This is a genomic window from Pseudoalteromonas sp. MTN2-4, assembly GCF_042848605.1.
GTDB lineage: Bacteria > Pseudomonadota > Gammaproteobacteria > Enterobacterales > Alteromonadaceae > Pseudoalteromonas.
The window spans coordinates 57672-115342 of sequence record NZ_BTGK01000002.1; the positions used below are offsets into that span (position 1 = coordinate 57672).

Annotated in this window: 49 protein-coding genes (2 of these 49 cut by a window edge); 20 read left to right on the top strand and 29 right to left on the bottom strand. The window is 40.0% G+C overall.

What is annotated here, in order from left to right; genetic code table 11:
- Positions 1-4, bottom strand: the start of a protein-coding gene (locus tag ACGHEH_RS05265) for a basic secretory protein-like protein (RefSeq protein WP_390442512.1). The gene continues 1436 nt to the left of window position 1, outside the view; the window shows 4 of its 1440 coding nt (coding positions 1-4); it begins with the start codon at positions 2-4; the stop codon falls past the left edge of the window.
- A 259-nt stretch (positions 5-263) separates the two neighbouring features.
- Here ACGHEH_RS05265 and ACGHEH_RS05270 point away from each other — a divergent pair, with 259 nt between their 5' ends.
- Complete coding sequence (locus tag ACGHEH_RS05270; RefSeq protein WP_390442515.1) at positions 264-1871, top strand: ATP-binding protein; 1608 nt, start codon at positions 264-266, stop codon at positions 1869-1871.
- Positions 1872-1982: 111 nt separating this feature from the next.
- On the opposite strand, the gene ACGHEH_RS05275 is transcribed toward ACGHEH_RS05270, so the two are convergent.
- Positions 1983-2228: a hypothetical protein gene (locus ACGHEH_RS05275; RefSeq protein ID WP_390442517.1), complete on the bottom strand. Its 246-nt coding sequence runs from the start codon at positions 2226-2228 to the stop codon at positions 1983-1985.
- A gap of 347 nt (positions 2229-2575) precedes the next feature.
- On the opposite strand from ACGHEH_RS05275, the gene ACGHEH_RS05280 reads away from it, so the two are divergent.
- Both ACGHEH_RS05280 and ACGHEH_RS05285 read left to right on the top strand, forming a co-directional pair.
- Positions 2576-3082, top strand: coding sequence for a hypothetical protein (locus tag ACGHEH_RS05280; RefSeq protein ID WP_390442519.1), 507 nt, complete (start codon positions 2576-2578; stop codon positions 3080-3082).
- Between the two features lie 676 nt (positions 3083-3758).
- Positions 3759-4841, top strand: a complete 1083-nt coding sequence (locus ACGHEH_RS05285) for a serine hydrolase domain-containing protein (protein ID WP_390442521.1) — start codon at positions 3759-3761, stop codon at positions 4839-4841.
- 120 nt (positions 4842-4961) lie between these two features.
- Here ACGHEH_RS05285 and ACGHEH_RS05290 read toward each other — a convergent pair whose 3' ends face one another.
- A complete protein-coding gene (locus tag ACGHEH_RS05290; protein ID WP_390442523.1) occupies positions 4962-6326 on the bottom strand; it encodes a hypothetical protein in 1365 nt (454 codons plus the stop codon).
- Positions 6327-6395: 69 nt separating this feature from the next.
- A complete protein-coding gene (locus tag ACGHEH_RS05295; RefSeq protein ID WP_349286726.1) occupies positions 6396-7070 on the bottom strand; it encodes a chromosome partitioning protein ParA in 675 nt (224 codons plus the stop codon).
- Positions 7071-7282: 212 nt separating this feature from the next.
- On the opposite strand from ACGHEH_RS05295, the gene ACGHEH_RS05300 reads away from it, so the two are divergent.
- A complete protein-coding gene (locus ACGHEH_RS05300; RefSeq protein WP_390442525.1) occupies positions 7283-8179 on the top strand; it encodes a response regulator in 897 nt (298 codons plus the stop codon).
- Positions 8180-8212: 33 nt separating this feature from the next.
- Here the strand turns inward: ACGHEH_RS05300 and ACGHEH_RS05305 are convergent, their stop codons facing one another.
- Genes ACGHEH_RS05305 through ACGHEH_RS05320 form a run of 4 tightly spaced genes read right to left on the bottom strand, consistent with a single transcriptional unit; the run spans position 8213 to position 12783 of the window.
- Complete coding sequence (locus tag ACGHEH_RS05305; protein ID WP_390442528.1) at positions 8213-9784, bottom strand: cryptochrome/photolyase family protein; 1572 nt, start codon at positions 9782-9784, stop codon at positions 8213-8215.
- Positions 9781-9933, bottom strand: a complete 153-nt coding sequence (locus tag ACGHEH_RS05310) for a DUF2256 domain-containing protein (RefSeq protein WP_130256784.1) — start codon at positions 9931-9933, stop codon at positions 9781-9783. Before ACGHEH_RS05310 ends, ACGHEH_RS05305 begins: the two co-directional genes overlap by 4 nt.
- 18 nt (positions 9934-9951) lie before the next feature.
- On the bottom strand, positions 9952-11415 hold the full coding sequence (locus tag ACGHEH_RS05315; protein WP_390442531.1) for a deoxyribodipyrimidine photo-lyase/cryptochrome family protein: 1464 nt from the start codon (positions 11413-11415) through the stop codon (positions 9952-9954).
- A gap of 3 nt (positions 11416-11418) precedes the next feature.
- Entirely contained in the window at positions 11419-12783 is a 1365-nt protein-coding gene (locus ACGHEH_RS05320; RefSeq protein WP_390442533.1) for a DASH family cryptochrome, read from the bottom strand.
- Between the two features lie 88 nt (positions 12784-12871).
- Between ACGHEH_RS05320 and ACGHEH_RS05325 the strand changes: the two genes are divergently transcribed.
- Together ACGHEH_RS05325 and ACGHEH_RS05330 are read left to right on the top strand one after the other, a co-directional pair.
- On the top strand, positions 12872-13132 hold the full coding sequence (locus ACGHEH_RS05325; protein WP_390442536.1) for a Rho-binding antiterminator: 261 nt from the start codon (positions 12872-12874) through the stop codon (positions 13130-13132).
- An 83-nt stretch (positions 13133-13215) separates the two neighbouring features.
- Positions 13216-14514: a hypothetical protein gene (locus tag ACGHEH_RS05330; RefSeq protein WP_390442538.1), complete on the top strand. Its 1299-nt coding sequence runs from the start codon at positions 13216-13218 to the stop codon at positions 14512-14514.
- A 43-nt stretch (positions 14515-14557) separates the two neighbouring features.
- On the opposite strand, the gene ACGHEH_RS05335 is transcribed toward ACGHEH_RS05330, so the two are convergent.
- The 3 genes from ACGHEH_RS05335 to ACGHEH_RS05345 all read right to left on the bottom strand — a co-directional run bounded on the left by ACGHEH_RS05335 (position 14558) and on the right by ACGHEH_RS05345 (position 18704).
- Entirely contained in the window at positions 14558-16213 is a 1656-nt protein-coding gene (locus ACGHEH_RS05335) for a winged helix-turn-helix domain-containing protein (protein ID WP_390442541.1), read from the bottom strand.
- A gap of 126 nt (positions 16214-16339) precedes the next feature.
- Complete coding sequence (gene cydB / locus ACGHEH_RS05340) at positions 16340-17338, bottom strand: cytochrome d ubiquinol oxidase subunit II (RefSeq protein WP_390442544.1); 999 nt, start codon at positions 17336-17338, stop codon at positions 16340-16342.
- A complete protein-coding gene (locus ACGHEH_RS05345; RefSeq protein WP_390442546.1) occupies positions 17331-18704 on the bottom strand; it encodes a cytochrome ubiquinol oxidase subunit I in 1374 nt (457 codons plus the stop codon). The genes cydB and ACGHEH_RS05345 overlap by 8 nt, the downstream gene beginning before the upstream one ends.
- Positions 18705-18941: 237 nt before the next feature.
- Between ACGHEH_RS05345 and ACGHEH_RS05350 the strand changes: the two genes are divergently transcribed.
- Positions 18942-20117: a beta-propeller fold lactonase family protein gene (locus tag ACGHEH_RS05350; RefSeq protein WP_390442549.1), complete on the top strand. Its 1176-nt coding sequence runs from the start codon at positions 18942-18944 to the stop codon at positions 20115-20117.
- Positions 20118-20148: 31 nt separating this feature from the next.
- Here the strand turns inward: ACGHEH_RS05350 and ACGHEH_RS05355 are convergent, their stop codons facing one another.
- Together ACGHEH_RS05355 and ACGHEH_RS05360 are read right to left on the bottom strand one after the other, a co-directional pair.
- Entirely contained in the window at positions 20149-20751 is a 603-nt protein-coding gene (locus tag ACGHEH_RS05355) for an outer membrane beta-barrel protein (RefSeq protein WP_390442550.1), read from the bottom strand.
- A 94-nt stretch (positions 20752-20845) separates the two neighbouring features.
- The gene (locus ACGHEH_RS05360; protein WP_390442553.1) at positions 20846-21262 is read right to left on the bottom strand and encodes a hypothetical protein; all 417 of its coding nucleotides are present in this window, start codon (positions 21260-21262) and stop codon (positions 20846-20848) included.
- A gap of 320 nt (positions 21263-21582) precedes the next feature.
- Between ACGHEH_RS05360 and brnQ the strand changes: the two genes are divergently transcribed.
- The 3 genes from brnQ (at position 21583) to ACGHEH_RS05375 (ending at position 26484) form a co-directional block, all read left to right on the top strand.
- Complete coding sequence (gene brnQ, locus ACGHEH_RS05365; RefSeq protein ID WP_390442556.1) at positions 21583-22872, top strand: branched-chain amino acid transport system II carrier protein; 1290 nt, start codon at positions 21583-21585, stop codon at positions 22870-22872.
- A gap of 139 nt (positions 22873-23011) precedes the next feature.
- A complete protein-coding gene (locus ACGHEH_RS05370) occupies positions 23012-25252 on the top strand; it encodes a DUF5916 domain-containing protein (RefSeq protein WP_390442558.1) in 2241 nt (746 codons plus the stop codon).
- Between the two features lie 464 nt (positions 25253-25716).
- On the top strand, positions 25717-26484 hold the full coding sequence (locus ACGHEH_RS05375; RefSeq protein ID WP_390442561.1) for a substrate-binding periplasmic protein: 768 nt from the start codon (positions 25717-25719) through the stop codon (positions 26482-26484).
- A 211-nt stretch (positions 26485-26695) separates the two neighbouring features.
- Here ACGHEH_RS05375 and ACGHEH_RS05380 read toward each other — a convergent pair whose 3' ends face one another.
- The 4 genes from ACGHEH_RS05380 to ACGHEH_RS05395 form a co-directional block, all read right to left on the bottom strand.
- Entirely contained in the window at positions 26696-27379 is a 684-nt protein-coding gene (locus ACGHEH_RS05380; RefSeq protein WP_390442563.1) for a manganese efflux pump, read from the bottom strand.
- Between the two features lie 4 nt (positions 27380-27383).
- Positions 27384-29021: a hypothetical protein gene (locus ACGHEH_RS05385; protein WP_390442566.1), complete on the bottom strand. Its 1638-nt coding sequence runs from the start codon at positions 29019-29021 to the stop codon at positions 27384-27386.
- Positions 29022-29076: 55 nt separating this feature from the next.
- Complete coding sequence (locus ACGHEH_RS05390; protein WP_390442568.1) at positions 29077-30960, bottom strand: alkaline phosphatase PhoX; 1884 nt, start codon at positions 30958-30960, stop codon at positions 29077-29079.
- 262 nt (positions 30961-31222) lie between these two features.
- Complete coding sequence (locus ACGHEH_RS05395) at positions 31223-33295, bottom strand: TonB-dependent receptor plug domain-containing protein (RefSeq protein WP_390442571.1); 2073 nt, start codon at positions 33293-33295, stop codon at positions 31223-31225.
- A gap of 105 nt (positions 33296-33400) precedes the next feature.
- Here ACGHEH_RS05395 and ACGHEH_RS05400 point away from each other — a divergent pair, with 105 nt between their 5' ends.
- Positions 33401-34291, top strand: coding sequence for a LytTR family DNA-binding domain-containing protein (locus tag ACGHEH_RS05400; RefSeq protein ID WP_390442573.1), 891 nt, complete (start codon positions 33401-33403; stop codon positions 34289-34291).
- A 144-nt stretch (positions 34292-34435) separates the two neighbouring features.
- On the opposite strand, the gene ACGHEH_RS05405 is transcribed toward ACGHEH_RS05400, so the two are convergent.
- From ACGHEH_RS05405 to ACGHEH_RS05420, 4 genes are all read right to left on the bottom strand, one after another.
- Positions 34436-35455 carry a hypothetical protein gene (locus ACGHEH_RS05405; RefSeq protein ID WP_390442575.1) on the bottom strand — a complete coding sequence of 340 codons (1020 nt, stop codon included), beginning with the start codon at positions 35453-35455 and terminating at the stop codon, positions 34436-34438.
- A 283-nt stretch (positions 35456-35738) separates the two neighbouring features.
- Positions 35739-36992 (bottom strand): L-methionine/branched-chain amino acid transporter, encoded by a 1254-nt coding sequence (gene yjeH / locus ACGHEH_RS05410; protein WP_390442578.1) that lies wholly within the window; start codon positions 36990-36992, stop codon positions 35739-35741.
- Positions 36993-37384: 392 nt separating this feature from the next.
- Entirely contained in the window at positions 37385-38590 is a 1206-nt protein-coding gene (zigA, locus tag ACGHEH_RS05415) for a zinc metallochaperone GTPase ZigA (RefSeq protein ID WP_390442580.1), read from the bottom strand.
- Positions 38591-38626: 36 nt separating this feature from the next.
- Complete coding sequence (locus ACGHEH_RS05420) at positions 38627-39073, bottom strand: TraR/DksA C4-type zinc finger protein (protein ID WP_390442583.1); 447 nt, start codon at positions 39071-39073, stop codon at positions 38627-38629.
- A 227-nt stretch (positions 39074-39300) separates the two neighbouring features.
- Between ACGHEH_RS05420 and ACGHEH_RS05425 the strand changes: the two genes are divergently transcribed.
- Positions 39301-40593 (top strand): peptidoglycan DD-metalloendopeptidase family protein, encoded by a 1293-nt coding sequence (locus ACGHEH_RS05425; protein WP_390442585.1) that lies wholly within the window; start codon positions 39301-39303, stop codon positions 40591-40593.
- 56 nt (positions 40594-40649) lie between these two features.
- Here the strand turns inward: ACGHEH_RS05425 and ACGHEH_RS05430 are convergent, their stop codons facing one another.
- The 5 genes from ACGHEH_RS05430 to ACGHEH_RS05450 are packed head-to-tail and all read right to left on the bottom strand — an operon-like array spanning position 40650 to position 47941.
- Entirely contained in the window at positions 40650-42773 is a 2124-nt protein-coding gene (locus ACGHEH_RS05430) for a prolyl oligopeptidase family serine peptidase (protein ID WP_390442588.1), read from the bottom strand.
- 43 nt (positions 42774-42816) lie between these two features.
- The gene (locus ACGHEH_RS05435; protein ID WP_390442591.1) at positions 42817-44724 is read right to left on the bottom strand and encodes a hypothetical protein; all 1908 of its coding nucleotides are present in this window, start codon (positions 44722-44724) and stop codon (positions 42817-42819) included.
- Positions 44721-46613, bottom strand: a complete 1893-nt coding sequence (locus ACGHEH_RS05440; RefSeq protein WP_390442594.1) for a hypothetical protein — start codon at positions 46611-46613, stop codon at positions 44721-44723. The genes ACGHEH_RS05435 and ACGHEH_RS05440 overlap by 4 nt, the downstream gene beginning before the upstream one ends.
- 9 nt (positions 46614-46622) lie before the next feature.
- Positions 46623-47525: an ABC transporter ATP-binding protein gene (locus tag ACGHEH_RS05445; RefSeq protein ID WP_390442597.1), complete on the bottom strand. Its 903-nt coding sequence runs from the start codon at positions 47523-47525 to the stop codon at positions 46623-46625.
- 2 nt (positions 47526-47527) lie between these two features.
- The gene (locus ACGHEH_RS05450) at positions 47528-47941 is read right to left on the bottom strand and encodes a GntR family transcriptional regulator (RefSeq protein ID WP_390442600.1); all 414 of its coding nucleotides are present in this window, start codon (positions 47939-47941) and stop codon (positions 47528-47530) included.
- A gap of 355 nt (positions 47942-48296) precedes the next feature.
- On the opposite strand from ACGHEH_RS05450, the gene ACGHEH_RS05455 reads away from it, so the two are divergent.
- Positions 48297-50093, top strand: coding sequence for a transcriptional regulator (locus ACGHEH_RS05455; RefSeq protein ID WP_390442602.1), 1797 nt, complete (start codon positions 48297-48299; stop codon positions 50091-50093).
- Positions 50094-50113: 20 nt separating this feature from the next.
- Here the strand turns inward: ACGHEH_RS05455 and ACGHEH_RS05460 are convergent, their stop codons facing one another.
- Together ACGHEH_RS05460 and ACGHEH_RS05465 are read right to left on the bottom strand one after the other, a co-directional pair.
- Complete coding sequence (locus tag ACGHEH_RS05460) at positions 50114-50776, bottom strand: alpha/beta hydrolase (RefSeq protein ID WP_390442605.1); 663 nt, start codon at positions 50774-50776, stop codon at positions 50114-50116.
- 272 nt (positions 50777-51048) lie between these two features.
- Positions 51049-52776, bottom strand: a complete 1728-nt coding sequence (locus ACGHEH_RS05465) for an SUMF1/EgtB/PvdO family nonheme iron enzyme (RefSeq protein WP_390442607.1) — start codon at positions 52774-52776, stop codon at positions 51049-51051.
- 409 nt (positions 52777-53185) lie between these two features.
- Between ACGHEH_RS05465 and ACGHEH_RS05470 the strand changes: the two genes are divergently transcribed.
- From ACGHEH_RS05470 to ACGHEH_RS05500, 7 genes are all read left to right on the top strand, one after another.
- The gene (locus ACGHEH_RS05470; RefSeq protein ID WP_390444141.1) at positions 53186-53617 is read left to right on the top strand and encodes an Lrp/AsnC family transcriptional regulator; all 432 of its coding nucleotides are present in this window, start codon (positions 53186-53188) and stop codon (positions 53615-53617) included.
- A gap of 118 nt (positions 53618-53735) precedes the next feature.
- The gene (locus tag ACGHEH_RS05475; protein WP_390442609.1) at positions 53736-54692 is read left to right on the top strand and encodes an endonuclease/exonuclease/phosphatase family protein; all 957 of its coding nucleotides are present in this window, start codon (positions 53736-53738) and stop codon (positions 54690-54692) included.
- 66 nt (positions 54693-54758) lie between these two features.
- Entirely contained in the window at positions 54759-55229 is a 471-nt protein-coding gene (locus ACGHEH_RS05480; RefSeq protein WP_390442611.1) for a glutathione peroxidase, read from the top strand.
- An 11-nt stretch (positions 55230-55240) separates the two neighbouring features.
- Positions 55241-55672 carry a MarR family winged helix-turn-helix transcriptional regulator gene (locus ACGHEH_RS05485; RefSeq protein ID WP_390442614.1) on the top strand — a complete coding sequence of 144 codons (432 nt, stop codon included), beginning with the start codon at positions 55241-55243 and terminating at the stop codon, positions 55670-55672.
- Between the two features lie 25 nt (positions 55673-55697).
- Entirely contained in the window at positions 55698-56168 is a 471-nt protein-coding gene (locus ACGHEH_RS05490; RefSeq protein ID WP_390442616.1) for a GNAT family N-acetyltransferase, read from the top strand.
- 27 nt (positions 56169-56195) lie between these two features.
- Positions 56196-57032, top strand: coding sequence for a hypothetical protein (locus ACGHEH_RS05495; RefSeq protein WP_390442619.1), 837 nt, complete (start codon positions 56196-56198; stop codon positions 57030-57032).
- 11 nt (positions 57033-57043) lie between these two features.
- Complete coding sequence (locus ACGHEH_RS05500; RefSeq protein WP_390442622.1) at positions 57044-57463, top strand: HIT family protein; 420 nt, start codon at positions 57044-57046, stop codon at positions 57461-57463.
- A 20-nt stretch (positions 57464-57483) separates the two neighbouring features.
- On the opposite strand, the gene ACGHEH_RS05505 is transcribed toward ACGHEH_RS05500, so the two are convergent.
- A protein-coding gene (locus ACGHEH_RS05505) for a VOC family protein (protein WP_390442624.1) crosses the window boundary here: on the bottom strand, positions 57484-57671 show its final stretch. It continues 226 nt past the right edge of the window; the window shows 188 of its 414 coding nt (coding positions 227-414); the start codon falls outside the window, past its right edge — the gene reads right to left on this strand; it ends in the stop codon at positions 57484-57486.

The following is a 57671-nucleotide window of genomic DNA, read 5'->3' on the forward strand; positions in this document are numbered from 1 at the left end:
ACATAATCACATTCTTTAAGTTTCTAAATAAGACACACGATATTGGAACGTTCCACAAAAGCAAGTGTTTTGCGTTAAAAACGCACACTTTTTATAATTCCCTAATAACACATACCGCTTTTAGAACATCTAAACTCCTGAAAATTATATCAATATCTATCTCGAACTCACATCAAGATTTTTTCATAATTAGAAACAGCTTTGCCGCATCTGAAGCTTGATGCTAATGTTAATTGAGAACTTTTATTGCATGGAAACTAAATATGAAAAGTGCCCCACTTGCCGTAAATGAAAATCTGCGCTTAAGAACCTTAGAAAGGTATAAAGTGCTTGATACAGAAACTGAACAGTGTTTTGACGATATTACTAAATTGGCATCTGTCATTTGTAATACACCGATTTCATTGGTCAGTCTGGTTGATAGTAATCGACAGTGGTTTAAGTCAAAGGTTGGCCTTGATGCAGATGAGACCAGCCGGGAAATAGCATTTTGCTCACATGCAATCTTAGAGGAACACATTTTCGAAATTGAAGATGCACGAAATGACGAGCGTTTTTTTGATAATCCTTTAGTGACCGACGGCCCTAAAATTCGCTTCTATGCTGGCGCTCCTTTATGTGCTCCAAATGGCGAAGCAATAGGCACACTTTGCGCAATCAGTGATGAACCACAAAAATTGACGAACGAGCAGCGTTTAGCACTTCAAACACTGGCTAAGCAAGTCATCGCTCAACTAGAGCTTCGGCTAAAAGTAAAACAATTGAAAGATTCAAACCGTGCAAAAGACGAGTTCTTATCAACAATAAGCCATGAGCTTCGTACTCCGCTCAATGCCATTACAGGTTTTAGCGAAGTTTTAAAAGAGTCTGCCGATATAAGGGCTCTAACAAAAGAGCAATTTGAATATATACAAAACATCGAGTTTAGTAGTCATCAGCTACTAGAAATAGTCAACTCGGTGCTCAACTTAGAAAAAATTGATGCGGGAAAGATGGAACTAAAACCGCAACCAGTAAACCTGGATAAATTATTTCAAAGCATTATGAGTATGATGGGAAGTAAAGCACAGCAGGGAGAGGTAGAACTTAATTACGATATCGATGGTGCCCTTACTTCGCGCTTTTTTAATATTGACAAAACAAAATTAACGCAAGTCATTGTAAATATTATTGGCAATGCCATTAAATTCACGCCACAAACAAAGCAGATTAATGTTCGCTTCTATTTAAATAAAGATAAATTACACATAGAAGTTGCTGATCAAGGCGTAGGTATTAGTAAATCAGACCAAGTCCTACTGTTTGATAAATTCAAACAAGTCGGTATGCAAAGAAAAGAAGGTACAGGTTTGGGTCTATGCATTTCTAAAGGGTTAGTCGAACTAATGAAAGGCAAAATTCAGTTATCGAGTACTTTAGGTATGGGCACCCTAGTTTCAATATCACTGCCTGTTGACGGATGCGAGCAATGTTCAGAACCTGAACCAATCGAAGTACAGAGCTTTGAAAAACTACGTATTTGTGTTGTTGAAGATAACGCGCTTAACCAGATGTTAATTAAGGCGATGTTACAGCGACTTGGTATCCAACATACGATTTTCGAAAGCGCTGAGGCGTTGTTTGAAATGTCGAATTTAGATACTTTTGATCTCTTCTTTCTTGATATCAACTTACCAGGAATGTCTGGGTTACAAGCTTTAGAAAAGCTGAAAATATTACAGTGCAAACAGCCTAAAGTTGCTGTAACTGCTGATATTTTTCAAGAAAAAAAGCTTGGTTCACTTTTTGATTATGTTATTACAAAACCATACAAAAAAGCTGATTTGATCAGAGTTCTGAATCAAATAGTGACGTCTCTCTCCCCTTTATAAAAAATGGTGGAGTCATCTCAACTTGCATGTTTCTAAGAAACTAACTATCTGAGAAACATAGGCTTAATTTATTTTTTCTATCGCAACAATCTCTGAGCGATTCATCGTTAATTAGTTACGCTCTAGTTGCATTACTGAATTGTCTCTGTCTGTTGAATACTTCAATACCAAATTAATCTGATAAAGGCGCACAACAACTTTCGTTTCACGCTCATCCTCCATTGATAAAATGAATTGATTTAACTTGTTCATTAAATCAATCGTCAGAGTATTAACTGGTGGGTTTGTTATTAAAACCTTTGCAATACCTGCTTTTTTATAATCGTTAATTTGTTCATAGCTATGCCCTTTATGCATTAAAAAATAAGTAACTCGTTTTTAGACAGAAACAATTTAGAGCCAAAGGCGCACAAGCCTGCTGTTTTGCACCCTTTGGTTAAAGCGTTTGTTATGTAATGTGATTTACTGACAGCTCTCTTTTATTTATTAACTGCATTGTAGCCTTTTTATCTGTCCCATTATTTTTAATATGGATATAAAAATATATAAGCAGCACAAACGATTATTGACCGCATGGGATAAGTCAGCTCCTATAAATGAAACAAAATATTTATTACAACCTTTTAACTTCTTCCTGAAGTTTTGCTTATATTTTTCTAAAAAAATATCCTCAAGTCTAAATAAAAATTAAAGTATTACTTTTAATGTGTTGTACTTCAAAATCAAAATTATTAATCATCTTTTCATTCATTTTTCTGCTTGCAGGTTGTGGAGGAAGTTCTGATAACAACACGATTACCAATGAAGCAAAAACTAAACTAACAAGAATTAACTTTAGAGATGATAATCTTAAACAATGTGTGCTAGATACACGCTTAGAAAATATAGAAGACCTAAAAATACTAGATTGTACAGAGAAATCTATAGAGTCCACTTTGGGTATTGAACAACTAACCGCGTTGAATATTCTTAACCTTGGTGATAATGAACTTACTGATATTGATGTATCCAAGAACACCACGTTGGTTGCGCTTTTCCTTAATAAGAACCAACTGACCAATATTGATGTATCCAATAACACCTCGTTGGCTGTGCTTCACCTTGATAATAATCAACTGATAAGTATTGATTTAACTAATAATGAAAATATAAAAACCTTAACCATAGATGTAGATGTTATTTGTTCAGGCAATGTTTGCCCAGGACAATGAATAGATAACTAAATTTAAAAGCTGCCGATAAACTTTTGAGTTTAACAGCGTTATTTTAAACAAGCAGGTGGGGCAATTGCCCCACCCAAATGCTAAAACCTATAGATATACATTTGTATAGCGAACCGATAGATATAAGGTATAGGGGGGAGCAAACAGTTTATATACACTCTTAACACCGTTGCCTAGCTAAATACACACCTCAGCAGGTTAGAAAAGTTTTTTGCACAAGGTTTTAACAACTCAAAAACCATGAAACTTTTAGAATAAGGTTTACAACGGAATGACACACTAAAAACGACGAAATCAGAGATGTTTTTAAACCTACAGCCTATGGTACTGAATTATTGAATGAAGTTACATTTAACGGATAGTTTCACCAATCTAGGCAAAGACATTATGAACACCTGCACCAGTATTGAATTACACACGCTTAAACTCGTTTATAAACCTGAAATTCTGACTTTTCACAAATATTTCACTAAATTTAATATAGTCTTGAAAACAAAAACTTTGGTGAAGGTGTTTAGTGAATATTAAAAAGAAGCTTAACTTACGAATTATTATTAAGCGATTGACGTTTTTAATTGGTATACACTTTGTTTTAATATTCTCATTTTTGTTTTATACCGATCTACATCTTTACATGCGGCCTACTCCAAAGAGCTTTGATGAGATGCTCTCACAGTATATGGAGGCTGCAAAATTACCAGGCGCGTCTGTTTTGGTTTTTAATGAGGGGGAGGTTGTTTTTTCGAAACAATATGGCCGTGCAAATTTAGAGTCGCAAACAGCGCCAACTCAAAATACTTTATATCAGGTGGCTTCAGTCTCAAAGTTAGTCACCGGCACCGCGGTACTAAAACTGTATGAACAAGGCAAATTAAAGCTCGACGATGATATTAATCAGTTCTTGCCTTTTGCTGTTCGCAACCCGCATTTTCCTGACACGCCAATCACCATTCGCATGCTGCTCTCTCATGTCTCTAGTATTTCTGATGGCTCTTTCTTTTTTGGAAGCCCATATTGGGACCTTTACCAAGATATAGGTAAGAAGACATTTAAACCCACAGCATTAGCTCAATTCATTGAAGGCTATTTCACCTCCAGTAGCGAATATTATGATCAAGGCAATAACTTTAATACTTCTAAACCCGGTACCCAACCTGAATATAGCAATGTGGCTTATGGACTTTTAGGTTATTTAGTAGAACACGTTTCAGGCATGCCATTTTATGAGTTTTGCAAACAAGAAATTTTTATACCTTTAGAGATGCAACACACGCGCTGGCTAAGCGAAAACCTTGAAACCAGTTACGTTGCAGTACCCTATTCTTATCGTTTATTGAACCGCAATTATCAAAGTATAGGCACCTATGAAATGCCGACTTATGCTGATGGTGGGCTTAAAACCAGTGCTATAGAGTTTATGCGCTTTCTTCATATTTTTGTGAATGATGGCAAAACAATACAAGGAACGCCATTTTTAAAGCCCGAAACAGTAGATGAAATGCTTACAGTTCAATACCCTAAGGTCAATAAAATTTCAGGCTTAACTTGGTGGGTTGATGACAACAAATACATGCATGGCGGCTCTGATCCGGGTGTCAAAGCGCTTGTAGCAATATCTAAGCATGAGCAATGGGGGTTCATTTTTTTCGCCAATGGTGGAGGGTTTCGCACTGAACTTGGCTTCGAATTATTCAGAGATGACCTATACGACTACTTGAACCACTATGGCCCGCCATTAAACAATTAAAGATAGTTACGAGTTAATAAGCAAACCCTATTTAAAAATGATATCCAAGCGCTCTTTCTAGTTCACTATACACAGCTTCAGCTATTTAAATAAAAGCGCTATTTGGAGATAATTCAATCATTAATCAATACGTTCGATGGCGATAATTTCTGAGCGATTCATGGTGATTTTATATCGCTCCAGCTGATTGCTTTCCTTGTTTTGATCTGTCGTGTATTTCAAAACTAGATTGATTTGATAACGACGCTCAACCCCTTGTCCTGACACTTTATTGCCATCATGACTATAAAGTTTACCTGCGCCTTTTTTTAAATAACGCGCAAAAGAACTTAAATTAAAGGTGATGCGTTGCTGAATTTCTTCGTATCCAGGTAAATACTCTTGCAACTTAACTTCATTTTTACTGCAAAAGTGCAGTAAGGTAGCAGCTTGCTTATTTTGCTGACGACGCTTTTGTAATAACGCATCAACGTCTTCAGGTAACTCTTTGCTTTTGATTAATTCAAACCAAATGGTTTGCCGAGCAACCACTTCCTCATCAACTGAGTTTTTAAAAATATTGCGCCACTTAGGGCGACCATGTTGTATTTTTCGCCAAGCCCATTGTGTGATTTCATCTTTAAAAGTCTCTCGCAGACCGTAGATAACACCGAGTAAGGCAATCAGAGCTATCGTGATTTCTTGAAAATTCGAACGGGCGTTAAGTACTAGATACATCACAAATGCCATAATGACACCTGTGACTAAGCCTCTCACTAATCGTTTTAGGTTTAAGTTTAGATCTTGTGTTTTCTTATTAAATACCACGCCATGTTCAATCAAGCGCTGTAATAAACGCATTTTATTCGTGATGCGGTTTGGATCTTCAAGTGTTACTTGCGAATTGTAGTTATGCTGTTCTCTATAAGCCGTTTCTTCTTTACAAAACGCCAAAATTTCATTTCTTTCACGACTAAACTCACTAGATTTTGGGCCTTTTGCTAAGAGCTTTAAAAAACCCTGTTCACTGTGCCAACTTAAATAGTTATCAGCGTTTTGAAAGTAGGGTTTTAATATTTGCTCCGGTGGCTTATATCGACGAAGTTTCTTTAATAACTTTTTCGCTTGTTCAACCAGTTCACAAGCAACGGGGTAAAACTCATCAGCAGATTTTAGTTTAAGTGTGGCTTTAATATCAGCATCTAAGGCAATGCGAATTTGATAGGAGAATAAATTTAAATTCACTCTGTAGTCGCTTTTTTCCCCTTTTTTTTGACTTATGTATCGGCTTCTGACCAGAGGTAAATGGAGTTGCTCCGAATAATAAGCACAGTGCGTTTTAATATGGGCGTTAAAAAAATCAACTTCGTTAAAAGTGTCGCTATTAATGCCCATTTCAGTGGGGATAGAAAAGTATAAATCTAGCTGGCTGGCTTCTTTGGGGAATAGTTGAGTAACAAGTTTAAAAGATAAACTTTCGTCAGGGCTTAATTTGGTTTTTGTCATTGATTAAAAATCCCCTTTACTACTACACCCCTTAATTTTAGCACAACCTATTGCTTTATATATTAAAATCTAGCCAGGTTTATTAGCTTTAACCGCATCTAAATACCGCCCTTCTATAAACTTCTTCTCTTTATTTAAATGCTTTATCTTAGTTTTGGCTTGCTCTAGCTCGTTTTGCAGTTCTGCAACTTCAGCAGGATCAACTTCTCCACTAGTTTGCAATGATAACTGCTCTATCAGCTGGTTTTGTTCGTTGATCTGGCGTTTATAATTGTTCAACATAGTGGCCATTTCAGATTCATTTTGACTGGCTGGTGCCATGGGCTCGCTGATCCACTCTTCCTTTTGTGCTCGAAGTGCAACCACCTCATTTTGTAGCTTTTGATTACTACTCTGTAAGTCTTCAAAAGAAGAGGTTTTTATTTCTAGCTCTGTTTTAGCAACATTAAGCTTTTTAGCCGTAACATCTAAATCCCCCTTTAATTTGCGGATAAGCTTATGAGAGCGGCTCAACTTTTTATTTAACTCATTAATAGACGCTTGTTCTTCTTTCGTTATATGGTCAGCAGTAGAAGAACGTATTTGAGCAAGTTGCTGCTCTAAACCAACCTGTACCTGTACTAACTCTGATAATGTTTTGCCATGCTGCTCAGAAAATTGACTAGCTCGTTGAACTGATTCTCGGCAAAGAGCAATAACGGCCTCATGGTCCTCGTTTGAACGCCCCTTTCCTGTTATTGACACAGCGAATTTCCTAAACTCGCGTAGGATCAATAACAGAATATAAAACCACGTAGCTAAAATAAGTAAGCCAAAGTTGAGCGCTACATATTGATAGGCCTCTAGAGGAAAAAGAGTATCCACACACATAACCTCTCTGTTATTAATGATATAAGTTTAGTTTTAATGAGAAATTCTGCCTATACTCATTAAAGTTAATTTTTTTAGGGTTAGATGTGAAAGTACTAATTGTCGATGATAGCTTAGCCACAAGAGAAATTATTAAACGAGCTCTAATGAACTATGAGTACCGTAAGCTTTTTATTCGATGTGTTGAGAGTGTTGAAAAGGCAAGAGCTGAGTTAGTCGATTGGCACCCTCACATTGTTCTCACTGATTGGTATATGCCAGAACAAACTGGCCTCGTTTTATTAGAAGAAATCCGCTTATTAAGACCTGAGCTTCCTGTCGGAATTATTTCTACAATTGATGAAAAAGAAAAGATAATTCAAGCAAGAACAGCTGGTTGTAACTTCTTTTTATCTAAGCCTTTTTCTGACGAACAATTACATACTCAACTGCAGCCTATTATTGAAAAGCTCGAACAAATTGAACTTGAGGTAGAGCAGTCGGTGCCTTTAAAAGAAGGCTTGCCACTGCCCAAAACCGAACAATTAGAAAAATTAATGCAAAAGAACATTAGCGAATGCCTTAGTTTGAACCCCATTCGAGCGCAATACTTCGATGAGTCCAAAGTTCCCAGCGTTATGGTTATTTATGCAGAGCGTGGAAGTCAGAAAATTAGAGTGATCGGAGTTTTAGATATTTACGCTGTATGTGTGTTAGCTAGTAGCTGTATGAATATAGAAAAAGAAGAAGCGCTTAAAGCAATACATGAAAACAACGTCCACCCTGATATTTTATCCGCCTGTAAAGAGGCATTAGAGAAAACAGCTTACGCATTTTTAGATAATCAGAGCCGCATGAGTTTATACGTAAGAAGTTGTAAAATCATCTCTCAACCACATCCACGCCTTGAGCAAATATTTAGCTACCCCTTAAATAGCCGCATAGACTTAAGTTGTGAACGCGAGGGCATGGCGCAAGGTAAAATGTTGATTGTGGGCGTTTGATATCATTGCTCCCACAATCAGCCATTACTTGGATTAAATATTATTAATATTTTCTAAGTAAGTGTCTGCTTGATTAAGTACAGCAGCCCTTTGCTCATCGGTTTTCTTAAGCCAGTTTTTAAATACCATGGCTGTACGCGGATTGTTGCCCAATTTTTCTTGGTTTCGATGCATAAAGTGCCAATACAGTGAATTTAATGGGCATGCGTTATTACCCACTGTTTCTGTTACTTTGTAAGCACAACTAGAGCAGTAGTCACTCATTTTTTTCACATAGTTTCCACTGGCCGCATAGGCTTTAGAGCCGACAATACCCCCATCAGCAAACTGGCTCATACCACGAGTGTTTGGCATTTCTACCCATTCGATAGCATCGATATACACGCCCAAATACCAGGCATCGACTTCATCGGGGTTAATACCAGCAATCAAACAGAAATTACCTGTGATCATTAACCGCTGAATATGATGCGCATAGGCGTAGTCAAGTGATTGGCTAATTGCATGGTGCTGGCAATTCATTTTGGTATTTGCATCCCAAAACCAACCAGGCAGCGCACGCGTTGTTTCTAAGTGATTCAATGTTGCGTAGTTAGGCATATTTGCCCAGTAAACGCCTCTGACGAACTCTCTCCAACCAAGTATTTGCCTGACAAAGCCTTCAATTTGTGCCAAATTAATTTTACCATTTGATTGTTGATAGTAATGGATCGCAGTATCAACAACTTGCTTAGGCGACAATATCTTACTGTTTAGTGCAAATGAAATGCGGCTATGGTACAAGCTCCAACCCAAGTCTTCTCCTAATCCTCTAAGCTGGCCCGTCATGGCATCTTGAAAGCGGCCAAAGTTAGGCAAACATACTTCACAAAAAAAGTTCAGAAGCTCAACAGACTGCTTGCGGTTTATGGGCCATAGTAAGGTGTTATCACCTTCACCTATAGTCTTTATATTGTGCCGTGCGATACGCTCATTTATCTCATTAACATCATTGGCAAATAACAGAGGTTGCGGCACATTACTTAAATCTTGTTTTTTAAGCTTTTCACGATTGTCTTTGTCGTAATTCCATTGCCCACCTTCAGGCTCGCCATTTTGCATTAAAATATCGAAACGTGCGCGCATCGTTCGGTAAAAGTGCTCTAACCTGTGTTTTTTGTTAGCTTTAAAGTATTGCCCTAGTTCTTGGTCACTGACATAAAAGTGCTCAGCTTCAAAGCCCATGTTTTGGATTTCTAGGCTTTGGCAAAACTCGCTGATTTGAGTACGAAGTCTCGCTTCATCAGCTAGCTGGTATTCAAATTGCTGAATACTGAACTTTTGAATTAAATGCAATAACAGCTCAGGCAAGCTTTTAAATTTTGCAGTGTCGTCCAAGGTTAGGTGCAAAACATGAAACCCTGCTTGCTTTAAGCCTGCTGCAAACCCTTGCATAGCAGCGAAAAACGCCTGTACTTTTTGAACGTGATGCACTGTGTAAGTGGCTTCTTGATGTAATTCGGCGATGACATACAATACCGAATCGTTTTTATCTTGATACCAACTGTGACTGGCATTGAGTTGATCACCTAAAACTAATCTGAGTGTTTGATACTGATTATTCATACCAACTCCTTATCTTGTTTGCCTTTATTGCCCGCACAGCGTTTAGAGCAATACTTCACATTTTCCCAATCTCGCTGCCACTTTTTACGCCATGTAAAAGGTCGCTCACACACTGGGCATAGTTTGGTAGGTAATTGGCTTTTCTTCATATTACTCTTCATTTTTTTCTAATCGGGTCTGACATGGCGGGCTAATAGATGACCGACTTGAGCACGAACTTCGGGGCGCTTGCGCCACTTCCACAATAAATCTTGGGCTGCTTTGTAGCTTTTTGATACATCAACAATGGGGTCAGGGTAATTTTTGCCAAGCTCAACGCCATACATAAGTTGCTCCATTGGCGAAAGCTGCCAAGGCTCATGTACGAGTGGCGCGGGAATATTGGCAAGCTCAGGCAACCAACGTTTTACGAACTCACCGTCTGGGTCTTTTTCAAGGCCTTGCTTTACTGGGCTATAAATACGTATGGTATTAAAACCCGTTACCCCAGCCTGCATCTGCATTTGGCTGTAATGAATACCCGGTTCAAAATCTAAGAAAAGACTGGCCAAATAAGGGGCACCATCGCGCCAATCCACTTCGAGATGATGGCATAAGAAACTTACTAACATCGCCCGCATTCTAAAGTTGATATACCCGGTTGCAATTAAACAGCGCATGCACGCATCAACCATGGGCACACCCGTTTTACCTTGTTGCCACGCAATAAGGCGCTCGGCTGCGAGTGCTTTATCTGCGCGCGGTAAATGTGTATAGCCCAAGTTAACTGGTTCAAATTCCATCGAACTTTGACTTTCGAATTTTTGGATAAAATGACAGTGCCAATGCAATCTAGAAGTAAAAGCAACTAGGCTTCTGCGCCAACCTTTTTTTTGCCAGTGTTGTAACACCGCCTGATACGCTTGCCTTAAACTGATATTTCCCCACGCTAAATAGGGAGAGAGCCTAGAACAATGAGTTTGGCTCAATATCGGGCTCGAAACACTGTAAGCATAAGCTTGGCCACGTGTATCAAAAAAGGAATCCAAAACCTCTTTGGCAGCTTTTTCACCACCTTGTTGGTATTCTCCTGCTTCTAAAAACCATTCTGGGTGCTCGTCAATTGCCGACTTTTTTACGCTGTCTGCAAATTCATTTTCAACACACCAATTAACTGCATCTAGGTCAACATCAGCAGTTGGGGCACGCATGACTTTTTGCCAATACTCGTCCCAGGTTTTACGATGTGTTAGCCCTCTAATTACGGCGCCATATGGGGTTTCATGCCAAGTAATGCCAGCATTTTCGCAGCAAGATGCAATAAATTTATCTCGCTCAAAAGTGTTGTTTAAGCCTATTTCTTGATAAGAGTAGAGTCCGGCAATGTTGTATTTATCATGCAACTCTGCAAAAGTGTTCTGCACGTCTTTAAAACTGATATAGAGCGCCCCTTCGGGTAGTCGCGCAGCTATGTCTTTTAAAGATGACAAGATAAACTGCCAGTGCCGGGGTTTATAATGCGGATCATCAAGCAGCATAGGCTCAAAGCAATACACCAACAAAACAGCATGACCTGACTGCGCTGCTTTAAGTAAAGGCTCGTGATCTGTGAGCCGTAAATCTCGTTTTAACCAAACGACTGAAATCGCCATAAACTATTGTGCACACGTATCAACTGGCCAGTCTGCGGCATCAACCGAGTCCAGCGGTTGAAAATCTTGCTTACCAAGCCAATGATTAATAAATACATCGTTGGGGTCGTATTGCGCTTTCTGTTTTTCGATATTGAAGTGACGACCACCTCGGGGATCTGCACCCACACCAGCAATGTACTGCCAATTGCCCCAGTTAGATGCCACATCATAATCGAGTAATTGTTGCTGAAAATAAGCCGCACCATAACGCCAATCAAGACAGAGCTCGTTTACTAAACAGCTAGCCACGATTTGTCTACCTCGGTTAGACATAAACCCAGTCTGATTAAGTTGCTTCATGCATGCATTGACCAGTGGGTATGGGGTTTCGCCTTCACACCATTTTTTAAATCGTTCAGGGAAAAAGCTCGTTAATGGCTTACTATTCGCTTGCCCTTTAAATGAAAACAGACTTTCACCTTGATACAGCGCTAACCATTGAAAATACTCGCGCCATAACAACTCAAATTTAATCCAATAAGTTGATTCATTCTTGGTCACACTAGATTCATATTGCTCAACCCCATGCCACACTTGACGAGGTGACAAACTGCCTTGCGCAAGATAAGGGCTAAATTTAGTAGACAGCTGCCAGCCATCGAGTTCGTTGCGAGTTTCTTTATAAGTACTTGGTGCAGTTGAATCGAAGTAACTTTTTAAGTGTGCTGAAGCTGCATGCTCACCACCTTGGAATAGTGATTCAGTAAAGTCTTCATCACTTAACCCTTCACTTTGTGAAATGTCACCAATCACCTGCTCTGTACTCATAAAATCTAATGCAGTTTTAGTCGCTGGCGGAAACAGCTCATTCAGTGTTAAGGGCTCGGCAATCTCAGAAGTTTTTTGTTTTTCGACAAAACGGCGATATTTTGAAAAGCTATCAAGGTAGGCCGGATGGCTTAAAATTTCCGTGTCATGCCAAAGAGTGTGTTGCCAAGCACCATGCAGCCTAACGGAGGTGTTCTGCTCAATCTCTTTAAGCCATTGCCTTTCATACACACCAACCTGATGCGCTACAGCTAAAGTATTGACTCGAAGCTTCTCACATAAATTGCTTATAGCAGTAACAGGGTTGCCTTTGAGAAGTATTAAGTTGTGCCCTCTGGCGGCTAGTTGAAGTGCCAAATTTGAGATTGCTTGCAAAGTAAAAACGAGACGCCGTTTGCCCATTGCTCGTTGCTGAAAGTTGTTCGCTTTGAAATCTGACTCATTAAGTACATAAACAAACGACATTTCATCTGAAAAATCACACACATTATTCAGCAATAGATTATCTTGTAACCTTAAATCGTGAGTGAACCAATATAACGTGTTTATCTTTAGCAAAGTATTTATCCAATAGAAATATGCACCTTGTTTAATTACGTTTAGTTCAACTCATAAGTTCACTATCAAAACGAAATTAGGACAAACAATGAAAACTACAATTAGCTGTGATGTGCATGATTACTTTGAGATTGTCTGTATGAGAAAAAGCCAGATCACCATCACACTGCACTCAGAAAAGACAATATCAGGCGAAGCGTCAGATATTATCTTAAATCAGGAAAAGCAGGAGTGCTTACAGATGAGGGAAAACAATGTGCTTCACCTGATCCCGCTGACTGAAATTAAACTCTTACATGCACACAATAACCCTATATCTGCACATAATTTTCAGGTTAAGATTACATAAAGGTTTTAGGTACTAAACTGAATTTTCAAATCTCCACAAGATACTCGGTTACTTAGGTGAGACGTTCACTATGAAGGAATACTATGTCATCTAGAGCAGTTATTATTAGTTTGTTTGCCTGTTGTATTTCTTTCGCAACAGGTTATTTTATCAAAGACAACCAACCCAAGTATGCAAATCAACCAACGGCCAAAGTAAAAGCGCAGGTAACTGAGCAAAGTGATACACAGCAGAAAGCTGGCTTTACAAAGTCCACGATACGTATTCCCAGTTCGTCATACTCAACAAACGAGCAGCACACTCTTGATGTATTAGAGGACTTTCTAAATAAATATCAAGACTCTAATTATTTGACTATTACAAATAAGTCACTGGCACCTCTATACCTTCAACTAGGTCAGTTAGATGCTTATCAATTACAGCAAAAAGCCCAAGACTTACTCAACCTTTTACCCAACGCGGCCGCGTTAAGAGTTCTTGGGGTTACACTTGAAGTGCTTGCTGAGCAAGCACCTATTGCAGCACTTGATATAGCATTAAATTTAAGTGTTTCAGAAGAATTTAAATGGAGCTATGCTTGGTCAGTTTTGTCAGTCTGGACTAGCAACTCACCGCTCGACGCCTATGATTGGTACATGGCTCAAGATTTTAGCCAATCAAACCTGAAAGGTTTTGGCACCGAAAACATGGTGTCTACTGCAGTACTTAGTGGCTTATATAGTTATGACAAAGCCTTAGCAATTTCAAAAATTACGGAGTTGTCACAACAGAATAAAGTGAGTGCGCCTTCATTATCTTTAATCTCAAGAAGCATTAATGACTCAGAAGAGTTTAGAAATTTGCTCAACGCCTTAGGCGCAGATAAAGAAAGTAAAATGGGGCGAACTGAAATTGCTGGAGAATGGTTTAGTAAAGTTCCTCATGATGCTGCTGCCTGGGTCAATATGCTTAGCGAAGAGCAAAAAACCGAACCGCTTTTAAGACACGCATTAAATCGTTGGGCAGAATCAAGTCCACTTGAAGCTTCAGATTGGTATATCAAGCAATTTAACGAGCAACAGCAATCAAAAGCAATTTCTGAAGCCGCAACCAGTTTTGCCGCACGTGATCCGCAAGCTGCATTGGACTGGGTTGATAGTTTAAATAGAAGTGATACTGACTTTGCAGTCGAAGAGTTATTACATAGGGCCAGCTACGAAAACCCAGATTTTGTACTTGAACACCTTGATAGAGTCAATGAAGAACAGCGTAAGATATCAGTATTACAATCCGCCATTTATGCTATTCATCAACAAGACCCAAGCAAGGCTAAAAGGATCGTAAACGCTTCGCCTTACAAAGATGAGCTAGAAGAATACCTTAACAGGATAAATGAGTATTAATGATGGTGTTCAGGTTAACGACTTTGAACTCATCTTGAGAAGCTTAGTTAACCGTATACACAGTCGCGTTGTTGAACCACGCATCAACTCGCGCTATCAACATAGGATTATCGCTGTGATTGGCGATAACCTGAGCCTTTTTAGCAAACTGTTCCGCTTTACTTTGCAATAACTGACTTCTTGCAATGTCGGCCCTAGCTAATAATACCCAAATCTGGTTTGCAGGTGCTTGTGAGTGAGTCGCGATTTCAAATGCTTGTTGTAAATATTGCTCTGCAAGCGCATTATTTTGCTGCGCATTTGACACCTTTGCTAGTTCAATTAGCGCGGCAGTTTGACCATAATCGCCTTGAAACTGCTTGTGATATTGCAGTGCTGCAGTGAGATGACGTGCAGATGCGCCAAACTCGCCTTGCAAACGCTTGATTTTGCCAAGCTCTTCATGAGAATACGCAATAAATAACTCATCGTTTTGCTGCTCAGCCAATTGTTTCGCTTGTTCAACATACTGCTCAGCACTGAGCAATTCGTTTTCTCTGTCGGTTTGCTGTGGCCAATTTATTTGCAAATATCCAATCATTAAATAAGCGCGCAATAACTCTCTACCTTGCTCTCCTTGAGTTTGAGCCAGATTAATACTGTCTTTAAGCAGCGCTATCGCCTCTGTAATTTGCCCTGAGTTTGCATAGCTCGCAGCCAAATAACGTTTGGCCGCCAATAAATCAGGCTCTGTACTTAACGCAGTTTGCAACAAGGGTTTTGCAGCAACGAAATCTTGCTCTAAATATTTTGCAACACCTCTAGCAAAGGCCTCATTACTAAATTGGCTGATGCTTTTATCATTACCTGAGGGCTGATATTCATCGAAGCGAATTGCTATTTTGCTCACTAATTGATTGAACGCGTCATCAACAGAGGATGCGAACTCAATACCTTGCTCCACACCAAATGGCGTTTGTAATTGATAATGCAGTTGAAAATCTTCAGGGAAGCCTGTTAAACGAGTGGCAACGATTAAATCAGCTTCTAACTTCTCTTGAATGGGATAAAGCGCCCCACTTTGATAAGCTCTTCGTAGCTCGGCGTTCAGCCTTTCTATCGCGAAAAGTACATGATCGCTGTCAATGACCGCTAATTGACTTGATTGACTTAAACCAAGCGTGAGTTGCTCTTGACCACGCAGTGGCACCCAATTGTGAACGCTGTCTTGCACATCATTCTTGACAGGTAAAAACGCCACTTTTAGAGGCGGCTCTGAACGAATAAATAAAAACACAAACACAATCATAAGCAACAGAAAAACGGCGATTGACGCGACAATCCACACTTTGCTTTTATCTATGACTGGCCGAGTTTTAATTTTAGCTTGTGAATTAATTGACTGAATTGGCTCTGACTGTATAGATTCAGGTAATAAAGGCGCAACCCACTGATAGCCTTTACGAGAATAGGTTTTTATTACATTGGCACCGAGTAAGTCTCGGATCTCTTTAATAGATTGTGTTAGAACTTGATCTTGGACAACAACATCATCCCAAACGGCGTTTATGACCGTCTGCTTACTGACAATATCGCTTTTATGTTCAATAAGGTAATTAAGGACTTGTAAGGTTTTTGCGCGAATAGAATGTTCAGAGTCAACGCTGCTAACTATCCCTGTTACTGTATCTAACACTTTGTCGTCTATCTGAAATCGCATGACATTCTATGGCATTATTTTTAGTTTTTCTATTTTAGTAGTCTGCTATATCAACTCAAAAGTAGCAAGTTTATGAGGTTGGGAAAGTATTCATAAACTTGCTAGTAAAGTTAACGCTAATATCAATCAATAATATCTTAGGTCGTCGACTTTGCCCCAAAACACGCGATACGAATAAGCGGTGTAGGCCAAGATTGTTGGCACCACAAGTAATGCTCCCCAGAGTAAAAAGGCCAATGATTCGGCCGCCGCCACTGCCTGCCAAATGGTAAGATGATTTGGCACTATGTCTGGGAAGAAACTAATTGCTAACCCTAAGAATGACAGAGTAAAAATAGTCACGCTCAAGATAAACGGATAATGCGCTTTATTATCTGGCTGGGTTGTTAGCTGCGATAGCTTCCGAGCGATTAATACAAAACAACTAAAACAGATAATCGGCAGAGGTAATAACAGCAACATGCTCGGCCAGCTAAACCACTTCAAGAAAATCTCTGGCGACAACCATAGATTTGCGCCTGACACTAGGGCAATACCTACGAAAGCAACATACACACAGCGCTTGCAGACTTTAATTGCGTATTGCTGCAACTCACCTTCGGTTTTCATCACCAACCAAGCTGCACCAATTAGAGTATAAGCCGCAGCTACACCGACAGCACTTAAAAGGGCAAAGCCATAAGACCAAGCAGATTCATCAAAACCCATTACATAGCGACCTAACATATAGCCCTGCGATGTCGCTGCCAGCAGTGACCCAAACTTAAAGGCCAAATCCCATGCACTCTTGTGATCGACAATGGCTTTAGCTCTGAAATCAAACGCAACGCCACGCAAAATCAAACCAATCAACATAAAAGTACAAGGTATATACAGCGCTTTTAGTACCAAACTATGCGCGGTTGGGAACGCAATCAGTAGTAAACCAATTGCTAAAACTAACCAGGTTTCATTAGCATCCCAAAATGGACCGATTGAAGCGATCATTTTATCAGCATCATGATCGTTGTTGGTGGGCAATAAAATACCCACTCCCAAGTCATAGCCGTCCAAAATGGCATATAACAGCACAGCTAACGCCATTAACGCTGCGTAAGTAATTGCTAAGGTATCTTGTTCAAACATGCGCAGACTCCTTGATTTCAATACTTGAACGTTTTTTGCCTACATGTTCTTGTAGCGATATTTCTTCAATGAACACCGCTTTTCTCGCCATTAAAAATACCGTGTGTAAGTAAGCAACCAATAAAAACGCATACACGGTTAGATACATGACCAAGCTAAACCCAACATTTGCTGGCGCAATGGTAGTTGCTGCTTGATCGACGGTTAAAACACCGCTAACAATAAACGGCTGACGGCCAATTTCAGTGACATACCAGCCAGCAAGCGTTGCCACCCAACCAGAGAAACTCATTGCTACTAAAGTTCGTAGTAACCAATTCGGTAAAGCGTTATTCTTATAAAGCTTAAACGCAGCAAACCAAGCAACTGCAATCATGAGCAAACCAAGCCCCACCATGACTCTAAAGCTAAAGAACACAGGTTTTACTGGCGGGTGCTCCCCCTTAAATTCATTTAAGCCTTTTATTTCACCATCGAGTTGATGAGTCAAAATTAAACTTGCTAAATTAGGCACTGCCAGTTCAAAATGATTTGTACGCTGCTCTTCGTCTGGAATAGCAAATAATAATAAAGGGGCGCCTTGTGTGGTTTCCCACACGCCTTCCATCGCAGCGACTTTTTGTGGTTGATGTTCAAACGTATTGAGGCCGTGTAAATCACCCACATAGGCTTGTAATGGTGCCAACACAGCTGCCACAACCAGCGCAACTTTAAGTGTGAGCCTCGGCGCTTTTTTATCATCACCTCGCAGCAATCGATAGCTACTGATCCCAGCGATTAAAAAGCTCGCAGTAAGACCTGATGCAATCAACTTGTGAGTAAAACGATAAGGAAAGGAAGGGTTAAAAATGATCGCCCACCAATCGGTCGGATAAGCAATGCCGTCTCGCATTTCAAAGCCAACAGGCGTTTGCATCCAAGAGTTAAGGCTTAAGATCCAAAATGCCGACAAGGTTGTGCCAATTGCCACAACAAAACACGCAATGGTATGGACACGTACTGGCACCTTATTGATACCAAACAACATGATTCCTAAAAAAGTCGCTTCTAAAAAGAACGCGGTTAGCACTTCGTAGCCCAGTAATGGCCCTGCAATATTGCCCACTTTTTCCATAAAGCCCGGCCAGTTCGTACCGAATTGAAACGACATGGTGATGCCACTGACAACACCTAATGCAAAAGTCAGCGCAAAAATTTTTACCCAAAAACGATAGGCTCGCATCCAAACCGCATCGCCCGTTTGTTCAAACCTGACTTTAAAGAATACGAGAAACCATCCTAACGCGATGGTTATAGTAGGAAATAAAATATGAAAACTGATATTTGCCGCAAACTGAATTCGCGACAGCATTAATGTATCTAACATGTTCCCCTCCGAACACGACCCAAACATGTCTTAATTGAAGTTACCAAAAACCAAAGCTTTTAAAGTTTCAGTAATTACTGAAACTTTAAAACATAATAAGCGTTAAATTAATCCAAATCAATTATTAATCGGCATTAATAATGTACTAATTGAGGTAGCACAGAAAATGTTGTTTTCATCACTCTTTCAAACTGCCAAAATAGAAAGAGAATAATAACAATCGTTTGGTACTTTGCCGTGAACCCAAGCTATATCTTATTGAACTGCCTTATTTTATTACTCTCTGCCTGTGTAGGTATCACACAAGCCGAAACATCGATGGCCACCAGCAAAACTATTTTCGTCTTAACAGACACTGATAAAGGAATTGATGGCTTAAACAACCCCCGCGACATTGCACTGAGTAAAGATAAAAAATGGTTATTTGTTGCCAGTGCCGATGACAATGCGCTCTCGGCATTTAAAATAAATGATGACTTTTCACTTACACACCAACAAACGATTAAGAGCAGTAAACAAGTAAAACTCGAAGGCGCATTATCTGTGGTCACAGATAGTCAAAGTCAAAATGTGTATGTATTGAGTTACTACCACAGTGCGTTATTACACTTCAGCTTTGATGAAGCATCCGGCTTAACTTTAAAACATACTCTTTCTGATAACTTGCCTTTTCAGCAAGTCTTTAAACAGCCTGACACGATCCAGCCAAAACAAGATACTATGGGAATTTTGGGGGGGTATGAACTGCATATTGATCACCTGACTAATCAACTCTTTATCGCTTCAACAGTGAGTCACGGAGTGAGTGTATTCGACATAGATCAAGATGGCACACCGACTTTAACGCAACGTATTAACACAATAAAAGATAACGCGCTTTCAGGCGCTGTGTCGGTGACTACCGATGACTCTGGTCAGTTTTTAGCTGTCGCTGGCATGAATGGAAAAGCAGTCTCAATTCACACCAAAAACGTAACAGGCTCTTTTGAATATACCCAAACGATTAAGCATCAATTTGAAATGCCAATTTCGGTCACTTTTGCACAAAATGGCCAGTATTTATTTGTTGTTGATGCTATGACCAGTGATATCGTTATATTTCAAAAGCACAATAACCAAGGTTATGAACTGATACAGGTAATGGGCAAAACAGAGCATGGCATTAGTGGCTTAAATAAGGTGATATTTTTTAAAGACGATAAATCAGTAATGACTTTTTCAGAACAAAGTCACCGTATTGATAAATTTGAATTAATAGACTCAGCCCTCAAGCATACAATTACTTTATCGGTGCCCTTTTTGCAATCTGCAACTTCACTTGAATTTTTAGACTCAAACCATGTTGTCTCAACATGGGCAAAGTCAGACGCACTCGCTGTTTTTAAAATTGCAGACACAAAAAAAGGCAACTAAGTTGCCTTTTTTTGTGTGCAGAAAGCTGAGATTAAAAGTTATAACGAATATTTAAACCAGTATTTTTGTAATCTTTCACATTTTTGTGCGAAAAATTAAATGTGAACTTCTCCGAGAAGTTGTAGTTTAATTGTATCTGGTAAAATGCATTATTTTCTGACTCAGAATCAAATTCTAGGCGCTCATAGCCAGCACCAATTAGCATGTCTAAAGCTTCATTGAACGCAAAGTGATAATTGGCTTCTAAACCATATGCAGTTGTGTCGTACGAACTTTTATCACTCCCCCCTCTGTAAGAATATTTATATTCTGTTTTTAATTTTCCATAGTAAGGTGATATTTCAATAATTTTATCTTCATCTAAATGCGTCAAAAAACCAAAGCCAGCGTAAAACTGACCATAGTCATAATCAGCATTACTAATTGATTCAGATGTTTGGATATAACGTGCTTTAAGTAAAAAGTTTTCTTCTACTTGCTTACTGAGCTTTAAACCCAAACCTTTTGGGCTAATTTCAGAATCATCAAGTGTTAATTTTGCATAACCCGCTTCAACATAATCAAAGTTAATGTTGCTTGCAAAAGCAGGTGATGAAATAAGTGAGGTTGCTAGAAGAATTGCGCGAATTTTCATTTTTTCCCTTATATTACTTTCCTAAAAATTCGTCGCAATTCTAATTAGTTATTCTGCTTAGTGTAAGCCTTTGATGTAATACATTGTAAACAGTTTAACGACAGGTAAAACTCATCACTAGTTCATAAGGCTGCCCCATTGAATCTTCTGCTATGCCGCCACCTATCGACATCGCTGCGCCTACATCATCAACAGAATTTTGACCCAATACCCACAGCACCGAACCTGCCGTTTCTACTGCGTTGGCGATATTTAAATTCCGTAAATATTCTGCTTCCGGCATGCTGCCAACATAAGTAATGTTTTCATTAAGTACATAGGCTTTCTTATCTTGCTCATCACAAAAGTGCTTAGATTGTTTTAATGCTTCATTACCGGCTTCAGATTTGGTTTGTGCCGTGAGCTTCACATAATGCTCGCCACTGTCTGAAGGACGCACGTTATTGTGGTGCGCACACGCGGTTAATAAAGTCGCTAAAGAAAGTGAGATGAGTGTTTTCGCTGCATTCATTGTAAGTGCCTAAGGTGTTTGTTTTGATGAGTCTAAGTTAGCGCGATTACCTGTGAGAGTCCGTCAAATGTCGTGAGAAGTTGTAGAAAAGTGTAAAAGTACTAAACGCTCAAATAAAAAATAAAACCATCCGATTTACGGTATTCATAAATAGTTTATGCAAAAAACTTCAATTATGCTTCCTGCTCGTTTTTATTTATTTCTTTGTTTAGATTCCCTTCTCATCTGCATTTTTTAATCGCACAGTCTAAATTTGCATTGTCCCTAATAATCCCTAGAATGCGCCGCTCAATTGACTGACAGGTTATTACGAGGTTTTCATGTCAAAGTCTTCTCTATTAACGCTTGGGTTTATGACCTTTGCGTTATTTTTAGGTGCGGGAAACGTTATTTTTCCGCCACAATTAGGTCAAGGCTCAGGTGAGTTTTTCTGGCCAGCAACTATCGGATTTTTGATCACCGCAGTGGGATTACCTGCCCTCACCCTAATTGCCATTGGCTACATGGGCGGTAGCGAAGCGCTAACCAATAAACTGCCACGCGCAGGCCATTTACTATTTTGGGGTGTATTGTTTCTATCAATTGGTCCGCTATTTTCATTACCAAGAACATTTAGCGTGTCATTTGAATTTATTGCCAAACCATTTTTCGCCGATTGGGCCTTATTACCTTTCACTTTAGTAATGGCTGCAACCACGCTATTCTTTGCGCTTAGCCCAGGCAAACTAATGGACAGGATCGGTAAAATCTTAACGCCGGTTTTATTACTGATGCTGTTATTTATCGCCATCAGTGCGTTTTTATACCCGCACGGGCAACTCGAAAACACCGCAGAGCAATACCAATCTTTCGCCATTGCCTCTGGTCTGTCAGAAGGTTATATGACCATGGACGTGTTAGGCGCTGTTGGCTTCGGCTGGTTAGTGATCAATGCGCTTAAAAGTGCGGCCCCTAATGCGCCTGTTGTGCCTAACCTAATCAAAATTGTGCTGATTTCTAGTGTTGCGATGTGTTTTGTTTATATTGCCATTGCTTTTGTAGGTGCAAATTACGGCATTGTTGAAAGTAATGGGGGTGCACTTTTATCAAATTACATGAATTGGATCTATGGTACGCCAGGCGTCTTATTAATGGGTGTAATTGTAACGCTTGCTTGTTTGACTACAGCCATAGGTTTGACCTGTGCTTGCGCTGAGTTTACTAGTCAAAACTTCAAAAGCATTAACTACAAAACCAGTACCATTACGATTGTCGCCATTACAACATTAGTCGCTAATCTGGGCTTAGACCTGTTGATTGCTATTACATTGCCACTCGTTGTTGTACTTCACCCTGTTGCTATCAGTATTATTTTATTGGGTCTGTTCTATTTAAAGCGTCCGTTCAACGGCTTGGTATACAGTTTAACCATTGCAGCTGCGATCACCGGTGGTGTCATTGATGCGCTCAAGATCCTTGGCAATATGCCTGAGCAACTGCATAACGTATTTGTAAATTACCTACCTTTATATCAATACAATGCTGGCTGGATTGTGCCGACTTTAGTCGTTTTTGCAGTCGCAAATATGCTGTTCCAAAGCAAACAAAATACTGCTCAAGCTGCTGCTTAACGTGCATAATAACTAATCTAAGGCCAACGATTTTCTATAAGTAATATAATTTTACAATTTATATTCGCAAAAGTTGGCCTTCTCATTTTTCATTCGGTTTTTCTCTATATAATGCCACCAGCAAAAACAGGGAAAAGAAATGAAGAAAATAAAACATACACTTAAAACGTGGGTAAAGCGTTCTCCCGTTGCCATCGCCCTTTCAAGTGCCTTTGTATTACCAAACACCTTTGCCGCCCAAATCGATGGGGTACTAGATGAAGTACAATGGCAAAACGCTCAGGTCATCAACTTAGACAAAACCACCAGCCCATTCACCCTTGCCCAAGCTGATAAACAAACTCAAGTTAAATACTTCTCTAGTGAAGAAGGTATACATGTTGCCGTTATTGCCACGCAAGCACTCAGTGAGCAAACCTCGATGCGTACCGCGCGTGACAGTGATTTAGAAAGTGACTTCATTGAACTTATTATCGACTTTGATAATGGTAAAAACACCGCATATGGCTTTGCGCTAGGAAATGGTGGTTCAATGCGTGACGGTATCTGGCAAAACAATAACCGTTTCAAAAGTGATTGGGATGGCACTTGGTTTGGTAAAACCACACAAAACGATACTGGCTGGGTTGCAGAATATTTAATTCCGTGGAATGTAGCACCAATGGCTAAAACTGACGGTGAAGAACGTCAAATGGGCGTCTACGTTCGACGTCATGATGTAAAGTCGAACCGAAGCTACAGCCATGCACCAACCTCATCGAGTCAACCTGACTTTTTACGCGAGTTCAGTCAAATTAAGGTAGCTAACCACGCCAGTTCATCTTTAGATATCTTCGCTTCGGCGACATACCAAAACGATATGCTTAACGATACCGATGACAGCAATATCGGCATTGATATATTCTGGCGTCCAGATGCCAGCCAACAATTGAGTGTGGCATTAAATCCTGATTTTGGTCAGGTCGAATCTGATGGCCTGGTGGTTAACTTCTCTCCATTCGAAACCTTCTTTGCTGAGCGTCGCCCTTTCTTCACTGAAAACCAAGCCTTATTCGATATTCAGGGTAATGCTGGTATGCGATTGGTCCATACTCGTCGAATTGGTGTTTATGGCGACATTGATGCCGCTGTTAAATATACGTCAAACGGCCAAAATAATGACTTTGGTGTGATGGCAGTATTTGAAGATGATGGCCACGACAATGAAAATGAGTCTAATAAGTTTGCCACAGCCCGAGCTCAACACCGTTTTGACGACTCACAACTAGGCTATCTTGTAACTTATGCAGACAAAGCCACACAAGGCCGTGAGTCACAGGTTCATAGCATCGATTACCGTACTGATGTATCTGATACACTGCAAATTCGCGCACAAGTAAACGGCAGTTTCGTTGACTCTGACAAAAACAAAGAGCAAGTCGACGGTTACGGTGCATGGCTAAACTTTGTTCATAAATTTAGTGATAACTGGCAACAACGCTTAAACTTCACGGTTTACGATGAAAAATTTCAAGTCAATGATTTAGGCTTTTTATCACGCTCAGACTTACAACGTGTTTGGTACAACAATGAACGTTACTTCACCGACTTTGACGAAAGCAGCAGTTTAAAGCAGCGCCGTGTTGAAGGTTATTTTATGCGAGATCACAACAGTGATGGCGATCATTTAAGAACCGAAATGGGGATCACTGGAACGGAAGAGTACAAAGACAGTGCTTTTTGGTTTTGGCGCTTTGACTATACGTCTTCTGGCCTAGATGACAGAACAACCCGTGGTAATGGCGATTTTAATTTAGGATCGGGTCGTGAGTTCTTTACCGAATATAATTTTGGTAGTCAGAACAAGTTCCGCCATCACGTCGCTTTTGGTCTACAGAGCTATGACCGAGAAGGCAATGGTGGCCGATTCCATTATCACCCAAGTTATTATTTCACAGACAGCTATCGCGTTTCTTGGAGCCTTTGGGCTGTTCAGCAAAATCAAAGTCTATTTTGGATAGATGATAAACTAGCGCGTTATGACTTTAAGCAACTTGAAAACAGTTTAGACTTTGACGCTACTATTGATGATAAACAAGAGCTTAGGGTTCGCTTCCAGTGGGTCAGTGTTACGGGTAAAAATGGTAATCAATTTGCTATAGATGGCTCTGGCGATTTATTCGATGCAAATACTCAAGTGAGTGACTTTTCTCGCTCTACCACTAGATTACAAATTCGTTACCGTTATGAAATTGCGCCCCTATCAAATATATACTTGGTTTATAGCCGAGGTGGGCAGTCAATCGACGACTTAGAGCAAAGTAACTTCTCGTTATTCAAAGAGGGCTGGGACAATCGTACCGGCGACAATTTTGTAGCTAAGGTTCGCTATCGTTTCTAAAAAGAATCGGCATACCCCAAACTTCTTCACCAATTAAGTATTTAGAAGTTTGGGGTTCGCTCTAGCAAAAGTAACTTTTGACATAGATTTTTGTCCTCTTTTTCATATATTATTTACTTTTTAGCAACAATGAAGATGCGAAATGGATTGATTAAAACCCGTTTTGCTTACCACTTTGCTTCTTAGCGCTAAATGCTCTGCCACACAAACTGTTGTTCAAAGAGTATGGCGTGACTATGGTTTATCGCTATCTTGATAAGTCAGGTAATTTTATCTGCGAGTTATCTAAAGATATGTCATCCTGCCCATAAGCTTATAGCGGTTAATATCCGAATATTCTTAGCAAAAAGGTAAGCGCTTGCATAAAACACCTTATCTTTTTTTTTCGTCTTATTTCATTCCTTAGGATTTAATTTCTGTCTATACTTAATTGATAATTATGCTTTTGATAAATGGGCTTTATATTGCGACTGAGTGTTTGCTTTTTACTATTATTATTCAGCCATAACTTGTTTGCTCAGTGTGCCAATGACAAAACCGTGTACATAGGCATCGGTGCTTCTTGGCCGCCTTATGTTATGTATCAACAAGATAGAGCCTTCGGCCTTGAAATTGATATAAGCAGGAAAGTCTTTCAAAAGGCTGGCTTTTGCATTGAGTTTGTCAGGTTACCAACCACCGACAGAGCCATAAAAGAACTCAGCGTTGGTTTAGTTGATGTATTACCCTCATCGAGTTTCAATCACGAACGAGACAAAATCGCTGCTTTTACAGCAGCGTACCGACGAGAGAGAATGCGATTATTTACTCACCTGCCTATCAAACCAATCAATAACTTAGCAACCCTGTTCGACCAGAAAATGTCATTTGTGATTAATCCAGGGGCATTTTACGGCGAAGAATTTAATGGGCACTTTAAAAAACCAGAAAATAAGCCACATTTTGCTTTTGTTAAGAGCATAAAACAACGCATGAGTATGGTACATTTAAAAAGAGTGGAGTTTTTGGTTGAAGATGAAATGGCAGCACTTTATTACTTCTCTACATACCAAGGCGGAAATATTCAACTTCATCCTTATGTGGTCAACGACAACCCCATTCATTTTATGCTCAATCGTGAGCGCTTTTCTAAGCAAGACATTATGAAAATAAATGATGCTATTGCATACCTAGAAAAAGATATTAGTTCAATAATTGAGCGTTACACGACATCTTCGTCTATAGTGAATTAAAGTCAGATCAAATGGTCATTTTTGTTGCGGTTTTGACTTTTTATGGCCTGAATTTCAGGCTAGTTGTAAATATGAATTTTCCTATTTCCTTTGCAAGATAAAAGGGGTAGCCAGAACTGCGCTAACCCCTTTGTTTCATGCGAATAAAAAGCTTCATGCGAATAAAAGCAGCTTGCCCATAAAACCAGCATGGGTAAAAGCCGCCTGTAGACTACTCTCTATTTTGCGTCGCCGGATAAAATACATAACTGCCAACCAGTGTTGCAGCCAATATAAATATCGCGCCGTCATGGACTTGGCTATTAAAGGTGTACCTAAATAATGCCAGCAAACCGAAATAAGCTATGGTCGAATATTGCAGCCAATGCCAGCCTCGATTCACCTTGGGATCTTTCTGAGATGCCATCAAATAACGACCGAGCCACAAGCCGATTTGCGATGACAAGAGCACTAATCCACCGACTACAAAAAACGATAGCCACACCAAGGACTCAGGCCAATTGATGATCTGCGCAGATTTCGCTGGTCCTGACCAAAGCGCATCCCAACTCACTGCAATGATCAACGCCCATGAAATCGCCTTATGCGTAAAGCTGGCCTCATCACCCTCATGATAGTCTTGCAACTCTTGATACAGAAAATAAGCAATAAACGCGAATGCAATTAAGCCAATTATAGGGCTAATGCTCGGTAGCCATTTCAAACCAAAATAACTCAGCATATAGCCAAACATCGGAAACAAAGTATGAGTTGCCGTTACACCCACCACCCAACGCACTTTCACACCCTTGTCGCTCAGTTGTTTACTATAAAGCGCTGTGACTATGGCAACATCTAGCCCAATAGCTAAGCCCATGAGCAAACAGGCAAAGAGAAATTCAAGCAGTAGCTCCACACCGTTACTCCTTTAAGGATTCGCTATTTTCAGCCTGCGCCCAATCAAGTCGAATATCAAAGCCATACCTGAAATCCTCTTCAAGTGGCGGCATATTATCTTCAACTTTTTCAAGAACATTTGTTGCTACACCCAATGTAGCATCTCGACCGAACAGATAACTTTGCTCTTTCATAATCGTAAAGTATGCTTTGTTCAAATCGAGCGCTCTGCGCTTTGAAGGCATGATGAGTTCATAGATATTAGGCAATGACTGCACCTGAACTTTTTTAACCGACCCATCTTGATTAAACCACTTTTGCAACATTTCTTTGTTTTGTCTGAACTCATCGCCCCCGCCTACTCTTTGTAGGTAGGTTAAAAACTCACCTTGCTGTTGACCCAATGTTGGCGTGTCTTTTTGTGTTTTCAGGTTGATGTAGCCCCACCCTTTCGCACCTTCAACTTTGCGAGCAAAAGAAAACGTTTGATCTATGGTTGTGCCCACTGTTTTATGACACCCATTACATGACTGTAATTCTTGATAATGTTGTTGACGCAATTGACCTTTTTCATCTTCAATGAAGCCGTTTATGGTCCAGCTAAAGCCGTTATCTATGCCTCTTTCGCGCAAGTTAATCGTGCGAGGGAGTTGTTCAAACTCTTTTTCCTTACCTTCTCTGTGATATGTAATCGCTACTTTGCGCTTATTCTTAAAGGCATGTTTTTTCATGTAGCGAACTTCTTTCATACGCTCTGCATTGTATGGATTGCCATTTTCGTCAACGCCAATGTAACGAACAGTATGTAAGAACTCGGTCCCCTGTGGATATAACATATCTGTTAAAGGTACTTTCTTAGCGTCACCAAGATAATGACCACGTTTTTGCATTGTCGTGATCACAGAAAGCTTGCCGTCACCATTTAAATCTTCCTGAAGCTTGTTTTCATCTAAATCAGGTACTGTGATGCTGTCTAATCGCTTCATCGACATTTCAAGCAAGCTTAAATTAGCAAAATACACGTCTAGGTTATCTTCACCTTTAAGCTGTCTAAACGACTTATCTAGTCGGATCATTACATCGCCTGTTGAGCCATTTGTTGGCCAAAAAGTACTTGGGAAAGGTTTGTAGTTAAACGCCACCCAATGGCTGCCATCTTTGGCCAAGCCATTTTCAAAAAACGCTTTTTTTGGCAGTGCAAGATTGTCTAATTTGATAGCTTCTATTTGTGGATGATTTTCGTGATCGTTAATAAAAGAATGATAATTGTCTTCTTTCACCCACTCACTGATAAAGCTATCTTTAATATCTTTTATCTTTAGGGAGCGGTCGACAAACAAGTTTGTCCAACTGTTTGTCATTCCCGCTTCTGAAAATTGATAGTCTCCCTGCAAGTCACCATCATTCAAGATATTGGGTCTTTTATCTGTGCTAGGATAGCTCTGATGACAGGCCATACAAGGGTTATGCTTGCCTTCGGTTTTGGTGTAACACTGAGGCGGGATCACTGACTCTGGATTATAAATCTCATTTTGTTTAATAAAATCGAGCGCCTTGAGCGTGTTAGTGTGTTTATACTCAGCCGCACTTTCATTGGCGTAACATGACGCTGAGAAAAGTGCAGTGGCTATAGATGATAGCCAAATTAATCTTGTTCGCATGATGATTACCACTGATGAAAAAAGCAGAGATCTAACGATCTCTGCAACAACTGGATTAGTTCTTAACTGGCTCGTACAGCCATAATGTGTTGTTCTCTTGGAAGCCATCTTCACCAATGATGATACGGCCATCATCCATAACAATGACATTGTCTGGCTGTGAAAGCTGGTTCACATCACATCTTGCCGCGCCATCTAACGAGCTACGATAAGTAGAACCCATAACAACCGGTTCAATACGGCTGATGTTATAACCTGCTTCTAGCTTGGCACGATAAACACCACCACAATCTTTCACACGATTTGATAATTGAATATCACCTTCGCCATCAATCATCGTTTTATCTAGGTCAGCAATTGCAATATAAACAAATGCTTCAGTAACTTCTTCATCAGCAATCGTATTCACACCTTCGATGGCCTCTCTAGCACGATCAGTATTAATCGAAATACCTTCCAGCTTACGCCATTCTGCCGTAGCACCTTTTGCCTTTGCCGCTTGACGAGACTCTAAGAATACAACTCGGTCATCCATTGGTGCACCCGCTGTAACCTTACCACCGCCGTTTTCAACAGTCGGATAAGTTGCATCACCTTTATCCCATGCTGCAACATCCGCTAATGTCATATAGCTAGTTTCACCTTCTACATAGTCTTCAGTACCAATACCGTCAAAGTCAGCAATCCAAGCTTCGATAGTGGCATTATCACCGCGACCAAGTTCAATCCACTCAACATCGAAGCCAGTGGTTGCAGGGTCGTTTTGACCAACGTCTTGCTTTAACTTAGCACCATATAAAGTACCAGCACTTAAGTCTTCTGGCGTATCAGCTACAAATTTAAACAGTACACCACCCGTATCATCTTGCGACATATACACGGTTTTACCGTCAGGCATTACTGTTGCATTTTCATGTTCAAAACGACCTAACGCATAATGCTTAACGACTTCAGGCTCAGCTTCTGTTGGCTTTTGTACTTCAGCGATATAACCATAACGATATGGGTTTGGTGCATCTGGTGCAGTTAGCTGCCACATATAACCCAAGATACTTGTGTCAATTGCTGACTGATTATTCCAACTTGCACTCGTTGTAGAGTCAACCGATGTGTTAACTATCCACTCTTCTGAAGTAAGCGGTGTATTCCATGGCGTCACAGAGCCAAAGCAGTTTGCCGCTGTACCGTGAACACCTTTAAAGTCAAGCATCATGGCATCGTCAACCGACCACATGCCTTTGTCATCTTTAGTTAATGCTAAACGGCTCATACCACCTGGGTACATTTCCCAGTTAGTGAACAGATAACCTTTACCCTCACCTGTTGGAATGAAACCATTAAAATCAGGCATATCGTTTTCAAGGATTAACTGATTATCTTGATGTGAATAGATATGGCCTAAACCTGATGGTAATTTGCCCGCAAAAGTATCGCCGGTTTGACCAAGAATTTGATACTGGCCATATGCTGACATCACTGTTTGACGCTCTTCTTCACTTGAAGGCACTGGAGAATCAATCAATGTTTTTGGTAATTTATTAAAGTTAACGCCAGCGAGCACACCCACTGTACCCGTGTGATATGTTTTGTCGTTTAAATCATCCTTCACAGCATTACTGTCAGATGGATGTTGCGCGTTGAAGAATAGGTCTCCTTCTTTTGTTAAGAAGATACCCGTTACTTCAGCACCAGTAGGCACTGTTGCTAAACGCGTTAATTTACCAGCTGTGCCATCAAGACCATTTTCGCCTGCTTCACCTTGTGCGCCAGTCTCACCTTGTGAACCAGTTTCACCTACTTCACCTTGCACACCTTGTTGACCCATTTCACCTTGAGGACCTTGCGCGCCCTGCGCACCGTCATCACCGTCGATACATCCTGATAATGCAACCAAAACACTAAGTGTGACGGCACTTAGCTTTAGACTATTAGTTTTCATTTTTTACCTTGCTACGTTGTTTGTTGGGTTTAAAACGCAGGCTAGGTTAAAGGCTCTATTTTAAAGTTAGGCTAAATATCAGTGACAGTTCAATGACTTAAATACGCAATTTCTATTACAACCGTCATCTTAGAAAAGTGTATTCCCTCATTTAAAAAACAACATAAAACAAATGAAAAACCAGATATTTACTGGCTTTTGCAGAATAGAAAAAGAGGCAATTCAGCCTCTTTTTCACACCTTTGCAAAATGACAGTTGTCTTTAAAAGGTCATACTAATACCAATTGATGGCAGTGGCATATCGGGAAATTGATAGTCTTTTTCAAACTCAGTGTAAGCCGCGTTATATTCGAGCTCCTGTACTGCTCTTGAGCCATATACGTTTAACACTTCAATATACAAGTTGGTGTCGAGACCAAACCACTCGGTTTTATAGTCAGCACGAATATCTAAACGATGATAGTTACCCCACTGCTCAGCGTTAAACTCGCCGTAGTTTGGTACATAGAATAACGGCTCATTTGTGGCGCTGTTTGGTGCAACATAAGGCGTTGCAGAGTTTACTTGCGTGTATCTTCGACCACTTTGGAAGCGCCACTTCGCGCCTATTTGCCAGTTTTCATCCCACTTGTAGTCAAGTACGATATTCGCCACCCAAGGCAAATCAAATTCAGAGTTAAATTTTTGCTGCGTCAGTGGGTTGTCTCGCTCAGTTTTACTGTAGGCAATGCTCGCCCAACCAAACCAATCATCTGAAAGCTGCTTATTCACCAAAAGCTCAATACCATAGGCTGTGCCATTGGCGACATCTTCAAATCGAGTAAAACCAGACACATCTTGGGCTAATGAGCGCTTTTGCGCATTCGGATTTGCGACTACAAGGTTATCAAGCTCTTTATAGAACAGCTCTGTTTTCATACTTAACCCGTCATCAAGGGTCGATTCAAGATTGAGCACAATATGGGTTGCCTCACTGGCTTCGAGTTCAGTATTACCATAGCCTTCAATAAGGTATTGATAATCATCAATCAATGTATGGTGTATGCCAGCGCTTAAATTCAGTTTATGTGCGTCATTTAAGCGATACCCCAAACGTGCACGTGGCTCCAGATAAGTTTGACTGTTGTTATTAGTGCCAAGTAGCGCAACACCCACTTGGTAGTCCCAATTTGCACTTAAGTCACCGTTCGCCGAAACATAAGCGTGATACTGCTCAAATTTTAATGTGCCTTCTTCGGCAAACATATCACTAAAATAACTCGGCGGGCACACTTCAAACTCTAAGTTACAAGGAAGTAGACGCCCACTACTGAGATAATCGACTTCTGTCGATTGCACCTTGGCGCCAAATAGCACGTCAACGTCTTCGCCTTGATACTGACTGTCTGCCTTTAAAATCACTTTGGTAATATCGGCATCCCAACGAAACACATCCCCTTCTCGCTCTTGTTGGTTTTGCGTCAGTAAATTTAAGCTGGTGGTGGTTTCGAAATCGCCATTAAAATTCTGCCAACTGATTGCTTGGCTATGAAAATACGTTTGATAACGTTCGCCCGATGCCAAATCTGGGTTTTTGCCTATGTCTCTGCCATCAGCATCGAAGGCTATTTCGATGTAATCTTTCGCACCACTGGCGGTAGCTCTGATCACATTGTTGTCGTCTAAATCCCAAATAAGCTTAGCTTGATAGTCTCGATTTCGAGGTGGCACCGCAAAAGAAAAGTCTTCGTCCTCAATAAAGTTATCGACATAGGTATGCACTAAGCTTTCTCTAAAAGACAAGTAAAAAGCCGCATTGTTTGCGATGGCTTGCTCATACAAAAAGCCACTTCTAAAGAAACTTAAATCTAAAACATTGGTTGGGTTATCTGCATCAGGATCTCTCAGCTCAGTTAAAATCACACCGCCATTTGCATTAGCGTATTGGCTCGACCATGCACCTGTTTTTAACTCAAAGCTTTCTATCAACAACGGGTTGTAGACGCTGATCCCATCATTGTGAAACACATAGCCCATCTCAAGTCCGTCAGTTAAGTATAAATTGTCACTCACAGAGCTACCGCGAATGGCCGGCTGAGCAACTGGACCACCTGTACTCGGCGTTGCTAATACCACACCCGGTAATGCTTCAAGGCCTTTTAATGGATCATTGCCCGTACCGGGTAGAGACAATAACTTACCAGAACTGATTTTTATGCCGTCAGGCTTAGAGGCCACCACAGTAATACTTTCTATATTTGCTTTGTCGTCGTCATTGTTATTTGGCGTATTAGCTAAAGCGTTTGTCGCGAAAGTTCCAACTAAAACAGCTAAGGTGGATTTAATAAAAGTCATTTTTGCATCCTCAATATGCGTTAATTTAATGACAGTAATTTACGCTGTTGTTGCTTTCTGGTTTAATTAAGCCATTGATTTATGTATGAATGGGCAGTTTTTTGTATGAATGGGCAATTTCCAATTGGTTCCATTAGCCCTTGGCGCTATTTTGCCAGTATTGGCTTTTTTCTAGCATGCCTTTTAAGTATCTCTGATGATGACAATGTCTTACCTTATTGGCTAAATTTCGTCGTTTGGCAGGTGCAAGTATTTTCTTGTTTGTCGTTTTTTATTGTCACACACACCTTAATGAAAGGCGTATTAGCAAGACAGAACGATATTGTAAAACTGGCCATCAGCTCAGTAATTGCGGTGACTGTCTATGTGCCATTTTCTTTGTTACGCGACGTATATATAGAGCAAGAAACGTCTTATACCCTATATGCGCTATTTGAAGAGTGGCAAAATATGGCGCCTGTAGCACTCATTTCATGGGTGGCGATAAACCTGCCTTGGTTAAGTGGCTTTCAGATCAAACGCACTGAAAACACAACTTCCTCGTCACAAGAACTCACCCAAACCATTGATAGTATTACTAATAAAAATAAAATCGAGACGATTGAGCCTGTAACTGTTAATCCTGAGCCTTTAGAGCCTTCAGTCGAGCAACAAGACAATCTATCTACCCAGCCGCATCATGACTTTTTGAAAATCGCAAAAATAGACAACATAGACTCACTCATTTGTCTAAAAGCAGAACTGCATTATTTGAAAGTCGTTACAGAGCAAGAACAGCATCTGATCTTATACAACTTAAAAGATGCCATTGAAGCACTCTCGAATATCGACCAAAAACTAAGTGAAGGGCAAACTCACCGAAGTTATTGGGTGAACCCCAATCACGCAGAAAAGTTACTCAGGAAGAATCGCGAAGGCGAACTGGTGTTATCGAATCAAGATAAGGTGCCAGTGAGTCGAGCGAATATGAAGAAAGTGAAGGAGTGGTTTGAGTAGCGCTCGTAAGGAGCGCCCTCAAAATTTAATAGAATCAAGGTTTTGGCAGAGTTAAGGCCTTTGATTATTTATGATACCTGCAATTCTACTATAGTTAAAAGTGCTAACCAAACATCAAGCAACCCATCATTTTTCATATGAAAATTAGGGCTTTATAAACTCAAAAATTGCTGCTGCAACTAAGCTTGCTACGACAGCTTGAATATTAACCCATAAAAAGGTGTTTCTTGCAGAAGAAAATAACTCTTTATTTTTATTTAAAACCTCTGAATATTCTTTATCATCACCTTTGGTTATATCAAAAACAACATCTTCGTGAGAAATGTTGCTTAGTCTAGAATAAATCTCTTTCCCCTTAGAATGCCCATAACTAAGAAAAAATGATAGCAGTAGCTTTGAAGCCACTATAATTGAGACATATACTGGAAACTGTTGCTGTTCAGGTACCAATTCAGCAGTAACAAATGCCATATAACATAAAATGAATACAACAGATGTAGGTGTTATATAATGAGCTAACTTAGCTACTTTTGACTTATGTTTTTTTAAAAATTTATATGTACCACTAATTAAATTCGGCTGTTTTTGACCAGAATGCCAATCTTCGACAACGCCTAGTAGGTCTTTACTTAACTTGTCATGTACATTGTCTGTTCTGCAGAAAACTGGACACATCAAGTCTTCGATCTTTTCAAGGCCATCCATGTCAGATGACGCTAACATTTGAAGAATATTTCCTGGTTTAATTCCTTTAGCAATCCTGATGAATAGAGAATTTTTAATGCTGCTTCCTTTATTAATATCCTCATACATAAAATGAACTCGGACTATTACTTCTTTTGTTTTATCTGGCTCTAGCCATTCATTAGTAGTAAATTCATCAAATGGTTTTTCGATAAAGTCCTTATCGAAGCCCACACTTATTGTAAAAGTAGCATCTGTTACATGAACTAAGGTTAATTGTTCTTTTAACTTTTTTACTAAACCATCAATATCTGATTTAGAAACGAGGACAGCTCCGTGTAAAGCCCTGGTTCGAGTTGTTGGCTCACCATGAAGCATGTAAAAAAAGTGCTTAAGTCGCTCATTATCAATTTGAAGAGAAAGTTCATTCTTCCCATTCACTTCATTAATACCGTCTTTTAATAGTAACTCTTGGCTCATCGTTTTCCTTAATTCAAAAATGTTAAATAATTACAACTTCAGAACGTTAAATACCCAATAATTGATAAATTTTACAGCTCCAAATCTTGAAATTAAATATCTACATTTATTTTTACTTTTGCTAAATAAACTTTAATCTAAAACTCTATAAAAATGTTAGACATTTCTTAACAAACTTTACACATGAAAGTTAAACTCTAACCAAGATTAGCCATGATAAAAGCATGAAGCTCCCACCTCATGCCTTTATCGCTTTAAATATTACTAAACACCAAACCCACCGCTAAGCATTACTCACTTTAGAAAGCCGCTTTCGCTTTTGCAGCATCACAAATGGGGTGATCACAGCCATCAAAATAAATGCATAGATCATGTGAGCGCCTATGCCGATGGCAAGTGCCACACAAAACCCTAGACCGAGTAAAATCATCGGGCGGTTTTTCACACTCAGTAATCGCCATGCCGCTAACATGGCCGCGGCGTAAATCACAACAAACACACCGTTCACCCAGTTAATTAAGTCTTCTAAGTCTTGTTGGCTATAAAATGTGACAATTAAAACGAGCGCAATTACGAGCATGAGCGTGGTGAGCGCGCTTAAAGGCACATTGAATTCATTACGTTTTGACAAATAGCTTGGTAATACGCCCTGCTCAGAAAAACTACAGATCAATCTTGCAAGGCTTGCGGTATATACGTTAACGGTTGCAAGTCCACCAGCGACGCCTAATACACCAATAATATAATGACCGTTGTGACCGAATAATTCACCAAAGAACGCATTGAACAGCCCAACCATGCTGAGTGATTCGTTGTTCGGATAGGCGATGACTAATAAGGTGCAGGCCACATACACAGCGCCAACTAATACTGTGCCGATGAGCATCGCTGGGATCATGTCTTTTTCTGGGTTTCTAAAGTCATCTGACAGGTGTGACATTGCCTCGACACCTAAGAAGCTCCAAAATGCGATACCCGCAGCGCCAAGCATGGCATAGGTATCGAATGAGCTGGTTTTAAAGCTGGCCGCAGTCGGGTTACTTTTACCAAATAGTAAGATCACCAAAGCTAAAATGATCAGCGTAAGCGCAAATTGTAATTTGGCCGACACTTGAATGCCGCGTAAATTTATTAGCCATAAAAACAATAAAGTAGAGAGCTGACCTAAAAGTAAAGCTTCCCCTTGCACTGGCACAATTTGCTGCACAAACATAAAGGTCATCACAATGGCAGCAGGCGCGCCAATTGGCACCACACACATAAACATTAAACCAATCACTCGACCTGCAATCTTGCCAAACGCTTTTTCGACAAAATAAGCTGGCCCTGCCGCATGGGCAAAACGTGCTGCCAATTTACCAAAAATCAGCGTAACCGGCACAATTGCCAGAGTTAATAATATCCAAGCATAGAGCGCACTAAACTCTGCTTGTGCCACAGTTAATTGTGGCAATATAAATACCCCTGTGCCCAACAAAGTGGTGGCCATCATGCCCGCCCCTTGCCAACGCCCTATGCCTTGTTTATCTGTTTTCATTTCTCGTTACCCCTTGTTATTATGGGGCTAGTATATAAATGTTGTTCATTGCATTCTGCGCAATATCACCCACTTTCAGCACATCAAACCGTCAAAATGACGGTTTTCCTGCAAAACACCTGCAATTTGATTATGATGTTCTTAATCGAATATTTTTACGTCAGTCACTGAGTACATGGTTTTCTTTAATAAAACTCAAATTAACTTCGTTGAGCTGAATAACATTTTCTAAAAGACCAGCATCGTTAGAACTTCGCCCAAACCAAGTGTTAAGCCTCTTTAGAGTATATGTCTGATATGAATAAATAGGTTTAATGAATGAGTAATTAAAAGAAAGTGTGATGTCTGTTTAATTTGAACTAGCTCCTTGTTGAGCTAGTTCACTGGATAGTTTATTCAATCCAAGCTGGAAATGGGTCCGGCAAGGATTTCCAAATATCTATGCCTAATTGCAATTCCTCATCGTTCAATAGGCACTCATCTAGTTTATTGATGAGCTCGACTTTATCTAAACCTTGACCAATGAAAACCAGCTCTTGGCGTCTATCGCCGAAGGGTTCAACCCATTGCGCTTCAATTGCAGAAACATATTCAGGATCTTCAGGCCACTCTTCACGAGGTACCGCAAACCAGAATAAACCTGCCTGACCATATCGAGCAATGCCGCCAGCTTGGCTCCAACTGCCAGCAATGTTAGGTCGGGTTGCTAACCAAAAAAAGCCTTTTGAGCGCAATAGTTTTCCTGCTTTGTCGTTTGCATGTAAAAAATCATAGAAACGCTTCGGATGAAATGGACGCCTACGACAATAACTAAAACTAGTTATACCGAATTCTTCTGTTTCAGGCACATGCTCACCACGCATTTCTTTGAGCCAGCCAGGAGCTTGCTGCGCTTTTTCAAAGCTAAAACTGTTAGTATTTAAAATTTGTTTTAATGGAATTTGGCCATGTGTGATTGGGATTTGAATTGCCTCTGTATTCAAACTACTTAAAATACTTTGTAATTGTTTGAGCTCCTCTGCACTCACCAAATCTGTTTTACTGATCACGAGCCTGTCTGCAAACTCTATCTGTTCAATCAGTAAATCAGCAACACTTCGTTCGTCTTCCTCGCCAAGGCTTTCACCAACTTCCTGCAAAGATTTTGCCTGATTGTAGTCCTTTAAAAAATTAACAGCATCGACGACCGTAACCATAGTATCTAACTTGGCGACGTTTGATAAACTTATGCCATCCTCGTCCTCGAAGGTAAACGTTTCGGCAACAGGTAAAGGCTCTGAAATACCTGTTGATTCGATAACAAGGTAATCATATTTATCAGATTTAGCTAAGCGAGTAACTTCCTCTAGTAAATCTTCTCGAAGAGTACAACAGATACACCCATTGCTCATTTCAACGAGCTTTTCTTCAGCTCGGTTTAAACTGACTTCGTTTTGTACCGTTGCCACATCAATGTTAACTTCACTCATATCATTTACTATCACAGCGACTCGTAAACCGTCACGATTGTTTAAGATATAATTGAGTAATGTGGTTTTGCCTGCACCAAGAAATCCTGATAAAACAGTTACAGGTAATAAGTTTGTTGAGTTTAACATTGTAATTTCGCCCCAAGTTACAAGTGTTTTAGTAGGTTAAGATTCTTCTCGAATCTTTGCATAAGTATGCTCTGTAAGCTCTTTTGTTTGTTTTACATCTGCACAATATTCTGCTGTCGGCCTTGCTAAGAGCCTTTCTATACCAATTGGCTCGCCACTTTCTTCACAATAGCCATATTCTCCCAGCCTAATGCGCTCTAAAGATTCTTGGATCTTAGGAAGTAAACGCTGCTCTCTATCTACAATCCGCATCAGAATGGCGCATTGTTCTTCCCAGGATGCCCTATCACTTATATCTGTCAGCTCAGGACGATTAAGTAATTGCTCCTTAGCTTCCCTAATGTGTTCTCGCGTTGTGTCATGAAGCTCAATTAAGTAATTTCGAAAGAATGAAAGCTGTTGCTCATTCATATAATCTGATTGAGGTGCCGCTTTTATCTCTTGTATTGATAAAGCACCATACACTTTATTTACATCTTGCATGTTAACCTCCCGACTTATTGTTATATTATAACACAACAAAGTGGGTGATCAGTTTGTTTGTTCACCGCCTATTTTTATCAAGCTCTTCAATGGGACTGATTGAGCTTTGCTATTTCTAGAAAGCCACTGTGCTTAAGATATAAATGAATGATTTAATTAAAAGAACTAAATTTATCTTTTTTGGGCTTTTACCCAAATTGCCAAGAAAACACTCGGTAGCAATTGTCGTGTCGACTTTAATGCTCGCTTGGTTGATTAATCTTGAGTCTATGAAAGATCACTTAGTCGCAGACAAACAAACAGATATTGATGAAGTCATAACAGCCAAAACTAACTTAATCTCAGATCTAGTTACTGATCTTGCTGAGCAAGGTGAAACTGCTTCTTTTAAAGTAAGTTCAGAGCCCGAATATCAACATGCTGAAGTGGTTATTTCTGTGGGTGATACACTGAGCGCTATATTTGAGCGCTTAAGCATTTCACAACACACACTTTATGAAATCCTGAGTGCTGATGAATCTATATTGGCACTAGAGACGCTCAAGCCAAATAATGTGCTTATTTTTAAGTATCTTACTAAAAATCATGAATTACAGGAGTTAGAGTTATTCGTTCATGCTGGTCATCGTATCATTTATCGTCGTGCTGAAGATGGTGGCATAGAGTATGAAACACTAATTCAAGATGGCGAGTGGCGCACAAGACTCGTTAGTGGTGAAGTAAATGGTAGTTTTTACCTCTCTGCACAAAAAGCCGGATTGACTGAAGCTGATGCAGCCCTAGTGACTAACATATTTAAGGAACAGATCAACTTTACTCGCGCTCTTCGCAAAGGCGATAAGTTTCAAATAATCAAAAATGAGCAATTTGTTGATGGCAATCCTACTGGACAAGCCCACATTGTCAGTGCAAGGTTCCAACAAAAGACCAATGAATATACTGCTTTTTTATTTGATGATGGGCGTTTTTATGACAAGCAGGGTCATAGTTTAACAAGAGCATTTAGAAGGTTGCCGCTACAAAAATCGTACAGAATAAGCTCTCATTTTAACCCCAGAAGAAAGCACCCTGTTACAGGTCGTATTAGGCCTCACAATGGGGTAGATTTTGCCACACCTACCGGTACTAAAATCATTTCTACAGGCGATGGAGTTGTAACTAGAGTAGGCAATCATAAATTTGCTGGAAAATATATAGATATTAAACATAGTAGCAGGTACAAAACACGATATTTGCATTTACATAAGGTCAATGTCCATAAGGGTCAGTCAATAAAACGTGGACAAATAATAGCGCTTTCAGGCAACACAGGCCGTTCAACAGGTCCACATCTGCACTTTGAACTGCACATGAATGGTAGACCTGTTGATCCATTGAAAGCCAAAATTCCACTAACCCGCTCATTAACCAAAAGCGACAAAACCGCGTTCTTAAAGCTGGTTTCTATGCGAACTAATATGCTAGATAGTTTACTTGATCCTGAAATAAACAAAGCGCACGAAACCATATTGGCAGATTGAAGTGCAAGGTGAACTTACTATTCATTCTAGCTCGATATCAGAAGACAACTTTTGATTTAAAGCTCATCCGATAAAGCGAGCTTATCAATCTCCATATGCTTTTTAATAAATCGGATCAAACGCTTGTCTTTGTTTGGATCTAGCGGTAAATAATGTCCGTCTAAATATTTGGCTAAAACTCTCTCAAGCAAATAACTATACGCCATTAAACCTTGCTTTGATGTGGGAGAATGTAACGCACTTGGGTCAACAAAATAACTCACCGCTTCATTTGCCTCTTGCAGTCTCAATACATAATCGTTGACATCATTAATGAAGATTTTTCTATCTCCGCGACCTGCCCATACAAATACAGGGCTTTGAATTTTGTCAGGGTGAGCGCTGGGGGAGTTTGCAGTAAGTTGTTCTTTAGCGGCTTTGTCATCCCAATCTAAGATCATTTGCCTAAAGTAATAATCACTGAATTGCCCTCGCACTTTTTCAGCAAAGCGATAATACAATCTCGCTGAACGGCCAATATCTAAACTCGGCGCGCCAGCAAACCCCACCTTGAACAGTTTGGCTTCAAAAGTCAGCGCCGTCAGGCTACTAAAACCACCAAAACTGTGGCCTATGATAGCGAGTTTGTCTTTATTGCCGATCCCTTGAGATAAAATGAAATGCATGCCATCAATGATGTCGTTGTGGGCAATACCAAGCCCGAATTGTTTATTTGCCCCTTTTTCATACTCTTTACCATAACCTGTTGAGGCTCTGAAGTTAGGTTCAAACACAATGTAGCCTCTATTCGCCAATAACTGTGTTTGCCTATCAAAGCCCCATTTTACCTGTGAGAAAGGACCGCCATGAGCTTTAACAACTAAAGGCGCATCAGATAACGAAACACCATTTGGCAGTGTTAAATAACCGTAAAGCTTAAACCCATCTCGACTTTGATATTGCACAGGCACTTTCTCAGATACCCAAGTATCTTTCATTTTCTCATCGTTTTGCGGTAATGCGTTTGTTTGTTCGTGTAAAATACGCTGCAAAGTGTGTTGCTTTGGCTGATAAATATAATGATGAGTTGTGGGGCTATTCGCTTCCAAAGTGATCAACCAAGGTTTGGTTTGATAGGCTTTAATACTCGCGGGTAACGCATAAGTGAATGCTTTGCCTTCGAGATATTCACGAATATGCGTTAAGTGTTTAGCCACAACAGGGTGGTGGCTCATTTGCTGAGTTTTGGCCCCTTGGTATAAATAGGAAGTTGGAATGAGTAAGCCATTCTCGTCTTCGCCCAATGTCGCTGACACCAAGTCGAAGGCTTGCTGTGGTTGCGCTGCAACATCTAGCAACGTCTGCGTTTTTAAATCAAACCAAGCCAGTCTTTTAAACTCTGCATCATGATTGGTTTGAAGCAGTAATTGTTGTGATTTGTCGTTAAAGCCCTGTATTTGGCATTTATCATCCCATTGACAGGTGAAGACCACTTTTAAAGACCCATCAGCCTGAACTTGATGAATAAAACGCTCTCCGCGATTGCCTTCAGCGGTATTCACTTGCTTGATAAAAGCTGCATTACCCGTTTTCGAATTTACTGACAGCTGTGAAAAAGGCATTGTTGTCTGCCATATCACACGCGCTTTACCAGCAGCTGCAACGCTCAATATTTCAAAGATGCGCTCGTTGGTACGCCACTTTTTAACTAAAAAGCTGGCAGGCTGACTTGGGTCTACGCCCAAAAATCGCTCTTTCTTTTTCCAATCAATTTTGGCCAATCTTTTTAGCTTGGCTTTGTGTGTTAATGGCAACACTGAAAGCTGCTCGCCGACTCTCACAAACAACGCTGAGCTGTCTTTTGAAATCTCAAATGATGGGCGCTTTCTAAGTGTAACTAGCTTAGTGATTTTATGGTCTGCAAGGGTATATTGATTAAGCGACCAGCGTTTTATACCCGCTTTTTCTTCACTGCTGAGATACAAAACATAATCGGCATTGGGTGATAGGGTCACTGCCTGTATACGCTCACTCTGTAAAAAGTGCACTGCCGGTAGAAGCGGCGCACGGTTTTTTTGTTGCACACGTTGTTTGACCTCACTGAGATCGGTTAAAAACTCAGCTTTGGCAGAGCTTGTGCACATTACCCATATAATCAGCGCGCAACGAAGCATACCACTGAAAATGTCAGTCATATTCATTATTCACTACCTGGTTGTTGATGCGCCGAAGCGCATCACATGGTTAATTTAGGATTGCGTTAGAAGAAGTTGATGAGACTTTGATTTTCGCGCCTCTTATGTTGCTAAGCCAAGGGGTTAACAACATAAAACAAGCCACGCCAATTAAGCTCATGAATAGAGCCATACCTACCCAGAACAGTTGTTGCTCTGTGCTTAATTGTGCTCGTCTTGCCAGCAGATAAACCAAAGCCATACTGAATAAAGTAAACCCTATGGCATATGCCATAACTTGCGCTGACCTTGTTCTCGAAATAGTGTCATTAAATACAGCGCCAATGCTTTGATCATTGCTGTTTAACGCCTCATTGGCCGCTTCGAATACGGTGGCAAAGAAAATCGGCGACTGCCAAAACGCTTGCTCAGACACAAACTTTGGTAAAGGTCGGTGTGCAATATACTGCTTTGAAGTCACTGGCGTCACTTCGCCTGCATAGTCAACAAACACCACAGACACACCTGGTTTTTGAAAACCAAAGTAAGAGCGACCATGAAACAGAAATAATGCTCCGTCAGGTAACATATAAAACTGCGTGTACATTCTGCCATAGGCTTGCTCAGGATACGCAATAGAGAAAAGCGGTGCACTGCTGGTATTCAAGGCAAAGAAATCACGCTTTTCGAATACCAACGCTCTTTGATTTGTGGCCATAGAGACAAGTTCACCATCGCGTTCAGTTTCAAAAGGCCCGTAAAAGTATTCACCGTCTTGCGTTTGAAACTTTATTTCCATGTACTGCTCTTCGAAGTCAAGCACGTACAGCGTATTAAGTGTTTGGATAAAACGACCTGCTATCAATCTTGGTGGGTGAGAAAATGCCTCTAGGTTTTGTATGTCATCAATTGATGTCACAACATGAAAGCCATTTTGATCTATTACATGTTTGAGGTTTTTGCTAAACAAGTCATAACCCAAAAACACTTGATATTGATGTGAAAACTGCCACTTAGTCAAGGTTTTCATGTCTATGTATCTTTGTTGCTGATCTTGATGCATCAACTGGTTCAAAGTATCGAATGAAGTTGGATGTGTGCTCATAAATAATGTGCTGACACCCTCTAAATTCGGCAGCAAATGGGCTCGCCACTGTGTTTCATCGGCTGGTAAAATTCTATTAATTACCGCTTTGGCATCTGGCCCCCACATTGAAGCGTAATACTCAGGTATGTCCGCTTTCTCAAAACGATCAGGATGGGTCGAAAATAGCGTAACTGGAATATGGTAAAACAGAGCCTGCGTCGACATTAAAATGGCACCCAAAGCAGGCCCCATGAGTATAGCTGCGATAAATTGGCGACTCATGCGAGTATCGTGTTGACTGACATTCAATTTGAAGGCTGATCTTGCTAAAAAATACACAAGAGCAACCATTACCAAGTCAACTAACAGTACAAGAAACGGCGAGTTTGGCGTGCTATTGAGCACAAAGAGCAGTATGCCAAGAATCAGTAATGCCCCCTTATTTGCCGAAAGCGCAATATATACACCGGTGAAATACGAAAATATCGCAATGAGTGCTATGTGGCCCACATACAGGTAATGCCTAAACTCAATGAGCTCAAGTGACGCACTATCTAACACAACAAGCATAAATAGTAATGGTACTACGAGAACCATCATCACAATGCTTAACCCTGATGCGAACAATGCTTTGAAAATGATTTGCTCAGCCAATGGGCGGTGCATCAGATACGCCCAATGGTTCTTCCTTTTATGTAATAAAAATTGCGTCACTGAAAAGATCAAAGGCAGTATTATCGCAAGGCCACTCAGCACAGTGCTGAACATGCCGCGGCCAGCCATAAGGTCGCCCTGACTCGATAAATAAGCCAGTAAAGCAAGAAATATAAATGCCGCCGTTTTGGCATACGCTTTATAGCGATTAAGCTCAGATAAGAATAGATCCCTCATGCGGCTGACTCCCTTTTAATTAACCCTTGTAATTTCGGCCATGGCATCAGTATCAAGAATGCAATCAGCGCAGTTGGGCCAGTAATGAGCGAAATCAGTAACCAAAACTTATGCGTTTTATCATCTAATTTGGCTTTTTTGCCAAGATAAAAGATTGAAGCAACAGTGAGTAAACAGCAAAAAACAATCAGTAATGAAAAATTTAAGTCGATCGGCCTCTGCCAAATAAAACCTTCACCTCTTGATGGCTCAGAATTAAACATCAATGTTGAATGCACTAAGTTATCTACAATATTCAGCACCAATGGAGAAAACATTAACTTCTGTTGATGCAGCCAATCTGGCAGCGCTGAAAGCTGCACTTCTTTGCTCACTAGTGTGATGTTGTCGCCCTCATGAGGCAGGTAAATTAATTGAGCGCCAGCTTTGAGTGCGGCAAATAAATTGCCGTCGTGCACCATGAGCACGTAACCGTCCATCACCTCTGCCATCACAAATTCAGGTGATACAGGGTGAGCAAAGTCTAGCGAAACTTGTTTGATTGGTGCTAGGCCGCCAAGACTGTCAACAAATTTCACCTTGTTGAATAGATAAACTCGCTGGTTTGAGCTCATAAAGATCACATCAAACATAGGTACTGGAGTCGAGGTGAAGTGCTCTTCTGAACCAGTTAATGCAAATTTCAAATCGATTCGCTTATTCTCAAAATCAACTTGATAGAGCTTGTTTTTGGTTTGCACATAGTGAGTGTTTGTTTGTACTGCCACAGCCACATCAGCAAATTTATTTGACTCTGTAAGCTGACTTGCCTGGTCTACAAATCCAGTGCGACCTAAAAAACCAACTCGTTCACCAGTTTGTCTATCAATGCCAACAAATAGCATGTCTGAATGAGAGAACACCCACTTTGTGGTATCTGTCTCTAGCGCAAACTGGCTATGTCGAGTATGTAAGTAAAAGCCATGTTTAGGTTGAGGTTTATAAAAATGTGCTCTCGATAGTGTGTTGGTTTTAGCAAGTTTAAGCTGCCTTTGTATCGTATCGCCAAGTGGCTGTTCGATATCTCTGGCAAGCCATTGCATTACCTCAAGGTCAGTGTGCTTTCGTAATAATTCATAATCAAATTGCCCTTGGGTTTCTAATTCGTGCAGCGGTTTCGCTAAGTCGTATTGCTGCGAAGTTAAGCTTAGAGGAATATGGTAATAAAAAGCTTTTAACGATATTAAACCCACGACCGCAACAGGCTGAATAAAAAGCACAGCAATGGCGATGAATCGCTTAGATGTTTGCTCTGCAGCAAGATTAACGCGAAAAGAGGCATATGCTAAATAACCGCTAAAAAATAAGAACATTGAATCTAACAGCAAGAAATACAGCACACTTTCTTGGCGCCTTAAAATCAAATAAGTGAGTGAGAACAATACGCCAATTGCGAGTTTATTGTTTGCCAACGCAATAAATTGGCCCAAGGTATAGCCACATAGCATGACCAAAAATGCATGCACGACATTAGTGTAATGTCTTGCTTCAACCACTTGCTGCGTCGTGATATCTGCAATCAACACATTCACTAAAAATGGCAAAATAAAGGCAATAAACAGCAGTAATGCACCGGCTAGACTTAGAGCAAAATAAATTCGCCCTTTAGATAAAGGTCGATGCATCAGATAGATCCAATGATTCTTTCTTCTATGTAAAGACACAGACACCAACCCAAATAACACCCCAACAGCAACACCACCTAAAATAATAAAAAGATGCAACTCAGATTGCGGCTCTACCACTGAGAAAAATTTGCTGAATGTGCTCCACAGCACCAATTGCAATAGGCATATACCCCAAGCAAAAAGTTGGTAGCGCTGATATTCACTTTTGAATAAATCAAACATCACGCTCTCCTACTGTGGTGCTCGGTGATTTTTTGCCAAGATAGAAGCGATGGCTTTATCTAAACTAACAGGGACTTGCGTGGCGGCTTCAATGCCAAGCGCATTAAGTTTTTCTAATGCCTCTGCGGCTTCTAAGTCAGCCAAAACTAAGTGAGTTTGTTCGTCTATAGTGCGAGCCGAGAGTACGTTACCCAATGTACTAAGTTGTGACTCACTCAAGGCCTCATCAAAGATCCAATACGTCACCATGTCACAGAATTTTTCGGGACATTCGTTATATTTCATCTCGCCATTTTCAATCACGATTAACTGCTCAGCGACACGCTCTATCTCTTCCATCTGATGCGAACAGTAAACTATGGTGGTGTCGATATCTGCTTGGGTGAACATCAAAGCTTCTAAAAACGCTTGCTTGGCAACGACGTCTAAACCCAGTGTTGGCTCATCTAAAATCAGCACTTCTGGCGCTTGCGCTAAGGCCATAGCGAGATTTAAACCCGCCCTTTCACCACGAGATAACGCTGATACTTTTTGTGACTGCTCAACGTTGAAATTACCGATCACACTGTCATAGAGATCTTGTCGCCAGTTCTTATAAAGATTTTTCTGCATGGCGGTCACTTCATGGACTTTCATCCAGGTTGGCAGAGTATGCTCTTCGTTCACATAGCCAATACGACCTCTGTGTTCAGGCTCTAAAGACTGACTGTTATGACCCAAGATAAAAGACTCACCCGAGGTCGGGGCATCGAGTCCTAGGAGTATTCTAAATAAAGTACTTTTGCCCGCACCATTGGCACCAATCACGGCATGAATGCCACCCTGTGCTATTTTCAAATTAAGAGATTGGATCGCGACTTTCTTGCCAAAACGCTTATGCAGTGCTCGGGTTTCGATAATGTAATTAGCCATAACTAACGCTCTTTATCCTGCTTATTAATCGTCTGTAATTGCCCTTGTACATGCTCAATGATCTCTCGGTGGCTAAAGCCTAAACTGATGATCTCATTTATGAAATCATCGGTAGCTTGCTCAAGCTGTTGCGTTCGCTCTTCCTCAGATAAAGTGCACTGCCGCTGAGTCACAAAAAGGCCTAACCCTTTCTTTGATTCAACTAAGCCAAGGTCAGTTAATTCGTTGTAGGCTTTGGCTACCGTATTTGCGTTAATGGTCAATTGCATTGCCAAGCCACGCACACTGGGTAACTTACTTCCTGTTGGTAATGTTCCGCTGGCAATCTCTTTTCGAATGCCATCGACAATTTGACGAAAAATCGGCCGAGCGTCCCCGGTTACAATTTGTATCGCCAGTGCAGTAGTTTTTGTCATTAGCTAATTATTCACTGTACTATCTGTAGTAGTACAGTAGATCGAGTGTACCACTTCGTCAATAGTACAGTTTGAGTTATTTTATTTATCTATATAAATCATATTGTTGGTTTTTATTTTTTGTTTAAAAATGATTTTAAAGGCAAGTAAGGAGGCATTTCTATGTATGAATGCATGGCTGTTTGACACTTAGAGGCTTTGGTGGTGTTACTTCTGTGCTTTAAAAGAAAACTTTACTGAACACGTATTTATTACATAACTTACTGATGACTTTAACGGCTTTTTTTTGAGAACACTTTACCCAAGCATATCATTTGATTAGGCTTGTCTAGTTCATTACTTTTTTATTATCGGCATGAAATACAGCTTTAGTAACTTCCAGTTTGACTGTGAGCAAAAGATATTAACCAGTGACGGGCAAATCGTCCCTTTAAATGATAAAGCCGCGAATATATTGGCTTTGTTTGTAATGAGCGATAGTAGGATCATTACTAAAGATGAAATATTAGAAACTGTCTGGGCTGACAGAGTGGTGACTGAACAAGTTGTGTTTCAGAACATCAGTCAGTTGCGAGGCCTATTCGGCATTAATGCGATTAAAACGTTTTCTAAAAAAGGCTACCAATGGCAACTGCCAGTTATAGAACTCACTGAGTTGGCTTCTCAACATGAACAAAAAATAACATCTAGTGAACAAAGCAACACAGATGTTGACAACCCCCCTCCTGGAAAAGAAAAAACACCGCCGTCGATAAAAAAAATTTCTTCAACTCATATATTTGCTTTGGTGAGTGTATTAATAATTACTACGTTATTGAGTTGGAGTATTTTTTTTAGTAAAACAACAGCAAACAAACAGCTTAAGCCATCGCTGGTTTTTCATTTAAATAGTGAGACAAAAAGCCGCAAAGTGATTGATGAACTCAGCCCTCAACATGTGTTTGATACTGGCATTATAAGCTGGCAGCTCATTAAGCAAGCTCCCTCTGATTTATTAATCGCAACACGACTCCACACCATTAAAAATGCAGTTGCTCTTCAATTTATCGTACAGGGGCAGAATCGTAGCTGGCAAGATCACATCGTGGCGGATAACCCTGATCAAGCACTTCACGCTTTTAACATACTTATTAATGAAATCTCAGATTCTCAATACTTTTCAATTGTCAGTGAGCATGGCGCTTTGGCTCAGTTGAACGTACTCAGCCATCAACTAGCTAATAACCTCTTGATACAGCGAAAGCGATTAAAAACCTTTATTGCAATTGAACAACTATCGCAAGCCAATGCCTTATTAACTGACCTAGAAAATAAGTCTGAATCAACTCTCGAGCAAGCCTTGCTTCTGCTTGCAAAAAACGAAATCGCTAACAAAGCAAAAAATTGGAAGTTAGCTAAGCGAAGCATTACACAAGCAATAGAACTCTTTGAGCACCATGGGCTTAACCACCTAATTGCAAGGGCATATATAAGTGCTTCTTGGGGCTATATAGTTGAACAAAACTTTCGTGAAGGTATGACGGTATTAAATACTGCTGTTATTAATGCCAGAAAAGCGGATCAGCCATTGTTGGAGTTTGAAGCGACGGCTATGCAAGCGTATTTTTCAGGCAAAGTAGGAGAAATAGAGCTTGCCTATGCACAACTAGACACAGCAAAGCAACTGATATCGCTTCATGATTTGGGTGATGAAAACCAAGCTTTGATATATTACTTCGCAGCTTGGATTGAACAAGATAAAACTAAAAAAGTGGCTGCTTATGAGTCGCTTTTAAATACGCCTTTTTCAGCCAAATATACAACTTATTATTACAGTAGTGCTAAATCGTTAAGAAGTATCTACCTACACCAGCAAGCATTTGATAAAGCTGAAGCAACCATTAAATCCTGGCAGTCAAAGTCTTTTCAATCTATCAGTAAGGCTTATATTAAGCTTGCACAGAAACAAGTGCCTATTGGGCTAGAGTTTGCTGAGCTTGCTTTTAATCAAGCTCAGCTTGATCACAGTCGTTATGTGGCATTAGATGCTGCACTGTTACTTATTCAGTTAAACAGTCACTTAAAACAAAGGGCGAAGGCTTATATTGTTCAACAAGCAACGCCACGCTGGTTAGACCAAAACCCATCGGGAAGAGATCTTATAAATAATTAGCCTATAACTTTAAGCCACTATTAAAGCGCTTTTATCCAGCGTTTAACTGGCTTGACCCATTCAGGAATAGGTCGATAAAAGGCACCATGTTCTAGCCCTGTATTTATCGCTATTTCTTCAAATGACTCCGCTTGAGTACTTTTAGTTTTAAGTGCCTTACAAGTGTTTGCTTTGTCAGTTTTCTCGTAAATAGACAAGACACGGCCATATACCTTTATGTCTGTGTGTTGTTTAAAAACAAGTCGACCACAGCCTGCAAGTAAAATCGTATTAACCCCTAAATCTGATACCTTGTCTGAAGTCAGACCTGTTATGAAAGCGCCCTTCGAAAAACCCATAATAGTGATATTTTTGGCATCTACACCTTGTGCTACCAAGCTTCTTATTTGTTTATTAAGCTCATAAGCATATTTATATGGGTCAGTGTTTTTTGACCTATGAAAAGCAATCAAATTGTAACTCTCATCAGCAAGTGCAGCCTTTATTGCAGGAAAATCATAAAGCCCCCAGCCATTTTTAGTATTGACAGGCTTGGGATTATCCCCTTCGACAATGTAACCATGAGAGTAAAATATATACTTTTCTTGAGGTTTTATCTGCGTTGGAAACTCAGAGTAAACTTCTCCGGCAAAACTATTAAAAGATAAAAGTAGAGCAGCACTTAAACTTATCAGCTTTTTCATTATGTGTATTATTAGTTGTGGATTGAATCGATGTTAAGCAATTCTAAACGGCTTTTAGCTTTGAGATAAGCACTTGTTATGTAACAAGGTATTACAGTTTTATGGTGATTAATGTGGATTTATAACACTCATTTATATAATAAAATGTGCGCTTACTTTTAAGGCCTGTTTACAAGCAACAAAACGCCAGTTAAAGATTGAAATCTAATGCATCTTCAAACATATATGAATAAAGCTACTTAGCTCATTTTGCTGCTTGTAACAGTTATGATTTATATTTTAATACTGTCTTCTATCTTAGTTAACTCTATGCCTCCCATAGACCAATAGTCCATGCCTGAGTGCAAAAAGCTTAATTGCAGATTAGACTCGCCTTTTTTCAAGTAAACTTGATTGCGATTAGGCGCTTCTTTATCACCATCGTAAACTATGTCACCAACGTGTTCATTGTTTTGCCAAACTTTATAAAACACGCCGTCATTGCTTGTTCTGCCGCGATAACTAAATTTATACCAGCCATCTTCTTTCACATTAACATTAAAAGTAGCGGATACTTCTTCTTGTGTGTAACCATGATTAATCTTAGTGATGTAGTAAAGTTCTGGTCGCGTTTCGTTCGCCGCACTAAACCCAAGTTTGGCATTAACAAGTTGGCTAACATGTTGTATATCTAGGTTTCCTGGAATATCGAGCGTTTTATGATTTGTTTGATAAGCTGCATGGCTTGGCAAGCTTCCCACAGTGTTGTTTTTAGCAACGACTCTCAAGCTACCGCCTTCATTAGGTAACGTTACCTTAACTTGATTATTGCTTGCCTGTACCGTGACTAATTTTTCATAGTATTTTTTAAAAAAACCGCCCATTAAATGTGAATGAGGTTTGGTTGAGAGATAAACGTCATAGTGCGTCACGCTTTTATCGTCTACTTTTTGCCAACTTAATTCATAGTTACCCTGATCTAATTTTTTAAGCTGTAAGCTGTTAGGTGTAGGCAAAAATGTGGGTCGTGAAGCTTTACGCGCTTGTTGAGCTTGGTTTAATTTACTTGCAAAAGCCAGTGTTGTGTTATTTGGCTTCACTGTTAAGTCGTCAGTAACTAACCGAAAACTAACACCCGCGAATGGCTTAGTTTTTGGAATACGGCCTCGATCACTGTGGTTTGCTGGTGGAGAGTGCCAGCTATAACCTCGGTGTGCAATGCGCTCACACTTGGTAACATCCATTTCTTCAGCAGTACGTTTTTTATATTCAGGGTAATAACAATTGGCTAATAAATTTGATGCATTACCTAACATATCATACAAACCAAATGGATTCGGGCGATACATGCCAACTAGAGTAATATAGGGTTCATTATCGTTACATTGAGCATGTTCTAAAAAACCAACATAACTTGCGCCCACTTGATTTGAAGCCCAATACTCACTCGATTCATCAGCAAAATTACCGTATTGACACGCTTGCGTCTGGTTGGTGTCATCGCCCCAAAAGTAATGGCTTGTTGTACCAGCGCGAGTGGCATATTCCCATTCCTGCTCTGTTGGTAACCTGAAAGTAATACCCGTTTTTTCACTCAGCCAATCTACATAGTCATAAGTAGCCTGTAACCCTGTGCAAGTGACAGGTTGGTATTCACTCATCACATAGCGATGACTTTGCCAGTTTTTATCTCCTTGGTCGTTTGGCCCCGATAACCAGTTTTCAGTTAGAGTATCACTGCAGTTTTGCGGCATTTGGTAATTTGTATCTTCAACAAACTGCCTAAACTCAGCCATAGTGACTTGATGCGTTGCCATCATAAATGGTTTTATGGCTACCTTATGAAGCGGTTGTGCACGTTTATCACCAAAAGCAGTGCCCATCATGAATTCGCCTCCGGGGATTTTTACCATGTTTGGTAAAGTGTGATCAGAGGCATTTACTACGCCTATAAAAGTTGCCCCGAGTAAAGCGATACTGGGCGTGAGCTGGCGAATATATGTTGTTTTTGAAGCTGTCATAATTACTTCCTTATTGAAATTTATAGACAGCTTATTTCGCCATTGAACTTTCTTCTTAATAAAAATCTACGGTTTTTCTTATTAAAACAATAAGCATATTTATCAGCATCTTGGGTAAATAAAAAAGTGTATTCGATAACTTTTTATTGCTAGTTTCTGCCAGTAAGAACTTATTTTTGAAGATACTCCTAACTTTACTGTGGGTTCGAAATTTAAAAATGCTAAGTTGATTGATTTGGGACATACATTTAGACAACAAAAAGAGCATAAATAACAGAAAATCAATAATATCCTGATCAGCAACTCATATTGTAGAAAACGTTAATGTAATAAGCACAGTATTAAGACTTTAATAAAAATACCTAAAGTGTAAAATTCTGCTGGTCCAGTTCTCACAAAGTGCTTTATGATGGATAAGTTCGACAAACAGATCATTGCTGAATTAAAAAAGAATGCGCGCCAAAGCGTCTCGGCCATTGCCGATACCGTGAGCCTTTCACGCTCAGCCGTAACCGAGAGAATTAAAAAGCTCGAGCAAAATGGCGTTATTCGAGGCTACCAAGTGTTACTAAGTGAGTCTCAAAAAATTGGTGTATCTGCTTATTTTGAAATTCAGCACCAATGTGCACGTTGCTCTGAAGTTGTGCCTTTGTTTCAGGCAATTCCAGAAGTGGTCACCTGCCGTGGGATCACGGGCGATATGGATTTATTGGTTTTTGTTCAAGCAGAATCAATGCAGCGCTTGCATGAAATTCGTGAACACCTCGACGCCCAGCCTGATTTTGTGAAGATAAAAACCCATGTAGTAATGAGTGAGTGGATTGATAACCGAGCAGGCTAACGCTCTAAAAAGTCACCAAGAATAAGCGCTCATATTAAACACCAATGGACTAAAACTTCTCATTTTTGCGCTACCTAGACTAAAGTTTAGTTAAATAGAAACAAAACTTGGTGATGCATTGTTTTTCATTTTACTACTGATTGAGCTAGTTCTACTCCTGCTGATCTTACTGCCTTTAGTGGCATTAAGTGGTGAGTATTACCTACTCGATTTACTAAGTAACTTTCAACTTCATTTTTTTATATTGGCGTTGTTTTTTAGCATTCCTTTGCTGCTAAAGTCTGTCAAAGTCGGTGCGATATCAGCCGTTCTCTCAATCGTACTTTTTGCCAGTAGCCACCTTTGGTGGTTTAGTAAGGCACAACCTTTAGAAACGGAATATTTAGACGCGTATCCCAAACTACATATCGTGCAAGCAAATTTAAGTTACTACAACCCAGTGCTACGAACTGCCGTTGAAGAACTGAACTCACTCGATGCCGACTTATATCTTTTTTACGAATTTAACCAAGAACAAAAGCCACTTTTTCTGGAAATCGCAGCTAAGCGTTATAAGTTTGGTGATGGGGATTATGATGGCTTTCCTGATGGAATGAGTTTAATTAGTAAATACCCACTTACAAATATAAAAAAACATAAAGTTTTACCACGAAAAGGGACGGTTATTACTTTGACTTTGCAATTACCAAAACAAAGGCTCGATCTCATTTTATTGCACCCCCCTTCACCACGTACCCCAGATAAATGGATAAAACGCAATGTGTTATTGGGCAGTGTTCAACCCTTGGTAGAGCTTGCGAAAAATAAACATATTCTGGTGGCTGGTGACTTTAATACCACACCTTGGTCAAATCACTTCCCACGTCATCATCAACTCACCCCGTGCTATCAACAAACAGGCATGTATGCATCTTGGCATGCTTCTAAATACCTACATCCTTATGGTTGGTTAACGGGTTTACCGATAGATCATTGTTTAACGAGTAACGGCGTTAAAGTCTCTCAATTCAAAACCCACTCACTACCGGGTAGCGATCACCTCGCATTAGATTACAAATTACTATTAATTGATTAGTGTTTGACCTTTTAAATCGCACACGATATAGTCTTGGGAGATTTAAAATAAAAAGGTGCTTAATTTATGTTTTATGATTTAAAAGCGACAAGCTTACAAGGCAAACCAATCAACTTCTCTGATTTTAAAGATAAAGTTGTATTGATCGTTAATACCGCAAGTGAATGTGGCTTTACTTATCAATATGAAGGCATGCAAAAGCTTCACGAGGAATACGCAGATAAAGGCCTTGTGATCATCGGTTTTCCTTGTAATCAATTTGGCAATCAAGAGCCTGGTGATGCCAGTACTATTCAACAAGGGTGTTTGATTAACTATGGCGTTGATTTTTTGATCAGTGAAAAAGTGGATGTAAATGGTGAAAATGCACACCCGGTATTTCAGTATTTAAAGTCTAAGAAAACAGGCTTTTTTGGCAAAAACATTAAATGGAATTTCACAAAGTTTTTGATCAATCGTCATGGTGAAGTTGAGAGCCGCTTTGCGCCAGTGACAAAACCGCAAGCAATTGCTAAGAAGATTGAAAAGCTACTTTAGAGAGTGCGCAAATGCAAAACGATGATTTACTAAAATTAGAAAATCAGTTGTGCTTTCCGCTTTATGCCGCATCAAGGCTGGTAACGCGTCTTTACCAGCCTTTGCTTGAAGCTCATGGTCTCACTTATCCGCAATATATTGTTTTGTTGATCCTTTGGGAGCAAGATGGCTTAACGGTAAGTGACATCGGTGATAAAGCCATGCTCAGCAGTAACACCTTAACGCCGCTACTAAAAAGAATGCAGAGTGCCGAATTAGTAGAAAGAGCGAGAAGCGAGTTTGATGAGCGTAAAGTGATAATAAAACTGACTGAAAAAGGGCACGTATTAAAAAGCGAAGTCGCTTGTATTCCTATGCAATTGCTTGAGAATAGCCAAATCGATATTGAAAAAGCTAAGCAACTAAAAAGCTTATTAGACGAGCTAATTGGTAAATTAGCATAGCCTTCAACCGATAAAAAGCGCCTTTATGAATCTAACTGTTAAACAAGTTTTCACTGATATTGAACATATTTATCTTAATTTGGCTCAGGCGTATGAGGCTGAATTTTCAAAAATAGTCGGAAAAGCACCCGATGAAGATGGCATTTTTCCATTAGACACACAATTAGATGAGTCCACTTTTGGCTTTATTTGTTATGTTGACAACGTACCTGCTGGCATTGCCGCAATATCGCAAAATAGTGAATATGAATTTGAGGTATGTGAGTTTTACATCGTGCCTTATTTCAGACAAAAGCAACTTGGCATGCAGTTTAGTCACAAATTATTTGATTTATTCAAGGGCCATTGGCAAATCAAGCAAATAGCAGGCGCAGATTATGCCACGCTATTCTGGCAAAAAACTTTGCGTTGTTATCAAGTAGATCAGTTTAGCGAAGATACCTTTTCAGACCCATATTGGGGGAAAGTCACTAGGCAAAAGTTCTCAAACCTGTAATGATAAGAAAAAACAAAGAGTAATATTATGAAGGATCATAACTTAATCTACTTATCTGTAACCATTATCTTATTTGCTTTTGTTGACTCTGTAGGCGCATTATTAGGCTTTTGGTCTATTGAAGGCGCTGAAAGAAATCAAATATTAATTTGTGAAAGTCTCATCCTATTCGCGTTATTATTAAATAGCTGGCTTATTTATCGAAAAACCATCGCTAACACTCAATCCCCAGCACACAAACAAATTGCTTTTCTCAGTTTTAGTAGCCTTTTCTTATGCTTATTAGGTGATATTACCAACTTCAATCTTCCTGAAACCTTTTATCGATATGAAAGCGCTATTAAGCATGACTATTTAGCCGAGTCTATTTACTTTTTCTTGCCGGGCTACACCCTGCTTTTGCTCGCTGGCATTCATGCAATCCAATTAAACACCAAAGATAAACGCTTTATCAGATACCCTGTGATCGCTGGCTGTGTGGTCGGTATGATCTCAATGGTTATGATGCACCTTCCTGATACTGACTTGTTTATCAGTATCAGCACTGGGATTTATGCCATGCTGGTTGCCGTTGTTGGTTTTTCTGGCCTTGCCTTTATCTTATCTTGCGGCGCTTTTAAAGCATCAAAAGGCGAGTTACTGGTTGGCACTGGCTTTATTCTGGCTGCTGTTGCCGATGCCATCATCGGCAACTTTTGGATTTACGGTAATCAAGGCGAAGGGTTTTATCCGCAAGTCAGGTACCTTAACTGGGTGGTTTATATTGCCTCTCAATGCATGGTGATCCATTTACCGCATCTACTTGTAATAAATTCTAAGTATTCGCATGATAAAAAACAGCAAGATTACAACCCTGTGACGTAACCGAGGCAAGAATGAAAGATCAATACCAAGCAAATAATATCTTTGCGAAGATTTTAAAAGGCCAAGCCCCTTGCATTAAATTATTTGAAGACGACTATACGCTTGCTTTTATGGATATCATGCCGCAAAAAGAAGGGCATGCTCTGGTTATTCCAAAACAAGCTGCTACCACGATTTACGATCTCACAGATCAAGCCGCGCTGGCCTGTATGAAAAAAGTACAGAAAGTAGGTAAGGCCGTTGAGCAAGCCTTAAACGTGCAAGGGACTTCGATTGTGCAACATAATGGCAATGCCGCAGGTCAAACTGTGCCGCACTTTCATTTTCATATTATTCCAGGATCATTACACGGTTTAAAAGCGCACGCCGAAGTGAAGGCTGAACCTGAGCACATAGAAAAAGTAGCGGAGAAAATAAAGGCATACATATAACATATGCCTATTATACAAAATTAATCTGAGTTTCGTTCATTCGGTAGATCAGATAAATACTCTACAAACTCCACTTCAAAACCGTCTGGGTCGATGAAATATAAATTTTTTCTAAATGGGTGCTCACTGCCTGTTTTATCAATCTCGAACCCCGCTGCTAACATTCTTTTTGCAAGCGCATCGATATTTTTAACGACATACGCAAAGT

Excerpts from the sequence above, each read along its gene's own strand:
- brnQ (WP_390442556.1), top strand. The coding sequence starts at position 21,583 with ATGTCAAAGTCTTCTCTATTAACGCTTGGGTTTATGACCTTTGCGTTA.
- ACGHEH_RS05280 (WP_390442519.1), top strand. The coding sequence starts at position 2,576 with ATGTGTTGTACTTCAAAATCAAAATTATTAATCATCTTTTCATTCATT.
- ACGHEH_RS05495 (WP_390442619.1), top strand. The coding sequence starts at position 56,196 with ATGAAGGATCATAACTTAATCTACTTATCTGTAACCATTATCTTATTT.
- ACGHEH_RS05465 (WP_390442607.1), bottom strand. The coding sequence starts at position 52,776 with ATGACAGCTTCAAAAACAACATATATTCGCCAGCTCACGCCCAGTATC.
- ACGHEH_RS05445 (WP_390442597.1), bottom strand. The coding sequence starts at position 47,525 with ATGGCTAATTACATTATCGAAACCCGAGCACTGCATAAGCGTTTTGGC.
- ACGHEH_RS05435 (WP_390442591.1), bottom strand. The coding sequence starts at position 44,724 with ATGAGGGATCTATTCTTATCTGAGCTTAATCGCTATAAAGCGTATGCC.
- ACGHEH_RS05325 (WP_390442536.1), top strand. The coding sequence starts at position 12,872 with ATGAAAACTACAATTAGCTGTGATGTGCATGATTACTTTGAGATTGTC.
- zigA (WP_390442580.1), bottom strand. The coding sequence starts at position 38,590 with ATGTTAAACTCAACAAACTTATTACCTGTAACTGTTTTATCAGGATTT.
- ACGHEH_RS05370 (WP_390442558.1), top strand. The coding sequence starts at position 23,012 with ATGAAGAAAATAAAACATACACTTAAAACGTGGGTAAAGCGTTCTCCC.
- ACGHEH_RS05290 (WP_390442523.1), bottom strand. The coding sequence starts at position 6,326 with ATGACAAAAACCAAATTAAGCCCTGACGAAAGTTTATCTTTTAAACTT.
- ACGHEH_RS05485 (WP_390442614.1), top strand. The coding sequence starts at position 55,241 with ATGCAAAACGATGATTTACTAAAATTAGAAAATCAGTTGTGCTTTCCG.
- ACGHEH_RS05470 (WP_390444141.1), top strand. The coding sequence starts at position 53,186 with ATGGATAAGTTCGACAAACAGATCATTGCTGAATTAAAAAAGAATGCG.
- ACGHEH_RS05440 (WP_390442594.1), bottom strand. The coding sequence starts at position 46,613 with ATGTTTGATTTATTCAAAAGTGAATATCAGCGCTACCAACTTTTTGCT.
- ACGHEH_RS05305 (WP_390442528.1), bottom strand. The coding sequence starts at position 9,784 with ATGAATAATCAGTATCAAACACTCAGATTAGTTTTAGGTGATCAACTC.
- ACGHEH_RS05455 (WP_390442602.1), top strand. The coding sequence starts at position 48,297 with ATGAAATACAGCTTTAGTAACTTCCAGTTTGACTGTGAGCAAAAGATA.
- ACGHEH_RS05275 (WP_390442517.1), bottom strand. The coding sequence starts at position 2,228 with ATGCATAAAGGGCATAGCTATGAACAAATTAACGATTATAAAAAAGCA.
- ACGHEH_RS05430 (WP_390442588.1), bottom strand. The coding sequence starts at position 42,773 with ATGAATATGACTGACATTTTCAGTGGTATGCTTCGTTGCGCGCTGATT.
- ACGHEH_RS05405 (WP_390442575.1), bottom strand. The coding sequence starts at position 35,455 with ATGAGCCAAGAGTTACTATTAAAAGACGGTATTAATGAAGTGAATGGG.
- ACGHEH_RS05400 (WP_390442573.1), top strand. The coding sequence starts at position 33,401 with ATGAATGGGCAATTTCCAATTGGTTCCATTAGCCCTTGGCGCTATTTT.
- ACGHEH_RS05500 (WP_390442622.1), top strand. The coding sequence starts at position 57,044 with ATGAAAGATCAATACCAAGCAAATAATATCTTTGCGAAGATTTTAAAA.
- ACGHEH_RS05270 (WP_390442515.1), top strand. The coding sequence starts at position 264 with ATGAAAAGTGCCCCACTTGCCGTAAATGAAAATCTGCGCTTAAGAACC.
- ACGHEH_RS05345 (WP_390442546.1), bottom strand. The coding sequence starts at position 18,704 with ATGTTAGATACATTAATGCTGTCGCGAATTCAGTTTGCGGCAAATATC.
- ACGHEH_RS05390 (WP_390442568.1), bottom strand. The coding sequence starts at position 30,960 with ATGAAAACTAATAGTCTAAAGCTAAGTGCCGTCACACTTAGTGTTTTG.
- ACGHEH_RS05335 (WP_390442541.1), bottom strand. The coding sequence starts at position 16,213 with ATGCGATTTCAGATAGACGACAAAGTGTTAGATACAGTAACAGGGATA.
- ACGHEH_RS05310 (WP_130256784.1), bottom strand. The coding sequence starts at position 9,933 with ATGAAGAAAAGCCAATTACCTACCAAACTATGCCCAGTGTGTGAGCGA.
- ACGHEH_RS05460 (WP_390442605.1), bottom strand. The coding sequence starts at position 50,776 with ATGAAAAAGCTGATAAGTTTAAGTGCTGCTCTACTTTTATCTTTTAAT.
- ACGHEH_RS05330 (WP_390442538.1), top strand. The coding sequence starts at position 13,216 with ATGTCATCTAGAGCAGTTATTATTAGTTTGTTTGCCTGTTGTATTTCT.
- ACGHEH_RS05285 (WP_390442521.1), top strand. The coding sequence starts at position 3,759 with ATGCTCTCACAGTATATGGAGGCTGCAAAATTACCAGGCGCGTCTGTT.
- yjeH (WP_390442578.1), bottom strand. The coding sequence starts at position 36,992 with ATGAAAACAGATAAACAAGGCATAGGGCGTTGGCAAGGGGCGGGCATG.
- ACGHEH_RS05420 (WP_390442583.1), bottom strand. The coding sequence starts at position 39,073 with ATGCAAGATGTAAATAAAGTGTATGGTGCTTTATCAATACAAGAGATA.
- ACGHEH_RS05450 (WP_390442600.1), bottom strand. The coding sequence starts at position 47,941 with ATGACAAAAACTACTGCACTGGCGATACAAATTGTAACCGGGGACGCT.
- ACGHEH_RS05315 (WP_390442531.1), bottom strand. The coding sequence starts at position 11,415 with ATGGCGATTTCAGTCGTTTGGTTAAAACGAGATTTACGGCTCACAGAT.
- ACGHEH_RS05395 (WP_390442571.1), bottom strand. The coding sequence starts at position 33,295 with ATGACTTTTATTAAATCCACCTTAGCTGTTTTAGTTGGAACTTTCGCG.
- ACGHEH_RS05490 (WP_390442616.1), top strand. The coding sequence starts at position 55,698 with ATGAATCTAACTGTTAAACAAGTTTTCACTGATATTGAACATATTTAT.
- ACGHEH_RS05385 (WP_390442566.1), bottom strand. The coding sequence starts at position 29,021 with ATGCGAACAAGATTAATTTGGCTATCATCTATAGCCACTGCACTTTTC.
- ACGHEH_RS05355 (WP_390442550.1), bottom strand. The coding sequence starts at position 20,751 with ATGAAAATTCGCGCAATTCTTCTAGCAACCTCACTTATTTCATCACCT.
- cydB (WP_390442544.1), bottom strand. The coding sequence starts at position 17,338 with ATGTTTGAACAAGATACCTTAGCAATTACTTACGCAGCGTTAATGGCG.
- ACGHEH_RS05480 (WP_390442611.1), top strand. The coding sequence starts at position 54,759 with ATGTTTTATGATTTAAAAGCGACAAGCTTACAAGGCAAACCAATCAAC.
- ACGHEH_RS05360 (WP_390442553.1), bottom strand. The coding sequence starts at position 21,262 with ATGAATGCAGCGAAAACACTCATCTCACTTTCTTTAGCGACTTTATTA.